Source organism: Synechococcales cyanobacterium CNB (assembly GCA_030263455.1).
GTDB lineage: Bacteria > Planctomycetota > Phycisphaerae > Phycisphaerales > UBA1924 > CAADGN01.
On record SZOZ01000005.1, the window covers coordinates 57,672 to 113,526 of the forward strand.

Consider the following 55,855-nt stretch of genomic DNA (forward strand, 5'->3'; position numbering starts at 1 on the left):
GGTCACGTTCGTAGTCGAGAGCACCGGGGAGGTGTGCGGATTGGTGATCGCCTGCACCTTGATGGAACTGGTGTTGTTGACCGAGACAAAGAAGGGACGGGTGTTGTTCCCGAAGTGCTGCGCGACCTGGACGGAGGCGCCGTTTCCGTCGCGGATGTCGGTGTACTGGGCGGGCTGGCCGTTCAGCAGGGGGGTCTTGTTGAAACTGCGGAAGAGCACGCCTGCGAAGCCACCGCCGCCTCCCGACAGGCGGAAGAGATTGCCGGTAACGTAGTAGCCGGTCTGGTCGTACCCGAAGCCCGGGTAATCGACCCAGTAGAGGGTGCCGCCGACGTTGACGCGCGAGTCGGTGCGGTACTTGTACCAGATGCCGTGCGGGTTCGAATCATCGGAGACGGCGATGTCGATCCATGATTCCGTTGAGCCGTAGACCTCGAGGGCGACGATCACGAATCGCTGCGAGTAGTGGTCGTAGAAGCACTTGGGGTCGAAGGTGAAGTTGCCCGCGCCGACCGACTCGAAGAAGCCGGGGCTTCCTGTCGAGTCCAGGTTCGCGTAGAACTCCAGGTTGCCCTGCTTGTCATAGAACGCGACGGCCATGTTCACCGTCTCGACGATGTGCGTCGGGCCGACCGCGAGCGTCGGGTCCGGGGGCGTCCAGGGCGTCTGCGTGATCGCGGGCCACAACTGGTCCGGCTGCGTTCTCACCTCGTCGAGCACGCCGCCCAGAGGAAGGTCGTTCGGCCCGCCGATGATCGGTGTCTTGTCGCGCGAGTGCGGAGGGAGCAGGTGCGTCACGCGGCGCGGCGGTCCGTCAAACTCCGGGATGCTGATCTGCTGCGGGAACTTCCGCGTATCGATGATCTCGACCGGCGCGGTCCCGACGCCCCACGAACCCGGCTCGGTGAGATCGACCGGGTCTTTCCCGGCGATCAGGTGCGGGAAGCCGAACCCGGGCTGGTTGTAGCCCTCGGGCTGGGCCGCACGCGGCGTGGGCGGGGGCTGCTCGCCGAGGCTCAGCGCGGTGCTCCGAATCGCTGAGGATGAGCAACCGACCATGGCGAGCAAGGCCGCGGCCATGCAGGCGGTTCCGACGAGAGACCAACGGCGGGTATGAATCGACATCACGTTGACTCCTGACACAAGCACGAGACCCACGGGCCGACACCGACCGCGCCCCTCGCGCCGATGCTGCCGAACTTCGCTTCGGCGTCACCAAGGGGATGTTCCATCAATCCCCCATGAGTACGCCGAACGCGGGCAAACCCTCGGGTCGCGATCCGAGGGGCCAACCCGCAGCAGCCACAGTCATACCATGCCGACGGCTTGCACGCACGCCCGATCTCCCAATCTCACGCGGAGAACGCCATGGCCCAGACCCCATCGACGATGCTCACCCTCGGCACTCCGGCCCCGGCCTTCACACTCGCGGACGCCGTATCCGGAAGGACCGTCTCTCTCGCTGACTTCTCGGGCCGACCGCTGCTGGTCATGTTCATCTGCAACCACTGCCCGTTCGTGAAGCACGTCCGGAGCGAACTGGCGAGGATCGGGCGAGAGTACGGCGAGCGGGGCGTCGGCATTGTCGCGGTCTGCTCCAACGACGTCGAGAAGTACCCCGACGACAGCCCGGCGAAGATGCGCGACGAGGCCCGCGCCGCGGGCTACACCTTTCCCTACCTCTTCGATGCAGCGCAGGACGTCGCCAAACGCTACCGTGCCGCCTGCACGCCGGATTTCTTCCTTTTCGACAAGCAGCACCGGCTCGTCTACCGGGGCCAACTGGACGACAGCCGACCGAGCAACGGCATCCCCGTCACCGGGCGCGACCTTCGGGCCGCGCTGGACGCTGTGCTGAAGGGCCAGATGCCGACCGTGGAACAGCGACCGAGTATCGGGTGCAACATCAAGTGGAAGCCGGGGAATGAGCCGGAGTACTACCGGTCGTGACGGAGTGAGTGTAGGCCGGAGCGACGAGGTAGGGGGGGGGACGGTAGAGGGTTGCCGGGGTTTCATCGAGTCGGCGCCGTGTTTGGTGCCCAGTCTTCGATGGTGATGGCCCATCGTTCGTGGTCGGCCCACTGTCCTGCAATCTGGAGGTAGCGGGGTGAGTAGCCCTCGTACCGGAAGCCGACGCGGCGGGCGAGAGCCTTGGAGGCCTCGTTGTGCGGCTGGATGTTGGCCTCGACGCGATGCAGGCCCAGGGCGCCGAAGGCGAAGCGCACGGCGAGTCCGACCGCCTCCGTGCCGTAGCCGTGACGGATGAACGGCTCGCCGATCCAGTAGCCGACGAAGCAGGACTGGAGCGGCCCGCGGAGGATGCCGCCGAGCGAGACCTGGCCGACGATGGTGCCTCCGTCGCGCAGACAGGCGAGCATCCGCTGGCTGAGGTCGGTATCGCAGGTGTCGAGGAGGCGTGTGAACTGATCGTCGCCGAAGGCGTCGCCGCCTGAAGGGGGGAGCGGCTCCCATGGTTCCAGGAACGCCCTGCTGATGCGGCGAAGGGCGACATACGCCTCGCGGTCGCGGCGGTTGGGGTGGCGGAGGATCAGGCGAGGCCCGATGGCGAGCGTGTCGTACGGGCGAGCGTGCAGTGGTTCGTGCATGGCGGTCAGTAGGGGTAGGGGTCGAGGTCCGGCTTGCCGAGGTACGCCCAGAGCGCGGCCGCACCCGCGATGAGCGCGACAGGCCCGAATGCGGCGAGGAACGGCGCGAGTCCCTTGCGGCGTGCAAATGGCGAGAGGAGCGAAACGCCGGACGCGAACGGCGCGAGAGCGAGGACCAGGAGCGGGGGCGTGCGAGGGTTCGTGTTGTAGAACTGCGCGATGAGGCCGAGTGAGAGGAGCCCCGCCAGCAGAAACACCACGCCACCCCGTTCGAGCGAGAAGCGGCGGCAGATCAGCCCAACGACGAGTGCGGCGCCGAGGAGCGCGATGAGGCAGGCGGAGAACTGCGCGCCGGTGGCGTACGGCGCGTAGAGGAAGACGGGGATCGAGGCCGCGGCGATGGGGAGAAGCACGAGCGGCATCCGCCAGCCATGCTGTCGATGCGCCACCGCGTCGAGGGTCGTTGCGGCGAGCGCGAGCCAGGCGGCGCATGCTCCGGCGATCGCGGCGGCCCTTGTCGCGCTCAGCGCATGAGGCGTGAGGGGCGCAAGCAAGGCGAGGGCGGTGAATGCGCCGAGAACGAGCGTCAATGGGTGTCGGGCGAGACGCCCGCCCCACCGAAGACTCGGTGGGAGGAATACTGCAAGCGATGTGAGGAGGCCGATCGCGCCGCCGACTGCTGCCGTCGTGTGGAATCGCATCGCTCCGTTGGTGGGCCAGAGTTGCGGCTTGGGATTGAAACCCTTGTACGCGAGGAGGAAGGCGAGCGTGAAGACAACCGGCGCGACCCAGAGCGGCCCCCTTGGCCGGGTCTCGATCGAAGCGGACGGGCGGAAGAGGAGTTGCCAGAGCAGCCATGCAGCAAGCAGGCCGACGCCTGTGATGAGCCCGGGGTAGACGGTGGTGAAGAGAAGGTCGCGGGTGGACATGGCGAATCGCGGCGGTCGGGGTCAACCGGACGCCGCGGAGTCGGCGGGGGTAGGCACGACCGTGGGTGAGGAGCGGGTAGAGTGTTGCGAGAGAGAGAGAGGACGACGGTCGTGGCAAGGGTTACTTCTGTGGGGCCTCGACGGCGACCTTGATGGTGACGTTGTTGCCAAGTCCGCCGGAGTCGGAGCCGTCCGGCGCCATGAAGTGGGTCATGTCGAAGTCGGATCGCTTGATTTCGAGAACGGCTTCAAAGGCGGCGATGGGGCGGTTGCGGAAGGTGCCGGTGCCGTGCCACTCGAACTTCGCCTCGACGGGCTTTGTCTTGCCGTGCAGCGAGAGATCGCCCTTCAGGACGTAGTGGTTCCCCTCGACGTGCGTGATGGACGTGGACTTGAAGTCGATAGTCGGGAACTGGACGGCGTTGAAGAAGTCGGCGTTGCGGAGGTGGTCATCGCGCTGGCTGTTGCCGGTGTCCACGTTCTGGGTCTTGACCGAGAACGAGAACTGTCCGGCTGAGGGGTTCTCGGGGTCGAAGGTGAACTCGCCGGTCAGGCCGTTGAACCGGCCGTAGAAGTTGGTGATGCCCGCGTGCTTGATGCGGAAGACGACCGACGAGTGGACGGGGTCCACGGTGTAGGCGGCGGCTGGAGCGGTCGCGGACTCTGCGGTGGGCGCGGGCGTGGAACGCCCATGGGCGGCAAGGCCCAGCGCGCCGGCGGCGAGCAGCAGAGCAACAGGAACAGCGGCGAGCGAGCGGATACGCATGATGGTGATCCTCCGGAAGAACGCCCGGCACGCGATCAGCCCGACGGGGCCGGGCGGCGGACTTGCAGAAGCCTACCGCTCAGAGCGGCCCCGGGTTCGTCAGGAATGGCCAAGGACGGACACCACGACGCGCCGCGTGTGCGATGCACTGCGGTGTTCCCAGAGATAGATGCCCTGCCACGTGCCGAGGGCGAGCCGGCCGCGCAGGATCGGGATGCAGAGCGAGGTCTGCGTGAGGACGGCCTTGACGTGGCTGGGCATGTCGTCGGGGCCTTCAGCGGTATGGGTGTAGAGCGGGTCGCCCTCCGGGACAAGGCGGTCGAGCCAGGCTTCGAGATCGCGTCGCGCGGAGGGGTCGGCGTTCTCCTGGATGATGAGCGAGGCGGAGGTGTGGCGGATGAAGACGGTGCAGAGGCCGTCGTCCACGCCGGCGTCGGTCACGACGCGCGCGACGAGGTCGGTAATCTCGTGCAGGCCGCGGGCGGGAGTCGGGATGGAGAGTTCGATGGTGTACACGCAGGGCGCTCTGACCTCTTCAGCCCTGATCATTGCCGACGCTGCGTTCCGCCATGGCTCTGGCCATGGTGCCCTCGACCATGCCGGGCATCCAGAGCTCGGCATGGTCCTGGCCGTCGCAGTGCTGGCGCATGAGGAGGTAGAGGAGCGTGCCTGCTGACCAGAAGTAACTGAGTGCGAAGGCCCAGACGAGCAGGAGGGGCAGGGCGGACCAGGTGGCGACCATGCCGCGTGCCCAGGCGTTGGTGCTGGTGAGGCCATCTTCGGTCGCGCCGCCGGTGACGATGGCCGTGCCGATCGGGCCGCTGAAGGCGGTGGAGGCGGTGGAGGTGAACGAGACGACGCCTTGGGCGAGCACGCCGAGGACGCCGACGAGGACGCCGCCGACGACGCCGAGCAGGGCGAGGTACAGGATCAGCCGCAGCGGTCGCGCGGCGACGTAGGCGAGGGAGCGCTGCACGGCGTCGATGGCGTCGGTGCCCTCGCAGGCGACGGCGGGAACGAGCATCGATGAGCCGAGCAGGTACCCGGCGAAGAGCAGAACCGCGAGCGTGCCGAGGACGAGGAACAGCCCGTAGAGCAGACCGCCGAGGAGGTTCAGCACGGGCACGCCCTGCAGCACGAAGAAGCCGCCGACGGCCATGACGAGCGCGAGCAGGGCCACGCCCATCCAAGGCGCGAGGAGTGAGCCTGCGAGCGACGCCCACCGCTTGACGGCGAAGGCGAGCGCTTCAGGCCACGACATGACGACACCCTGCGAGAACTCGCAGGCAACGGAGCGGCTGATCGCCCCGCCGCCGATGGCCATGATCACAACGTAGGGGATCGTGAGCAGGACGAGCGCGAGGGCGTGCTGGTCCCAGAGCGTGCGGGGGAGATCGTAGAGGAGGACGCTGAATCCACTGAGGACGGCCTCGCCGTTGAGGGCGCTGAGACCGCTGAAGATGAGGCCGAAGCCACGGAGTTTGAGGGCGACGGCCGCCTCGACGAACGATTGCTCACTCGACGACCAGAGGTTCGAGAGACTGCCGACGAACCACGCGGCGACGAGCGTGAAGAAAGCGAGTCCGAGTCGGCTCGGTCGCAGGGCGAGCGCGCCGGCGCGGAGGAGTTTGGGCCAGAGGAGGTCGTCGAGGAGGTCCGACAGCGCGATCCGGCGTTCGAGGGCCTCGCCGCGCGGCGTGGTGTCCGACATCGCAGGCCGTCCTTCCCTCGCGTCAAGGCCCGGCGTGGGCCGCGGGGGCGGGCAAATCCTACCAGAAGGCCGCAATCCGGGGGCGGGGTTCCTAACATCCTTGCGGGCGGGGCGACTGAGACCGCGCCCGACCCTCGACGGGAGGTACGACATGGGGTGGATCGTCCTGCTCGTAGCCGCCGGGCTGTTCGTGGTCGTGCTGCTGTGGTTCGTGGCGATGTACAACACGCTGGTGCGTCAGCGGGTGGACTGCGACAACGGGTGGTCGCAGATCGACGTGCAGCTGAAGCGGCGCTATGACCTGATTCCGAACCTGGTCGAGACGGTGAAGGGGTACGCGGCCCACGAGAAGGGCACGCTGGAGGCCGTCATCCAGGCGCGTCAGCAGGCCGTCTCGATCGCCTCGGACGGCGCGCACGCAGCTGAGAAGGCGATGGCCGAGAACGCCATCACGCAGGCGCTGGGCCGGCTGTTCGCGCTGAGCGAGGCCTACCCGCAGCTCAAGGCGGACGCGAACTTCCGGCAGCTGCAGGAGGAACTGGCGTCCACGGAGAACAAGGTCGGCTTTGCCCGCCAGCACTACAACGACTGCGTGGGCCGCTACGAGACCTCGCGGCAGTCCTTCCCGACGAACATCGTGGCGGGGGCGTTCTCGTTCCAGCCGCGGGAGTACTTCCGCGTCGAGGCGAGCGCGGAGCGCGAGGCGCCGAAGGTCTCGTTCACGAGCTGACCCGCGATGAGCCAGGCCGGCAAGACTCCCGGATCGCCGACGCCGCCTCCGGTGCGGCGTTCGGCCCTCGACCGCGCCGCCGCGGGCGCGACGGCGACGGATCGCGCCGTGCGCGAGGGGATGAAGGCGTACCCCGGCACGATCACCTACATCGACCTGATCCGGAAGAACCGGCGCGACAGCACGATGCTCATCACGCTGATGCTGCTCCTCGGGGCGGCGATCGGGGCGGCGATCGCGGCCGCGATCTCGCTCTACGCGACGGGCGACAGCGCGAGCCTGCTCCCGTCGGTCGCCGCTGGGGCGGTGGCTGCACTGGTGTTTGGAGGACTCGGGGCGATGTGGTCGTGGTTCGGCGGGGCGAAGGCGATCCTGCGGATGTCCGGGGCGTTCCCGGTCGGCCCGCAGGACGACCCGGAACTGTACAACGTCGTCGATGAGATGCGGATCGCGGCCGGCATCCCGATGCCGCGCGTCTACATCATCAACGACTCTGCCCTCAACGCCTTCGCCACCGGGCGCGACCCAGAGCACGGCGTCGTGGCGATCACGCGCGGGCTGCGCGAGAAGCTGCCCCGCGACGAACTCCAGGCCGTCATCGCGCACGAGATCGCGCACATCCGGCACCTCGACATCCGCTTCGCCATGCTGATGGCGACGATGGTGGGGCTGATCGTCTTCGCCTGCGATGCGTTCCTCCGTGTGGCGCTCCGCGGCGGGCTGCACGGGGGGCGGCGTTCGTCGGGCGGCAAGGGGGGAGGGGCGGCCGTGCTCGTGCTCCTCGTCGTCGCGCTCGTGCTCGCGGTGATCGCGCCGCTCTTCGCCCGGATCATCCAGATGGCATACAGCCGGCAGCGTGAGTACCTCGCCGATGCGGGTGCGGTCGAACTGACGCGGAATCCCGAAGCCCTCGCCAACGCCCTGCGGCGGCTGGGAGACGACGAGGAGCCGCTGGTGGACACCGCCAACCGGGGCACTGCCCACATGTACATCGTCAACCCGCTCCGCAAGGTCCGCAAGGCCCACGGCGAAGTTGAAACGCTCTTCTGCTCACACCCGGCGATCAGCAAGCGGATCGCCCGGCTGCTGGCCCTGGTGCGATGACCACCGATTCCCCCATGGCGGTTGCCCCGGGCGTGCGGGCTGGCCATCATCCGGCCATGCTCAAAGCCGCCTCGCGCTACCTGCCCCCCCTCACCGCGCTCTTCGTCCTCGGCCCGGTTGCGGCGTTTCTGGTCAATTTGCTGCGAGCCTCGGACGGCAGCCGCGACGCGACACTCCTGGTCGGTGCCTCGCCCGTGCTCGGCATCGTGGTGATGCTCGGTGTGTTCGCTATCGCCGGCACGGCGGCTCTACTGGCGACGCACTTTCACGGGTGGCGGTCGGGGATGTGGACCGCTGGGTTGACGCTGGCACACGCCGCGTGGGCGTCGGGGCCGGTGGACATGGTCATCCGGCGCGAGGCGTCGCCCGGGGTGCTGACGGCGTTCGCCGTCGAAGGGCTGATGGTCGGCGTGCTGAGCGCGGTACTGGCGGCCGCGGTGTGGCTGGTCGCGGTTCAACGGTACGAGCGGTCCCACGACCCGCACGAGGCGCCGGACTCTGCACCACGACGGCCCCACCCGAAGAACGAACTCCTCCGTGCGGTCATGGCGCCGGGTGCGGTCGCCGGCATGGGAGTGGCTGTGGTGGTCGGCGGGGCGGTCGCATGGCTGGTGGCGCAGGAGCCGCTCAAGGGGCAGGCGGTCTTCGCTGCGATCTTCGCGGGCATCGTCGGGGCAGGGTTCGGTCGGCTGACGTCGTCGTACCTCGACGATGCGGCGAACAGCCTGACGTTCTTCGTCGCGATGGCCTTGCTCGCGCTGGTCGCGCCGATCGCGGCCCGTTTCGTGCACGGGGAGCAGTTGGTGGCGGATTTGTACGCGGGGCGTTACTTCGGCCCGGCCGCGCCCGTCGGACTGGACTGGGCCGCCGGCGGGTTCCTCGGGATTCCGATCGGCGTCTCGTGGTTTGCCTCGCTGTTCGAACGCAGACGCCAAGCCCGTGCATCGGCCTAAACTCCGGTGGAGGGCCGATCCGGGCGCCTCCCCGGAGCACCGATGACCCGCCGCGACACCGCCAACGCGACCCGGCGAACCATGCCGGACGTGCAATCGCTCGCCGACGACCGCCGGGTCGCCATCGATCGCGTCGGCGTGAAGGACGTGACCTACCCGCTTCGATTGCACACGCGGGAGGGCGGGGAGCAGACAACGGTCGCCGCGATCAACATGTACGTGGCCTTGCCGCACCACCAGAAGGGCACGCACATGAGTCGGTTTCTGGAGGTGCTCAACGAGCAGACGTGCGAGCCGGTCTGCCCGGAGCGTATTCCCGTGATCGCACGGGCGATCCGGGAGCGGCTGGAAGCTCACGAGGCCCACTTCGAGGCCGAGTTCACCTACTTCATCGCCAAGCGTGCCCCGGTGACGGGCGCGCCCGGCCTGATGGACTACCGGGTGCGGTTCGCATGCACGGCCAACGGCGAGACGGACTTCGTGATGACCGTCTCGGCCCCGGCTGCGAGCCTGTGCCCCTGCTCGAAGGAGATCAGCGAGTACGGCGCGCACAACCAGCGGTGCCGCATCGAGGCGTCGGTGCGCACGAACGCGATGATGTGGATCGAGGACCTGGCGGAGTTGCTGGAGCAGGCCGCCTCCGCGCCGGTGTTCGCGGTGCTGAAGCGGCCGGACGAGAAGTGGGTGACTGAGCACGCCTACGACAACCCGAAGTTCGTCGAGGACATCGTCCGCGACCTCGCGCTCTTGCTGGAGGCCGACGACCGGGTGGTGTGGTACTCGATCAACTCGGAGAACTTCGAGTCGATCCACTCGCACAACGCCTACGCCCAGGTGACGCGCGACAAGCGACACGACTGACGATCTCGCCTCCCGTGGGCAACGGAGGCCCCGGTAGGTGTGACGACGCGAGCGAATCCCGGACCACGGATGAAGGCGACCCGACCGATCCGCTCCATGTTCCGGCGAAGGCTCACGCTCCTGTTGGGGCTGGTCTTGGTCGCCTGCGCGGCGATGGGCGCGCAGCTGACCCGCCTGACCGTGGTTGAGCACGGCACGCACGTCGCCGACGCCGAGCGGCGGCTGTACGCCGAGCGGTGGTTGCCAACGGTGCGGGGACGCATCCTCGACCGGCATGGGCGGGTGCTGGCGCAGGATCGTCCGAGTTACGAGGCTGCCGTCGATTACCGCGTGCTGTCCGGGGCGTGGGCGGACGAGCGGGCGAGGTCGTTCGCCCGGCGTGCTCACCGGGACGCCTGGCCCGTGCTGGACGCGGACGCACGCGAACGGTTGGTCGAGCGCTATCGGCAGGCGTACGACGCTCACGTGTCGGCCATGTGGACGCGACTGGCGTCGGTCACGGCGGCGGACGCGGCGGAACTCGAGTCGAGGCGTGCCCGCATCCTCGCCCGCGTCGATCGGATGGCGGGCACGGTCGCGGACGCTCGGCGGCGGCAGGCCATCCGAGAACAGGCGGCGCGGGGGAGACAGTTCACGCCGGAACTGCTGGCGCAGATCGACGAGCGGGCCGCGGCCGAGATCGCCGAGCAGCGGAGGCCGCACGTGGTGCTGCCCGACCTCGACGACGCGACGGCGTTTCTGCTGATGCGACTCGCGGAGCAGAGCGTGCCGCTCTTCGCGTGGCTGGACGATCCGTCGATCGACCGTGACGCCGCGTTGGCCGAGCAGGTTCCGCTGCTGCCCGGTCTGGTCGTGCGTCGGAGCGCCGACCGCGAGTACCCATTCGATCGTGTGACGGTGGAGATCGACCGCTCGACGTTTCCGGGTCCGTTGAAGCGCCAGGGGCACGAGAGCGTGTCGGTCGAGGGTGTGGCGGCCCACGTGCTCGGGTGGATGGGCAGGCGGGCGATCGACATCGACGTTGCCGCACGGCGTGAAGCCCTGAGCGCGGACGACGACCTGCACGCGCGCTCGACGGTCCGAACGCTCGACGGCCGGACGCGCGACCGGGGTCAGTACATGCCCGGTGACCCGGCGGGCAGGGCGGGGGTCGAGCGCGCCCATGAGGCCAGGCTGCGCGGGCTGCGCGGGCTTGAACTCACGCGGCTGGACCTTTCGCAGCGCACGGCAGTCGAGCCGGACTTCGGGCGCGACGTGCATCTGACGCTGGACGTGATGCTTCAGGCTCGTGTGCAGGCCGCGATGACGCCCGGTGTCGGACTCGCACAGGTCCACGCCTGGCATGGGGAGGACAACCCGACGATGCCTGTGGGCGCGCCGCTCAACGGGGCGGCGGTGGTGCTCGACGTGGATACCGGGGACGTGCTGGCGCTCGTCTCGACGCCATCGTTCAACCGCGACATGATGCGGGACGACCCCGAGTCCATCGCTGCGGAAGAGCTCGACAAGCCATATCTCAATCGCGCTATCGGTGTCGCGTATCCGCCCGGGTCGGTGGCGAAGGCGCTGATTCTGAGCGAGGCCGTCACGCGCGGGAACTACTCGCTCGACCAGCGGATCGAGTGCACGGGGCACCTCTTCCCGAACCTGCCGAACAACTACCGCTGCTGGGTCTATCGCGAGCGTTTCGGCTTCTCGACGCACCAGGCGCGGATGGGGCACCCGCTCGACGCGGTCGAGGCTCTGATGGTCTCGTGCAACATCTTCTTCTACACGCTCGGACAGAGGCTGGGGCCGCGCGATATCCAGGCGGCGTACCGAGACTTCGGCGTGGGTGAGCGGTTCGGGCTTGGGATCGGGCCGGAGCACCCGGGCACGCTGGGACCGGAGGGGAACGCTGCCGGGCTCTCGGCGTCGGACGCGATCCTGATGGGGATCGGCCAGGGTCCGGTGGACTGGACGCCGCTGCACGCCGCTTCGGCGTACGCGACGCTGGCGCGCATGGGCGTGGTGGTCCGGCCGCGACTGATCGACGACGGTACGCCGCCCGAGGTGCGGGAGCTTCGGTTGAACCGTCCGGCGGTGCAGGCCGCGCTCGAGGGGCTGGACCGCGTCGTGAACGACTCGCGCTACGGGACCGCGCACGCGATGACGATCAACGAGCGGCGCGAACCGATCTTCAACGCACCGGGCGTGCGTGTCCGGGGCAAGACCGGCACGGCGACCGCGCCGGACCTCCGCATCGACCCCGACGGCCCCGGCCCGCTGCCGGCGCAGGTCGCGCGTTCGGGCGACCACTCGTGGTTCGTTGTGCTGGTCGGTCACGAGGGGGAGAGGCCGCGGTACGCGATCGCGGTCGTGATGGAGTATGCCGGGAGCGGCGGGCGCGTCGCCGGCCCGATCGCCAACCAGATCATCCACGCCCTCATCGCCGAGGGATACCTGTGATGAACGTGCAACTGCACACGCTCATCAAGGGTTCGCGCGCGCCGCACCGGACGATCCGCTCGACGCTGACGCTGACGAACGCGGCGTGGCTCTCGGTGATCGCCGCTCTCGGGCTGAGCCTGCTGGGCATCTACTCGATCGATCTCGTCGGGCGTCCGACTGCGGGGGGGGCGTTCGATCTCGCGCCGCTGGCGTGGAAGCAGCTGGTGTTCCTGATCCTCGGGCTGCTCGCGGCGGTCATCGTCGCGCTGCCGCACTATCGGATGCTGTCCCTCGCGGCGTGGCCGGCGACGGTCGTCGTGCTGGGGCTGCTGGTATTCCTGCTCGCCCCGGGCGTGCCCAAGTGGCTCGTGACTCCGACGAACGGCGCACGGGCGTGGATCAACCTCGGCCCTGTGAACTTCCAGCCGGCGGAACTGGCGAAGATCGTCTTCGTGCTGGTGGTGGCGCGGTACATGCGGTTCCGGCGCACGCACCGCGAGTTCCGGGGGCTGATCGTGCCCGGGATCATCGCCTTCGTGCCGATGGCGCTCATCACGCTGCAGCCGGACCTGGGCAGCGCGAGCCTGTTCGTGCCTTCACTGTTCGCGATGCTCGTGGCGGCGGGCGCGAGGCTGCGGCACGTTGGTGTCATCATCCTCGCGGGATTGCTGGCTGCGCCGGCGAGCTGGCCGCTGCTCCGGCCCTACCAGAAGGAGCGGTTCATCGCGCTGGTGCATCAGGTGCAGGGCGACCGATCGCGCGAACAGGACATCAACTTCCAGTCGTTCACGGCCCAGCGGCTGGTCGGGGCGGGAGGGCTGTCGGGCAACTCGGATGCCCGCACGAGGGCGCTGGTGCGTTTCAACCGGCTGCCCGAGGCGCACAACGACATGGTCTTCGCGGTCGTGGTCAACCGCTTCGGCGCGCTGGGGGGGGTCGCGGTGTTCGGGTTGTATCTCGTGTGGCTCGGGGGCGCCCTGCTGACGGCGCTCTTCTGCCGAGAGCCGATCGGGCGGATTCTGTGCGTGGGGCTGGCGGCGTTCGTTGCGGTGCAGATGGTGATCAACGTGGGCATGACGATCGGGCTGCTGCCGATCGTCGGCATCACGCTGCCGTTCCTGTCCTACGGCGGGTCGAGCCTGCTGGCGTGCTGGATCATGACGGGGCTGATTCTGAACGTCGCGCTGCGGCGTCCGATGCCGCCGTTCCGCCCCTCGTTCGAGTACGCTGACGACGATGAGTGAATCCGCCTCTCCCATCGCGCCGACGCCGGAGTTTCTCGCCGCGCTGGACGAGTTGGGGGTGGAGTTGGAGCCGGGCGACGGCGAGCGGCTGGGGAGGTATCTCGGGCTGCTGCTGGAGACGAACCGGGCGTTCAACCTGACCGCGATCACCGACCCCGGGCAGGCGTGGATGCGACTGATCTTCGACGCGCTGACACTCGTGCCGCTGCTCGCGGAACTGCCGGCGCGGGCGTGCGTCCTGGATGTCGGATCCGGAGGCGGCCTGCCCGGCGTGCCGCTGGCGATCGTGATGCCGCAGTTGGACTTCACGCTGCTTGAGGCGACAGGAAAGAAGGCGGAGTTCCTTCGCACGGTTGCCGAGCGGCTGCACTTGACCAATCTCACGGTCGTCAACGATCGCGCGGAGCGGGCGGCGCACGACCGCGGTCCCAAGGACGAGTGGGCGGGGCGGGGCCTTGCAGGCCCGGTCGGACTGCGCGGTTCGTTCGACGCAGTGACAGCCCGTGCCCTTGGTCCCCTTGCGACGGCCGTCGAACTCACGGTGCCCTTCGCAAAGGTGGGAGGGTTGGTCTTGCTCGTCAAGGGTCAGCGGGCGGAGGAGGAACTGGCGGCGGCCCAGGAAGCGCTGCACCTGCTGCATGCAGCGCACGCAGCTACCGTCGAGACACCGACCGGCCGCATCGTCGTGCTGGAGAAGTTCCACCACACGCCGAAGGTGTACCCGCGTCGGGACGGCGAGCCGAAGCGTGCGCCGCTGGGCCTGCGACGCCCGTAAACTCCCTGCGTGCCCGACGCCGTCGATTCAATCCTCGGTCCCGACGGCCCGATCGCGGGCGCGCTCGGTGCGGACTTCGAAGCCCGCGACGAGCAACAGCGGATGGCGCGGGCGGTGGCCCGCGCGATGGCGCAGCGCGGGAGGCTGCTCGTCGAGGCGGGCACGGGCGTCGGCAAGAGTTTCGCGTACCTCGTGCCGGCGATCCTGCGGTGCCTGGCGCACGGCGAGACGGTGGTCGTCGCGACGAACACGATCTCGCTGCAGGAGCAGTTGATCGAGCGCGACGTGCCGCTGCTGGTGCGCACACTGGGTCTGCAGGGCGCGCCGGAGGCGTGGGCGGGAGAACTGCGCCCCGTGCTCGTCAAGGGTCGCGGCAACTACCTGAGCATCCGCCGGCTGGCGCTTGCGTCGGAGCGGGCGGTGCGGCAGCTGCCCGACGCGGCGAGCCGACGATCGCTGCAGGTGATCCAGGAGTGGGCGTACGCAACGCGCGACGGCACACTGAGCACGCTGCCCCCGCTGGAGCGACCCGGCGTGTGGAACCTGGTGCAGTCCGATTCTGGCAACTGCATGGGACGCAAGTGCCCGAACTACAAGCAGTGCTTCTACCAGGCCGCGCGTCGGCAGATGGAGGAGGCGAATCTGCTCATCTGCAACCACGCGCTCTTCTTTGCAGATCTTGCGCTGCGTGCGCGGAATGTCGGGTTCCTGCCGAAGTACGACCACGTCGTGCTGGACGAAGCGCACAACGTCGAGGACGTTGCCGCCGAGCATTTCGGGCTGTCGCTCTCGGAGGGGCGGGTGTTCCACCTGCTGGGGATGCTTCATCATCCGCGGGCGGCGCGGGGGTACCTCGCCCAACTGGACCTGTCGGTGGGGGACACGGAGGCGGTGTCGCGGACGGTGTCGCTGGTGATGCGGGCGGACACGGCCGCGCGCGAGTTCTTCGGCTCGCTGGCGGGGGCGCACCAGCGGTCGGACTCGCGGAACGGTCGTGTGCGAAGGCCGGGGGTCGTCGAGAACGTGCTGACGCCGGCGATGAATGAACTGGCGGTGAGGCTGCGGAGCCTGCGCGACGACGTGAAGTCGGAGGCGGATCGGTTCGAACTGACTGCCTACGCCGAACGAGCGGGCGAGATCGCCGACACGGCGGAGGCGCTGATCGAGCAGACGGCCGCAGGGTGTGTGTACTGGATCGAGTCGCGCCGGCCGAACGAGCCGGGAAGGCACGGCGCGACGAGGGTGACGCTGGCTTGTTCGCCGGTGGACGTCGCCCCGCTCCTGCGCGAGCGGTTGTTCGAGGGGCAGCACTCGGTGGTGCTGACGAGCGCGACGCTGGCGACGCGCACCGTGCGCGACGACGAGCCTGCGGAGCGCGCGGAGACGGCCTTTGCTCACGCCATCTCGCGGCTCGGGTGCGAAGGCGCGCCGACGCTGCAACTCGGCTCTCCCTTCGACTACGCGCGGCAGATCGAGGTCTTCGTCGACAGGTCCATGCCCAGCCCCAGGGCCGGCGACGAGGCGGCGGCACACGGCGACGACGTGTACACGCGGGAACTGGTGTCGCGCATCCTTGATCACGTGTCCGCGACGGAGGGTGGGGCGTTCGTGCTGTTCACGTCGTTCGGTTCGCTCTACCGGGCGGCGGACGCGCTGCGATCGTCCCTGCGGGAACTGGGGCTGCCACTGCTCGTGCAGGGCAGGGACGGCTCGCGGCGGGACATCCTCCTGCGTTTCCGCGAGGACGGGCGGTCGGTGCTGCTCGGTGCGGCAAGTTTCTGGCAGGGGGTAGACGTTCGGGGGCACGCGCTGCGGAACGTCATCATCACGCGGCTGCCGTTCGAGCCGCCGGATCGACCGCTGACGGAGGCCCGCCTGGACCTGATCCGGGAACGGGGGGGAGACCCATTCCGCGACGACTCGCTCCCGCGGGCGGTGCTGCGGTTCAAGCAGGGGTTCGGCAGGCTGGTGCGGTCGGCGACTGACCGTGGGCGGGTCGTGGTGTTGGACCCTCGTATCCTGACGACCGGCTACGGGCGACACTTCTTGGCGGCATTGCCCGAGGGGGTGCCGCTCCGGGTGCTGCCAGTCCAAGCGGACGACCCCGCGATCGCGGACTGAGCACCCGGCTCTGGACGATTCGCAGGGGCGTGCTAGGCTTTCCCCTTCGTCAAGCCCATACCTGCCCCCCCCGGAGAACCCCGGTCATGCTGGGACGCGTTTTCAAGGCCTACGACGTCCGCGGCACTTATCCCGATCTCCTGAACGACCAGATGGCCTGGCAGATCGGCTTCGGCGTCTCGCGGTTCCTGCGCGGGGAGGCGGAGGCCGCTGGGCAGACGAACCCGATGATGCGCAACATTGTGGTGGGCAGAGACATGCGCGCGTCAAGCCCGTCGCTGGCACGAAGCCTGATCTCGGGGATCAATGCCCAGGGCGGCGACGTGATCGATGTCGGGCTGGTCGATACCCCCTTTGTTACCTTTGCGATCAACCATTTGGGCTGCGCGGGCGGGGTAATGGTGACGGCGAGCCACAACCCGCCGCAGTACAACGGGTTCAAGGTGTCCCGCCGACAGGGCAAGCCTGTCGGCGAGATGAACGGGCTGGCGGAAGTCCGCAAGTACGCCGCGATGGTGGACACGACCATCGGCAGGGGAGCGGGCGGGCGTTCGGAGACGCGGGACTTGTGGGAGGCCTACGCCCGCCATGTCCTGCGGACATTGGACCTGAAGCGGCCGTTGAAGATCGTCATCGACGCATCGAACGGCATGGCCGGGGCGATGGTGCCGAGAGTATTCGGCAAAGGCGGCTCGAACGTCAAAGGTCTCACGATCGTCGAGGTGAACTTCGAGCACACGAAGGGGAACTTCGCGCACGAGCCGAACCCGCTGGTGTCGGCGAACCTGGCGCAGACGCAGGAGGCGGTGAAGGCGAACAAGGCCGACCTCGGCGTGTGCTTCGACGGCGACGCGGACCGGCTGGTGGTGGTGGACGAGAAAGGGGCGATCATCGGGTGCGATCACCTGACCGCGCTGCTCGCGAAGTGGTTCCTCGCCCGCGCCCCCGGGGGGGGGATCGTGTACGATCTGCGCTCGACGAAGGCGGTGGAGGAGGACGTGCGTGCGGCCGGCGGGAGGCCGTACCGGTGCCGGGTCGGGCACGTTTTCATGAAGCAGGTGATGGCGGAGCACGACTGCGTGTTCGGGGGGGAACTCTCCGGGCACTTCTACTTCCGCGACAACTTCTATGCGGATTCGGGCGCGATCGCGCTGACGACGCTGCTGACTGTGATCTCGTCCCAATCGAAACCCCTGAGTGCACTGATCGCGCCGGTGCGGCGGTACGTGCAGTCGGGCGAGATCAACTTCGTGAACGAGGAGGCGGACGCCGCGCTGGATGCGCTGCGGGAGCAGTTCGTTGACGAGGCGGACGTGGACGAACTCGACGGCGTGACCATCGACCTGTTCAAGGCCCGGGGATGGTGGTGCAACGTGCGCAAGAGCAACACCGAGCCGCTGCTGAGGTTGAACGTCGAGGCGAAGGATAAGAAGGTGCTGGACAAGGTTCTCGCGGAACTCCGCCCCCGCCTCGGACGCAGGGTCGATCACTGACCGCTCGACGTCGGGCGGGCGGCCCGGCGGCGTGCGGCGAGCGAACCACGCATGAACCTCGCGCAGTTCTTCGACCATTGGCGGATCGCCGAGAACCCCTTTCAGGGCGAGGAGGCCCGGCACGACGCGGTGTTCGCTCGTATGGCGTTGCGCCTCGAGTCGGCGCACGCGCCCGTGGCGACGCACTCGGACTTCGAGAAGATCCTCGGCGGTATGAGCAGGCCCGCCACCGCGGTGGTGTTCGGCGAGAAGGGGAGCGGCAAGACCGCGATCCGGATGCAGATCGCCGACCACGTCGCGCGGCATAACGCAGCGAACCGGTCGGGGCGCGTGTTCCTCATCGCGTACGACGACCTGAACGCCTTCCTTGATCGGCTGCACGAGGCCAACGGTGGAAAGACACCCCTCGACTCGTTCCAGCGGATGCGGCTGGTGGATCACATCGACGCGGTGCTGTCGATCGGGGCGACGGAGGTTGCCGACGCGCTGCTCGACGGGCGCACGAGCACCGCGAACCCACTGAGTCCGGACGATCGGCGAACATTCCGGCGTGCGCCGGTCGACGTTCGACGCGACCTCCTGATTCTCCAGGCGGTGTACGACCGATCCGACGACGCCGACACACGGACCGAGAGGCTGGCGCGGTGGCTGCGTCTCGGTCGGCTCGGCTCGGACGCGGTGTGGCGAGCGGCGGCCGCACTGGGCTGGCTTCCGGCGGCTGCGTTCCTCGCATGGCTCGTCGTGGACAAAGCCGCGCCCGGGGGGAGGACCGCACTGTACCTGTTTGCCGCGCTGCTCGCGCTGTGGGGCGTCCTCCTGCTCAAGACGTTCGTGCTCGACAGGTTCGCGCTACGTCGGTTGGCGCATCGCCTGCGCCGACAGTTGCGGGTGCTGCGGCGCACGGACGACTCGTTCGCGAGGTCGCTGGGCAGGCTGGGCCGCGCGGACCGGACGCATTCGGTGCTCCCGATGACCTCGTCGGACGAGCAGCGCTACGCGATGCTGGACAGGCTGCGTCGGGCGCTGCGGTCGCTCGGCTACGACGGCGTGATGGTCGTCATCGACCGTGTGGACGAGCCGACGCTCGTGAGCGGCGACGCCGAGCGGATGCGGGCGATCGTGTGGCCGATGTTCAACAACAAGTTCCTGCAGCAGGAAGGCTTCGGCGTCAAGATGCTGCTGCCGATCGAGCTGCGCTACGCGTTGTTCAAGGAGTCCAGCGCGTTCTTCCAGGAGGCGCGGCTGGACAAGCAGAACCTCGTCGAGCGCCTGACCTGGACCGGGGCGATGCTCTACGACCTGTGCGACGCGAGGCTGCGGGCGTGCCGTGCGCCTGATGCGGAGGGTTCGATCACGCTCCTCGACCTCTTCGCGGACGACGTGACGCGGCAGGACCTGGTCGACGCCCTCGACCAGATGCACCAGCCGCGGGATGCGTTCAAGTTGCTCTATCGGTGCCTGACGGAGCACTGCTCGAACGTGACCGCGGAACAGGCGCAATGGCGTGTGCCTCGGCTCGTGCTGGAACACGTCCGCAAGCAGGAAGCGGATCGTGTGCAGCAGTTGTACCGGGGGATCAGGCCGGCATGAGGCGCCGGAAGCCGCGACTTGCAAGGCCCCGGCCCATGTGGGCGTCTCTTTCCGCGGATCGGTTCAGTGCACGACGCTGGTCGAGCGTTCGATGGATTCGACGACCTGGCGGACTTGGAAAGGCTTGCGGAGGAAGTCGTCGAAGCCCTGGGAACGGAGGGCGTGGGCCTGGCCGTCGGTCATCTTTGCGCTCATGGCGACGATCTTGGTCATCTGGAGAGCGTCGCTCCGGCGGACAAGATCGGCGACGTGGCGCGAGTCACCATCGGAGAGGTGCATGTCGAGGAGGATGACATGGGGGCGGAAGCGTTCGCACTCCATGCCTGCCTGGAAGCCGGTGGTGGCGGTATGGACCTCGTAGGTGGTCTGCTCGGTCAGGACGCGGTGAAGGGTGTCCACGACGTCGCTGTCGTCGTCCACGATGAGGACGCGGGTGCGGCCGGAGGATATCCCGTCCATGGGGATGCCGTGGGCGCGCATGAAGCGGAGAAGTTCAGCGACGGGGATTCTCCGGTCCTTGGAGCCGGGGATGCGGTACCCCTTGAGGGTGCCGGTGTCGAACCACTTGGAGACGGTGCGGGGGGCAACGTTGCAGATCTTCGCCACCTCGCCGGTCGTCAGCACGTCCTTATCGATGGTCATCGTCTCACCTCGCGCACGAAGCGGGCAGCAGCCCGGAGGGCTTCACCGGGCTTGCATCGGCGAGGAGGGGGTCTTGCTTGACGGGCCGGCCTCGGGGAGGCCCAACTTCTGGTTCTGGGACGCCGAACGGGCGGTCGAGCCTGGGGTTGGGGTTTGAGCGTGGCGATTGACACGGGTTGTTGGGGACCGCTAGATTGCGGGGCCTCGGGACAGGGGGGGTAGGCTTGGAGTCCGTCCGGGCGGCCGCGGGCTGTGGCTGTCTTGGCTCGGAGCAAGTCCCGAGGATCAGGTTCGTCCCGCCCGAGTGGCGATAGGAGAGGTTCCCGTGCGAATCGTTGCCCCCGGTCGTTTGGTCGTGGTTCTGTGCATGCTCGCGGTGGCCGTTCTCTCTGTTCCGGTTCGCGGGCAGGCGGTGCCTGCCACGGATGCTGACCGGCTGCGGGACTTCATCCACTACACGAAGATCGCGCGCTACGACGCGGCGGAACTGATGGGTCAGCAGTTGCTGGCGTCGGGGATGTCGCCGGAGGCGTTCGCCGACCTGGTCGAGGTGTCGGGCGAGTCGCTGCGGTTCGCCGAGGCGGTGGGCCTGGCGATGCGGGCCGAGGGTGGCGAGACGGAACTCGAGGCGACGGCGGGTGCACTGCAGCGGCTCTTCGAGCGGGGTCGCCTGAACAAGGCGCGCGCGCCCGCGGAGGTCGAGCGGAACATCGCGCTGCTGACGGGCGGGCTTCAGGGCCGGTTCCTGGCGCAGCAGCGGCTGGTGACGGCGGGCGAGTACGCCATGCCGCAGCTGCTCGAAGCGCTGCTGGACGGCAACAACCCGCAGTTGCAGGCGGCGGTGCAGAGGTTGATGATCGACATGGGCCGGCAGGCGGTGATACCGCTGTGCGCTGCGCTGCCGCACCTGCAACCCTCGGAGCAGGAACTGGTGGTGCAAGTGCTTGGGCAGTTGAAGTACGGCACGTCCGCGCCGTTCGTGATGGAACTGATGACGGGGACGAAGTCGCCCGCGGTGGCGGCGGCGTGCAGGCGTGCGCTGGACGCGGTGGGGGGGTCGCTCGGCGCGCTCGACGCTGCGTCGCTCTACGAGTGGTTGGGCGAGGTGTACTACGGCGAGCGGGCGGAGGTCACGTCCTTCCCCGGCGAGGAGCACCAGTTGCTCTGGTCGTATCTTCCGGGCGCGCCGAAGACGCCGCTCATCGCAACGGCGATCCGCACCGAGGTGTATCACGAGGCGATGGCGATGCGGATGGCGGAGAAATCGCTCGCGTTGCGCGGCGACAACGCGGACGCGCTGGCGCTCTGGGTGGCCTCGAACTTCAAGCGGCAGAACGAGACGCCGGACGGATACGAGAACCCCGCGTATGCCTCGACGCGGCGCGGCGCGGAGTATTTCGCGGCGGCGGCGGGCGTGCCCGTGAATCAGCGCGTGCTGGCCCGTGCGATCGACACGCGGAACACGCGGCTCGCCCGGCAGGCGATCGCGGCGATCGAGCGGACGGCGGGAGGCTCGCAGTTGTGGTCGGGGCTTGCCGCCCGGAGACCGTTGCTGGAGAGCCTCGCGTACCCGAACCGTCGCGTGCAGTATGACGCCGCGCTGGCGCTGGGCAGGGCGCAGCCGACGGAGACGTTCACGGGGTCGGAGCGTGTGGTTCCGCTGCTGGCGAGCGCGATCCGGGATGCGTCGAAGCAGTACGCCGTTGTGATCACGCCCGAGGCGGAACAGTACCAGGCGGTTCGGCGTGTGCTGGAGCGCGAGGGGTACGTGGTGCTGCCGCGTGCGGGCACGCTCGCCGAGGCCGCGGAGCCGATCGCGGAGACGCCCGGGATCGACCTGATCGTGACGGCGCAGGTGGCGGACGCGACGCTGCGGACAATCGACGAAGCGAGGGCCTCGACGAAGCTGGCCGCGACACCTGTGCTTGGTCTGGTGAGTTCGGTCTCGTACGCCGAACTCGGGCCGCAGTTCGAGCGCGACACGACGGTGTCGATCCGACAGCTCGGGCTGACGGAGGCGATGCTGGCGACGGCGGCCAGGGAACTGGTGGATGCGGCGTCCGGCGGCGTCGTCGGCGCGGAGGAAGCCGCGGAGTACGCCTCGCGGTCGCTCGCGGTGCTGCGAGATCTCGCTGTGGCGGGCAACCCGGTGTTCGACGTGAGCGACGCGGCTGCGCCGCTCATCGCCTCGCTCGGCGCGTCGAGCGGCGCGACGAAGATGCGCGTTGCGGAGGTGCTGTCCCGCATCGGGCAGGAGCGAGCGCAGGTTGCAATCATGGACGCCGCGCTCGCGGCCTCGGGACAGGAACGGGTCGCCCTGCTCGAGATGGTGGGCGAGTCAGCCAAGCGGTTCGGCAACATGCTCTCCGATCGCCACGTCACGCGGCTGGTCGGGCTGGCAAGGGACGGCCAGAGTGAAGAGGCGGTGACCGCCGCGGCCCTGATGGGTGCGCTGAACCTGCCCAACACCGAACTGCTCGGCCTGATCGGGTCCGGGTCGTCCAACTGAGCAAAGCACGAAGCGCACGCGATCGCCGCGCTCCATCGCCGCGTGGCGTCGTAGGGGCTGTTCGTGCGTGCCCGATAAGCCGCCTCTGAGTGTTCGCGGTGATCCCCTCGTCGGGGGGAGAGTGCCCGCGCAAGCGTCAATGTGACCGCAGCCGTCACGATCCCGCACGGCATGGCTGCATTCACACCAGCAAGGTCAATCGGGGGTGTTCCGCGGCCGATGGCCTGTTGCGGCGCGGTTGCGCCCGGGCGGCGGAGGAGCCGTCCGGGGGCCGCTCGCCGGATTCAGGAACCCCCCGCCGCGTTGGCGGAACGCAGGAGCTCGCGAGTGACTCGAGTGAGTGAAGGAGGCCTCAACATGAAGGCGAATCGTGCCCGGGCGCGGGCGTTCACGCTGGTTGAAATTCTGATCGTCGTGGTGATCCTCGGCATCCTCGCGGCGATCGTCGTGCCGCAGTTCACGAACGCGGCGAACGACGCCCGCGGCGGCAACATCCAGACGCAGCTCCAGACGCTGCAGAACCAGATCGAGCTGTACGCCGCCCGCAACAACGGGAACTACCCGGACCTCTCGGCCGACTGGGACGATCTCCTGGACGGCAACTACCTCAAGTCGGCTCCGGCGAACCCCGCGTGGCCGACCGCGGGGACGCGCACCAGCGTCGCCTCGGGCGACGAGGGCACCGGCTCGGCGGTCGCCGCCTGGTTCTTCAATACCACCAACGGGACGATCTACGCCTCGTACTTCGACGAGGAGAACGGTGAGATCACCGGCAACGCGACGGACTGATCCTCGCGTGCCTGCATGACACACTGGCCCCGCTCCCGGGAGGGAGCGCGGGCCGATTCAACGCAAGATTCGCTCCACGGCTGACGGGACACGGAGAGTCGAGATGGACAAGGCCATGCGCGGATTCACGCTCGTTGAGATTCTCGTCGTGGTGGTCATCCTCGGCATCCTGGCCGCGGTGGTCGTGCCGCGATTCGCCAACGCGACGAGCGAGGCGAGCGAGAAGGCCACGTTCCACGAGCTTCAGAAGGTGCGGCGCGTGATCGACGTGTACCGCGTTCGGAACTCGGATGTGCTCCCGACGATCGAGGAAGGAAACGGGACGTGGGGTTCGCTGCTGAACAATCAGTACCTCAAGACCGCGCCGGTCAACGCCTGGGTCGGCCAGCCGAACGGCAGCGTGATCGTCTTCGGCGACGGTCCCGACGTGGCGTATCAGACCGAGCACGGGTGGATCTACGACCCCGCGACGGGTCGCGTGTGGGCGGGCGGGTTCGACGGCAACGACGAGCCTCATCCGAAGAACTGAGTGAGTGAGGAACAGACCATGGACGCCATCAACAGCGGGCACGACCGACCGAGGTTCCGATTCGCTGGCCGCGCGTGGACCAACGGGTTGCTCGCGCTCATCGCGGTCCTTGTCGGCGCGACGATCCTGAAGCAGCCGCCGGCGGTCGCGTCGGCGTCGCAGGACGACGAGCCTCGCGCCAGGGGCGTGGTCAACCCGGCGGACCAGCGCAACGAGATCATCCGGCAGCTGCGGTCGCTCAATGACCGGCTCGGCCGGGTCGAGAAGCAACTGACTGACGGCGTGCGAGTCCGCGAGACGAAGTGAGGGAGGCGACCGTGATCGCGCGTTGCTGCACCGGGCGGGGTGGGCGGCCTGGCCGGGCGGCGTTGCCTCGCGCCTACACCCTGATCGAGGTGCTGGTGGTGGTCGTGGTGCTGGGGATCGCGGCCGCGCTGGTCGTGCCTTCGATCGGCAGCGCGGGCGTGCTCCGCGTCCAGGCGGCGGTGCGGACCGTGGTCTCCGACATCGCGTTCGCGCAGGCGGATGCGCTGGCCTACCAGCAGAGGCGGGCGATCATCTTCTACCCCGAGAGCAACGCCTACATGCTGGCCGAGGTGCAGGTCACGATGATCGGCGAAGGGCAGACGGAAGTGACCTACGAGCCGCTGCTCCTGCGGGGCGGACCGGACGACCGCTACATCATCAACTTCAACGACGCGAGATTCAGCGGCGCGGAAATCCTGTCGGCGTCGTTCGACGGCGATTCCGTGCTGATCTTCGACGAGCTCGGCGGGCCGGTCGTCGATCCGGCGGCCGATGAGGCGGGTTCGGGCGGGAGCGTCGTCATCCGAGGGAGCGGGTCAGTGTTCCGGGTGAACGTCTCGCCGTTCACGGGGCAGGTTTCCGTCGAGAAGATCGCCGATGATTGAGCGGGGCAAGAGCAGGGGCGCATCGCGCGGACGCAGGCCGAGCGGGTTTCGACTCGCGGTCGTGGCGTTGACGGGCGCACTGAGCCTGCTCATCTGGCAGCGGCTCCGCCTGGTGACGGATACGCCGAGGTCAGTCTACGCCGAGCCGCGCGAGGATGAGGATGCTCGCTCGGCAGGACGTGCGACGGAGCGGCCTGAACGCGCGCCGCTGGATGACGCGGCGGACTGAAGCCCGGGGTGGCGCCGGTCGGTTATTGCGCGTTCCGTTTGTGCGGGCTTGGGTTGGCCGCGCTGGTCAAACGGCAGACTCGCCCCAAAGTCCTCATCCGGTCTGGACGACATACCGAGAACAACCGGCCGAGCCGACGGTGAGTGGCCCGGGATGCGTCCGGGACGACGGCAGGCCCGAGAAACAGGCAGGGTTGAGACATGAGCCACCGTCACAACGAGTCGAGCGGGTCCGAATCTCAGCGGAAGAACCGTCGCGTGGGCCGGGTCGCTACCTCGGCGGCCGCGCTCGCCCTGATCGCGGGCACGCCCGCCGCGTTCGCGCAGGACGAGGACGGCGACCTGGGCCTGGGCCTGGGCGCGATCATGGAGGCGGCTCGGAACGCCGCCGCGTCCGCGAACAGCCGGGCGGCGGAGGTCAACGCGACCGCCGGGGACATGCCCGCTCCCGCGCAGCAGTCCAACCAGCCGGACGAGCAGCGCGTGCAGGAACTGATGGACCGTGTGCGAGTGGACGAGAACATGATCGTCGAGCTGCACGTGCAGAACGAGGCCCTGGCGAACGTGCTGCAGCTGCTCTCGATCCAGAGCCAGCGGAACATTGTCGCGAGCCAGGCAGTCTCCGCAACGGTCTCGGCGAACCTGTACGGCGTGACGTTCTACGAGGCGCTTGACGCCATCCTGCACGTCAACGGGTTCGGGTACGTGGAGAAGGGCAACTTCATCCACGTCTACACGCTGGCGGAACTGGAGCAGATCGAGCAGGCGTCGCGGCGGCGGGTCCACAAGCGGGTGACGCTGAACTACCTGAACGCCGTCGACGCGGCGGAGTTCGTCACGCCCCTGCTGAGCGAAGGCTCCTTCATCAAGACCAACAACCGCACGGAACGGTTCAGCCTGCCGGGCGACGCCCCTGCGGGCGCGGACGACTTCGTGCACGGCGCGACGCTCATCATCTTCGACTACCCCGACCGCGTCGAGGAGATCGAGGGCCTGCTGCGCGAACTCGACACCCGGCCGGCCCAGGTGCTCGTCGAGGCGACCATCGTGCAGACGCAGTTGAACGAGGCCAACGCGTTCGGCGTGGACTTCTCGATCATCGCGGACCTGAGCATGGGCGATTTCGTCAACCTCGGCGGCCCGCTCGGCTCCGTGGACGGTCTGATCGGTGGCACCGGATCGCGCATCTCCGGCGGGTCTTCGCAGACCGTGGGCATTCCCGGCGACGACGGGCGCGGCGGCGCGCTGGTCTCCACCGCGGGCAACGCCTCCGGCCCCGCGACCTTCAAGGCCGGCATCGTCTACAACGACGTCGCCGTCTTCCTGCGGATGCTCGACGAGGTGGGCGACACGACCATCATCTCGAACCCCAAGATTCTCACGCTCAACCGGATGCCGGCCCGTGTGCTCGTCGGTCGCAAGGTCGGCTACCTGAGCACAACGTCGAATGAGACCAGCACGACGCAGACCGTGCAGTTCCTCGACACTGGTACGCAGCTGTACTTCCGTCCCTTCGTGACGAACGAGGGCATGATCCGCATGGAGCTCAAGCCGCAGGTGTCGGAGGCGGTCATCCGCAACGCGACCGACGCGACCGGCGCGGCCGTCACGATCCCGGACGAGATCACGAACGAGCTGGTGACGAACGTGATCGTGCCGGACGGGCACACGATCGTGCTGGGCGGCCTGTTCCGCGAGTCGACCACGACCTCGCGGCGTCAGGTGCCGTTCCTGGGCGACATCCCGATCATCGGGGCGGCGTTCCGCGGGCATGAGGACGAGACGCAGCGCAACGAGATCATCTTCATGATCACGCCGTCGATCGTGAGCGACGACGTGCTGATCAAGGCCGGGACCGAGGGGCTGGAGGTCGCGCGTCGGGCGCGGGCCGGCGCCCGTGAGGGTCTGCTGCCGTGGTCGCGTGAGAAGCAGGCGAGCAAGCTGCTCGTGGACGCGGACCGCCTGGCGTCGGAGGGCAAGACCGAGGAGGCGCTGCACCGGGTGCGTCGCTCGCTCGAGCTGTTCCCGAACCAGCCGGACGCGATCGAGATGCGTGAGAAGCTGATGAACGAGCGCACGGTCTGGCCGAACCGCGACCTGCTGCACTCGATCATCCACGGCGAAGTGGAGGAACTGCTGCACACGGACGCGGACCGGCGCTCGGCGATCACGCCCGCACCGGACTCGATGAGCGTCACGGGCACGGCGGGTGGTCCGGACGCCGCGAACGGCACCATGGCTGTTGCGGCTGCCGAGCCGGAGCGGTCCGGCGGCAATGCGGCTTCCTTCGCCGAGACAACGGATGATCCGCAGATGGAACAGGTCAACGTTGTTGCCGACACGGGCGAGGCGTGGGACTCCGGCAACGTCTGGGGTCTGGAAGAGAGCGGCGATCCGTTCGCTTCGGGCGTGCAGGCCGATTCACCGAACACCGACGCCGACAGCGCGGCATTCGAGGTTGCCTCGGAGCCGTGGTCCAACGCTGCCGGCAACGACCTCGCGATCGAGAGAAACGACGCCCCGCTGGAGGAGTGGGACAACGGTGCGCAGGTCGCCGAGTCCGACTCGACCTCGTGGATCGACGAGTTGAACGAGGAGGAGCGCCGCATTCTCGGCTGGGCGACGATGATGCACGGGTTCCGCGGGCTGGCCCGCATCTTCGGTGCGGCGGCGGAGAGCGTGCCGAGCTTCTCGACCGTGCCCACGGAGCCGACGCCGGCTGAGAACAAGTGACCCACCAACCCCGGGGGACGGCCCGCCGCGCGCGGGCCGCCTCTCGGGCGTCCGCGACGACACGACGACCGTTCGGAGGAGAGGGAAGAAAGGGAGAACCGCGATGAACGCACGGACCACGCTGCGCTTCGGATTGACAGCCTGTCTCTGCCTCGTCGGCCTCGCGGCCGGGTGCGGGGGCGGTGGGCACGGCAAGTACACCCGCGAGCACCTCTCGGCGGCGCGAGAGAAGCTCAGCATCATGAAGAGCGCAACAGAGCACGACATGGCGCGGCAGGCGTTCCTTGCCGGCGACCTTGACAAGGCCCTGAAGCGCATCGATACCTCGATCGCCATCAACGACCAGGTGGCGCGGAGCCACGTGCTTCGCGGCCGCATCCTCAACGAGATGGGGGCGCTCGACCAGGCCGTGCACTCGCTCAAGGCCGCAGAGTCGCTCGACCCGGAGAACGTCGAGGCGCAGTTCTACCTCGGCGTGCTCTTCGAGCGGCTGCAGGAGCAGGAGACCGCGCTGGGCCACTATCGGCGTGCAATGGAGATCGACCCGACCGCGCCGCAGTACGCGGTGGCGGCCGCAGAGACGCTGATCGACATGGGCCGGCCGGCGGAAGCCGAGACGCTCCTGCGCGATGGTGGCGGGCGGTACGAGCACGCGGCGGGCGTGAAGCAGACACTGGGGCACATCGCGCTGATGGCGGGCCGGAACGCGGAGGCCGTGGACCTGTTCAACCAGGCGCGGCTGCTTGCGCCGGACGACCTCGCCATCCTCGAAGATCTTGTGCGTGCGCAGGTGGCCGTGCGGGACTACCGCGCCGCGGAGGGGAATCTTGCACGCCTGCTGAAGAACGCGGACCGTGCTGGACGGCGCGACCTGCTGCACTCCCGTGCACGGTGCCTGACGGAACTGGCTCGACCGGTGGAAGCACGCACAATCTACGTGACGCTGACCGAAGGTGACGAGGGGGCGGGCGACGTCGAGGCGTGGATCGGCCTGGGCGAGCTTTCCTACGTGCTCAAGGATCAGCATCGGCTTCGTGCCGCGGCGATGCGCGTGATCGCGCTCGCGCCGGAGCGGCCGGACGGCTACCTGCTGCGAGCGCTGTGGCACCGACGGCAGAACGAGAACGCGGCCGCGCTGGAGTGGCTCGGGCGAGCGGCGGCGCGCGATCCCGCCTCGGCGAAGATCAACACGCTTCGCGGGCTGGTGCTCCGCGACATGGGCCGACACGAGGCGGCGAGGGAATCGTTCACGCTGGCGCTGAACGCCGATCCGACGAACGCCGGCCTGCGGGCGTTGCTGGACTCGGTCGGCGGCACGACAGTGGCGGGCGTGCAGAACGAGCCGTGACCGGCACAATCGCACGATGATGTGGATTTGTATCCGTGGCGGGGCGTATCAGGCCCCGCTTTCTTTCGTGCACACGTCGAGCAGCTCCGCCTCGACGTTGGTCGTGCCGTTCCAGGTGTTGAGTTTCGGGCGCACGACGGCGTCGATGGTCATGCCGGGGCGGAGGCGGTCGGCCCTGTCGCCCCAGTTCCACGCGACGAGCCGCAGGGCCTTCGCTCCGGTTCCGCTTACCATCACTGACAGGTGCTTGCCGCGCTCGCCCATGCGGCGCGGCTCCTCGCGCACGCGGACGCCTGACAAGCGGAGGGCGACGTGCGGGTTCTCCGGCCCGAACGGGGCCAGGCGTTCGAGTTCACGCACCGCGCCTGTCTGCAACTCCTCGACGGCCGCGTCGCAGTCGTAGTCGAGGTCGAGCACGAGGTCGTCCTGGCCGATGCGCTGGTTGGCGTGCACAATGAAAGCCGCAGTGAAAGCATCGAGAGCGGATTCGCGCAGGTGCAGGCCAGCGGCCATGTCGTGCCCCCCGAACCGATCGAGGTGCGATTCGCACGCCCGCAGCGCGCCGTGCAGGCTGAAGCCGCGCACGGACCTGCCCGACCCGTGGCACTCACCCCCCTCGGATCGCAGCAGGATGGTGGGTCGAGCGAAGCGTTCGACGAGACGGGAGCAGGCGATGCCAACGACGCCGGTGTGCCAGTCCCGATGCGCGAGGACGATGGCCCGAGTGTCGGTGCGAGTCATGCCCCGGGAATGGGCGAGTTCCTCCGCCTGAGCGGTGATGCGGCGCTCGACCTCCTGCCGGTCCTTGTTCTGCTGCGTCAGCTGGTCGGCGATCCGTTCGGCAACGGCCGGGTTGTCGGTGGTGAGCAGTTCGACGGCCTCGCGGGCGTGGCCCATGCGGCCGCAGGCGTTGAGGCGCGGCGCCAGGAAGAACGCGACGCGCTCGGAGTCAACCTTGTCGTCCGCGAACCCCGAGGCCTGGATCAGCGCCCGCAGGCCGACGAACGGAGTCGATCGGATACGGCGCAGGCCCGCGTGCGTGATGACGCGGTTCTCACCTACCAGCGGGACGACATCGGCGATGGCAGCGAGCGCACCGACCGGCAGCAGGTCGAGGAGCAGGTCGCGCAGAGGCTGCGGCAGGCGATCGCCGCCGGCGTGCATGGTCATCAGTCGCCAGGCGAGTTTGTACGCCACGCCCGCGCCGCAGAGGTCGCCGAACGGGTACTCGCTGCCCGGCAGGCGCGGATGAACGAGCGCGCACGCCTCGGGGAGTTCATCGCTCAGGTTGTGATGGTCGGTGATGATGAGGTCGATGCCGAGCGACCGGGCGGTGCTGGCGGGGCCGACAGCCGTGATGCCGCAGTCCACGGTGATGATGACACGGACGCCTTCGGAGGCGAGCTGACGGATGGCGTCCTCGTTGAGGCCGTAGCCCTCGTCGATGCGGTGGGGGACGTAGGTACGAACGGGGGCGTCGGGTTCAAGAGCGCGGATGGTGCGGTAGAGGATGGTGGTGGCGGCGACACCGTCCACGTCGTAGTCGCCGTAGATGATTGTCGGCTCGCGCATCTTGATCGCGGAGAGCACCCTTTCCGCTGCCCGATCGAGGCCCGGTATCGCGGAAGGAGGGTGCAAGTGCGTGAGGGAAGGGTGGAGAAACCGCTCGGCGTCGCCGGTGAGGCCGCGGGCGGCGAGGACACGCTGTACGAGCGGCATCGCGGCAGCGGCATCGGTCCGCGACGGGGACCGAAGCGACCACCGCCTGAGCAGTCCTCGCTGCAAGGCGGCGGCGTCCATGCCGGATAGACTGGCCGGGGGCATTGCTTCGGCGTTCTCCGTCTGCGTGCGAGGGTCGATGGTCAGGATCAGTAAGGTATACACGAAGACGGGCGACGACGGGACGACGGGCCTGATCGGGGGCATGCGCGTCTCGAAAGCGGACCCGAGGGTCGAGGCCTACGGCACGGTGGACGAGGCGAACGCCTGCGTCGGTCTGGCGGTGGTCGCAGCGGAGGGTGCAGGAGCGGGCGACATCGTTGACCTGCTGCGCTCGGTGCAGCATGACCTCTTTGATGCCGGAGCGGACCTCGCGACACCTGTTGTGACTGGCGAGGGGCGGTCGCTGCGCATCACGCCCGCGCAAACCGAGCGGCTCGAACGGGCGATCGACGCCCACAATGCGGGGCTGCCAGCGCTGACGAGTTTCGTGCTGCCGGGCGGCTCCGCGCTGGGGGCCGCGCTGCACCTGGCCCGCACGGTTGTGCGTCGGGCGGAACGGTGCGCGGTGGCGCTGCGATCGCACGATCCGGCGGCGACGAGCGAAGAGATGGTGCGGTATCTCAACCGTCTGAGCGATCTGCTCTTCGTGCTTGGTCGCGTCGCCAACGCCCGCGCGGCCGGCGACGTGCTGTGGAAGCCTGGCGCGAACCGTGGCGAGTGTGGGGGGGCGGGCTGATGGCTCTCTCGTCCAGCGCGGCGTACACGACCGATTTCCACCACGAGTTTCGCGTGGAGACCGAGCGGCTTCTGCTGCGGCGGTTCCTGTGGTTCACGGGCGTGATCGGGGGGCTGCTGTTGCTGGGGCTGCTGGTGCGGACCGGCGCGCTGATCTGGGCGCGCTCCTCGCAGGTGCCGCTGCCTCGGGGCTGGCCGTGGTGGTTCCTGGCGTTGATCTGGGTTGCCATGTACGTGGCGGCGTTCTGGTACGCAAGGAATCGCAGGCCGGTGGGCGACGTGCTTGTCCGGCTGAGCATCGGGATCGTGGCCATCGACGGGTTGATGAACGTGCTGATGCGCGCCCTGGACCTGCCGGCCGCGGGGGGCCTGCTGGCGTTCACGCTGACGCACTTTCTGGCGTGCGCCCTGCTGCCGTGGACCCCGAAGCAGGCGATCCGCCCCGCCGTGCTGGTGTTGCTCGTCAGTGCGGCGGTTCAACTGCTCTGGGAGACGCCCCTCTGGTCATCCAACGTGGAGACCATCGTCGGCGTGAGCATCGGCATCGTGCTCTCGCCGCTGCTGGTCGCGCCGGGCTTCGCCATCTGCTGGCTGCGTCACTCTCGTCGGATGGAGACGTTCAAGCTCCGGTTTCTGCAGAACAAGTACGGGGAGATGAGGCGGGAACTCGTGGATGCACGGCGGATTCACGAGTCGCTCTTTCCGACATCGATCGCCGAGGGACCGGTGCGGCTGAGCTACGAGTACGAGCCGATGCGTGCAATCGGCGGGGACTTCCTGTTCGCCCACCGTCGCTCGGACGGCCCGCTGAGCATCGTGCTGCTCGACGTGACGGGGCACGGGATCCCGGCAGCGCTGACGGTGAACCGTCTGCACGGCGAACTCGAGCGGGTCTTTGCCGAGAACCCGGACATCGGACCGGGCGAGGTGCTGCGGCTGCTGAATCGCTACGTCCACCTCACGCTGGCGACGCACTCGATCTACGCGACAGCACTCTGCTTCCGCATCGACCCACGCACCGACAGGCTCGAGTACGCCTCGGGCGGGCACCCGCCGGCGTTTGTGCGCGGCGTGGACGGCACGCTCGAAGAACTGGAGAGCACCTCGTTCGTGCTGGGAGCGTGCGCCGGCCAAGACTTCGACCCGGCGCCTCGGTCGGTCCCCTTCGGCGCGGGCGACTGTGTCGTCGCCTACACAGACGGCGCGATCGAGGCACGCGACTCGAAGGGGGCAATGCTGCGGATCGAGGGCCTGCGGCGGCTGTTGGCATCGGCTTCAGACGTGAGCAACGGTTCGTGGCCGGGTGTGATCCGGTCGAGGGTGATGCACCACCGCTCGGGGCCGGCCGCGGACGACACGCTCATCATCGAGGTCTATCGCCCGATCGGTCAGCGTGATCCGGCTTCGGGCGTCACGACTGCCGGGCATCGGGCGTCGGTCACCCCTTGACGCCCCCAACCCGTCCCGGATCGGTGTATTTCGACAGGGCCTTGGCCATGTCCACGCCGTTGACATTGGCGAGCGTCATCAGCCACGCCAGCACGTCGGCGAACTCCTCGTCGAGGTTGGCCCGCTGCTCGGGCGTGGGGCTGCGTCCCGGGGCGTTCTGCTGGAGGGCGGTCGCCAGTTCGCCGACCTCTTCGATGAACCACATGAAGGTCGCGGGCGTGCCGCGTGCGGAGTCGGTGGCGAGGTAGCGGTCGCGGATCAGGGCCTGAAAGCCGGCGACGGTGAGGGTGGCAGGGTCGGCGGGGTCGGCGGGGTCGGGCATATGGGGAGGCTATGGCGGGTCTGGCCGGGGGTGGTCATGGGCGTGGGCTTGCCGGGGCGGGGGTGGGGGCTAGACTTCCCGCCCACGAGGGAGCCGCCAGGGAGTTTCCATGCCGACGATCAACCAGTTGATCCGCAAGCCCCGCCGCACGCCGAAGGCCAAGTCCAAGGTCCGCGACTTGGACGAGTGCCCGCAGCGTCGCGGCGTGTGCCTGACGGTCAAGACCACCACGCCCAAGAAGCCGAACTCCGCGCTGCGGAAGATCGCCCGCGTGAAACTGAGCAACGGCAAGGAAGTCACGGCGTACATCGGCGGCGAGGGGCACAACCTCCAGGAGCACTCGATCGTGCTGGTCCGCGGCGGGCGCGTGCGCGATCTCCCCGGCGTGCGCTACCACATCGTCCGCGGCGCGCTGGACTGCCTGGGCGTGTCGGACCGCAAGAAGGGCCGCTCGAAGTACGGAGCCAAGCGCGGCAAGAAGTAGCCGCGACATGGGGCGCCCGCGCGGGCGTCCCGGCAAGTAATCGGCACGCCCCGGGCCGGGGCGTGCCGGTGAACACACGGCCGCCCTGCGGCGGCGGATGAGCCGAAAGGAACCACGATGGCCGGTCGAATCACGAAGTCCGACGATCAGTTGCGTCCCGACCCCCGCCACGGGGACGTGGTGCTGTCCAAGTTCATCAACTGCGTCATGGAGGACGGCAAGAAGAGCGTGGCGCAGCGCGTGGTCTACGACGCGCTGGACATGATCCAGGGAAGGCTCGACAAGGAAGCAAACCCGGATGCGCCGAAGACGTCGATCGAGGTCTTCCGTCGCGCGATCGACAACGTGAAGCCCTACGTCGAGGTCCGCTCGAAGCGGATCGGCGGCGCGAACTACCAGGTGCCGATGCAGGTGAACCGGCGTCGCCAGCAGTCGCTGGCGTTCCGGTGGATCATCCAGGCTGCCCGGGGCGAGAAGGGCAGGCCGATGGGGCGGAAACTGGCGGAAGAGCTGTACATGGCGGCCCGGGGCGAGGGCAAGGCGATGACCACCCGCGACCAGACGCACCGCATGGCCGAGGCCAACAAAGCGTTCGCGCACTACGCGTGAGGCACGACTCTGCCTGATTCTCCATGCGTTCGGCCGTCGGATTCAGCGGCCGATTGCCTCGACGTGCGATGTCAGGCGAGCGATGAATCGAGTGAAGGTAAGTTCGGGATGCGGCTCCGAGTAGTCGCCTGTCCCGGCTTTGGCTGCGTCCGAGAGCAGGAAGCACGCCTGGTCGTACAGCCGCTCTCGCACCATCTTCTCGAGAAGGATCGAGTATCGGTCTCGGTATGAGGCGATCTTGAACTCCGGGAATACCGGGAAGTGCGTCGAGGCGACACGGACCGGCGTTCGCGAACGCTCACAGTCCTCGAGCAGCATGACGTATCCGAGGAACGGCCGGGCGGAACGCGCCTTCACGGAATGCAGCCCAGATGTCCGTCGCGCTGCCGAGCGCTTCCTCCGTCCGGTTGTTGAAGTTGTTGCCGAACGATGGTCCGACCTGCGATTTGAACTCGACCGCGGCGTGCAACTCTCCGGCGTGCACGACGACGAGATCCCATTACTTCTCGGCGCGGAACCAGCCTGGAAGTTCGATGCGCCGGTGGGTTGCGATGCTGTCCGGTGGCACGCCGGCATCGACGAGCAGGCTTCGGACGAGACGGACGAACCCGTCCATCTGCTTCCCGCCGGTGACCGCGCTCCTCGCACCTCTGTCGCGGTCGTCGTCCCGCCCCTGATTGGCGGACTGCCGGAATCTGGTCTCCCAGAACTCACGCACCGCGTCGCGGAGGTCTCGGTCAAGGTCGCGCATTGTCATGCACTCTTGTTGATACCGTGGACGCGAGGTACAAGTCCGCGTCGTGCGAAGCGACGCGCTTGCGGGCCAGTTCGAAGTATGCGGCGTCGAGTTCGACGCCGATGCTGTTCCTGCCCCAGCGGGCGCAGGCGATGTTCGTGGTCCCGGTGCCCATGAACGGGTCGAGCACGGTATCGCCGACGAACGAGAACATCCGCACCAGGCGCTCGGCGAACTCGACGGGGTACGGCGCGGGATGCCGAGGGTGGGAGGTGCCCCGGAGGTCCGACCAGATCTGCCGGAACCATGCCCGATGGTTCTCCTCGCCGATGACGCTCAGCAGGCGGTTTCGGACGCTCGGGCTGCGGTAGCCGCCGGGCTTGCGTTGCATCAGCACGAACTCGATGTCGTTCTTGATGACCGCGTTCGGTTCGTAGGGCTTGCCGAGAAAACCACCGCCGCCCTGCACCTCGTAGTTGGCGTTGGCGATCTTGTGCCAGATGATCGGGGCGAGGTTGTCGAATCCGATCGCCTTGCACCGCTCCTGGATCGTCGCGTGAAGCGGCACAACGGTGTGCCGTCCGTTGTTCTTTCGCCTGGAGAGGCAGACGTCGCCGACGTTGACGACGAGGCGCCCCCCTGGAACGAGCGCACGGTAGCAGTTCCGCCACACTTCGTCGAGAGCGGCCATGAACTCGTCGTAGTCCGTCACATGCCCCATCTGGCTGGGATGGTCGTTGTACCGCTTGAGTGTCCAGTAGGGCGGAGACGTCACCACAAGATGGACGGAGTTATCCGCCAGCAGCGACGAGGAGCGCGCGTCACCAAGAATCAGTTCATGGTTCGTCGGGAGAGCGCGGACGACCGACTCGATTTCACGGATAGCCTTGGGATCACGCGCAAGCTTCGGGATGACGTCGTCTGGGTTGCCGCCGCCGAGGAGCCTGTCGAGCAAAGCGCTCTCGCTGGTCGTTCGTGCGGCGGTTTCGTCGAGCAGAGTCATGGATCCTTCCGGAGCGACCGTGGCCGGGAGTGTTGAGGCTACCGATGTGCCGTGCTGAACCCGGCGGTCAACTCCCGGCCATGCTAACAGATCCCTTCGGAGCCGACAAGTCGGGTTGGCTCGCTTGGTACCGTTGGCGCTGGATGCCGGCGTGCACGATCTAGACCCTCGACCTGTGCTCGTGGCAGTCCCACTCCTCCGCCATCACGCCCCAGCCGAGGCGGTCGGTGACGCCGACGCCGGGGACGAAGAAGTCATCGCGCTGGTGGACTTCCTGCCGCACGCCGAGTTTCTCGACGACACGGCGCGAAGGAGCGTTGGCGGCCGAGCAGTAGATGCGGATGCGGCGGAAACCCATGCCGTTCTCGGCCCGCGGGCGCAAGGCCCAGGAGATGACGTGGCGTGCCGCCTCGGTGGCGTAGCCCTGGCCGCGTGCGTCGCCGCGGATCCAGTACCCGGCCTCAGCCGCGCAGGTATCGCGGGTGACGCCATGGATGCCTGTGCCGCCGACGAGCCGACCGGACTCGCGTTCGAAGACGCCGAGCACGACGTTGTCCAGTTTGTCCGGTTCGCGCAGATGCATCATCTTCGAAGTGATGAAGTGCGTCGTCTCGGCCAGGTCGCGGTGGGTGTCGCGTGCCCAGACCATCCACGGCAGGAGCGAATCGCGGCCGGTTGACACGGCCTCAAAGAGCGCGGGAGCATCGTCAATCCCGTAGACCCGCAGGATCAGCCGCGGTGTCTCGACCCGCACCGGCAGCGGGTCCGGCGGAGTCCAGCCCAACCCAAGTCCTGTTTCACGCTCGCTCGCGCACCTCGTCATGGCGGGAGCATATGGGGCGTGCCGCGGGTTGATCGGTCCGCGCGTTCCTACAGTTTCGAGTGGACGACCTCGCGCGGTATCACCGGCAGATGCTCCTTCCCCGCATCGGTGAGGCCGGGCAACGTCGGCTCACGGCATCGAGCGTACTGCTGGTGGGGTGCGGTGCGCTGGGGTCGGTGTCTGCGGACCTGCTTGTGCGGGCCGGCGTCGGCCGGCTCGTGCTGATCGACCGCGACCTCGTCGAGCCGACAAATCTCCAGCGGCAGACCCTCTACACCGAGACCGATCTGGGGATGCCGAAGGCTGAGGCAGCGCGGCGGCGGCTCGCGGCGGTGAACTCGGGCGTGGCCATCGAAGCGCACGTCGCGGACTTCACTGGCGATGCCGCGGAAGACCTCGCGGAGGGGACGATCGACGTCGTGGTGGACGGTACCGACAACTTCGAGACTCGGCTGGCGCTCAACGACCTCGCGGTCGAACGCGGCGTGCCTTTCGTGTACGCGGGCGTCGTCGGCACGTGCGGCACGACAATGACCGTGATTCCCGGGCGCACCCCGTGCCTGCGGTGCCTCGTCGATGCTCCGCCGCCGCCCGGCGTGCTGCCGACCTGCGATACGGCCGGGGTGTTCGGGCCGACGGTCGTCATGGCGGCTGCGTGGCAGGCGTCGGAGGCGCTGCGGCTGCTCATCGGCGTCGATGCTCTGGGGGGCGAACTCATCGAGTTTGATCTCTGGCCGTCGCGGGTGCGCCGCTTCGACCTGCGATCGTCGCGCCGGGCGGACTGTCCATGCTGCGTGGGGCGCCGTTTCGACTACCTCCGCGGCGTCGCGGGGACACGCACCACCACGCTCTGCGGGCGCAACTCGGTGCAGGTGCTGCCGCAGCGCAACGGCGGTGTGGATCTGCCCGCGCTCGCGGGGCGGCTCGTGACGCACGGCGCGGTCGCGGCCAACGAGTTCCTCGTGCGTTGCGAACTCGGCGCGGAACCGGGCGACGGCGGCGGGGCGTGCACGCTCACCGTGTTCAGCGACGGTCGGGCGATCGTCTCGGGCACGCTGCGGGCTGAGCGGGCGCGGGCGATCTATGCGAAGTACGTGGGGTCGTGAGGTTGCACTGACAGCGTGAAGAAGCGACGGAGTGGCAGGCGGAAGACAAGCCAGAGTACCCGTCCGTGCAATAGCAGCACCGGCCTACACTCGCGGCACGCACACCGTAACGGCAAGGAGAGTACACATGGGCACGCTCGGGCAGGCCATCGCGGACAACGGTGGACTGAGCGTCGGATTCGCGGACATGCTGATGAAGGACATCCCCGCGGAGAAGACGGCTTCGCTCCCTCGCGTTTCCGGGCTGGTCATCCAGACGAACCATCCTGCCTTCATTCTCGGGCACCTGTCGATCTATCCGAAGCGAATCGCTGCGTTGGCGGGGCTGGGCGAGGACTTCGTTCCCAACCCCGCGGGCTTCGAGGACCTCTTCGCTGCCGGGAAGGAGTGCGTGGACGATCCGGACTGGAAGGTCTATCCGCGATTGGACCGCATTACGGAGCACTACTTCGCCGGTCATCGCAAACTGCTGGCTGCGCTGCCGGAAGTAGGCGATGACATGCTTGCCCAGCCGCACGGGGTGCCGAGCGATTTCGCGAAGCGGTTCCACACCAGGGCCGGCTTGCTCGGGTTCTACCTCGGCGGGCACCAGATGATGCACATGGGCCAGATCAGCGCGTGGCGTCGCTGCATGGGCATGGGGCGTGTGTTCTGACGGGCAGGCGTCAGGGCGCGTGCTCCGTGATCGCGGGCTTCTGCCTTGGCTCTCCCCTGCGCCAGACGTGCACGACCAGCACCCCGATGCCGATGAGAAGGAGCAGGTCGGCGACGTTGGATACCCAGGGCCAGAGTTCGTTGGTGCCGCTGCCCGGCCAGCGCAGACGGAAAGGGAGGTTGACGCCCGGCAGGGGATGGATGAAGTCGCGGACGCAGGCGAAAACGAGGCGGTCGTAGAGGTTGCCCAGCCCACCGCCGAGCACGAGGCCGACAGCGGCGTGGGCGAGTCGGTTGCGCGGCCCGCTCCAGGCGCCGAAGACCCAGACGCCAAAGCCGACAGCGATGAGCGTGAGGGCGATGAACGCCGCGCGCCACCCCGCGCCGATGCCGAAGACTGCGCCCTCGTTGAGCACGAGCGTGAACTCGAGCAGGCCTGGCACGACGACCACTGGTTCGTGGGCGGGGATGAGGACGCCGAGTCCCACGCCGGACTCAGAGGCTTGCAGAACGATCGAGCGTTCGACGGTCACCGGTCGTTCGGCGACGTGGCGGAAGGCGAGGTGCTTCGTCGCCAGGTCGGCGGTGAGTGAGGCAACGACAGCGAGGGCGAGCGTGATCCACGCGGCCCGCGACCGCCACGCCGTGCCGTGTTCGTCCGGTGGTGGGGGAGCGGGTGGGTCGCTTGGCGTCGTCTGGTCGTTCACAGTCGGCCGGCCCGGCGTTCGATCTCGCGTGCGGCCTCGATCGAGTACCGCGCCCAGGGCAGCTCTTCGAGCCGCTCCGGGTTGATCGGCTTGCCCGTCATCTCGCACACGCCATAGGTCCCGTCGTTGATCCGGTGGAGTGCGGCCTCGATCTCACGCAGCAACTGGCGGTCGGCAGCGGCGAGGTCCAGCGCAAGCGACTGCTCGTAGGTCTCGGAGCCTTGCTCGGCGATGTGCTGCGGCGTGTGCGAGAGCGAGCCGCTCTGGCCACGCAGGGCCTGTGTCTCCATGTTGCCGATGTCGCCGACGAGTTCCGCACGTTTGGCCAGCAGGATCGAGCGGTACTTTTCGAGTTGCCGCTTGGTGAACGGCGACTTGCGCTTCCTGCTCGCTGCGGCGTCCTCGTCGAGGGCAAGGCCGACGGCCGGAGCGCCAGGTCCGGACGGGATCAGCGGCTTGCGCTTCGGTGTTCCGGGGCCGAGCAGGGTGCCAGCCGCGGGCATCGGTGCGAGGGGAGGGGCGGCCTTCGCCTTCTTCGGTGCGGGCTTGGGCGCCACGATGGTGATGCCCTTGCGGTTCGGCTTCGCCGGCTCGGGGGGGGGAGTCGTGGCGGGCTTTGACGTGGTCTTGGACTCGGGCTTCTTCGCGCCCTTCGGAGCGGCGGCCGCCTTGCTCGGGGCGGGCTTGCCGGCCGACTTCGCGGGTGCGGCAGGCTTCGACTTGCTTGCTGCGGGCTTCGGGGGAGCCTTCTTCACGGACGGCTTGGCGGCCGTTTTTGGCTTTCCCGCAGCGACGGCTGGCTTTCGGCCCGTGCCACTGCCCCTCAATGGCGCCTTCTTGCTCGGTGCCTTACCCGTGGACTTGGATGTGGGCTTCGCTTTGGCCAAGCGGGGCGTTCCTTGCGCCGTAAAGCCGGCGTTTCCCCTTGATTTCCGATCCTGGCCAGCGTCGTGCGGCCGGTGGGCCGGTCGCGGGGTGGGCGGAAGGGTACAGAGGCCCACCCAGCTTGTCAAAGGGGGGGCAGGGCGGCGGCATGGGGGGTCAGGAACGGTTAGGCACGGATTCGTGCTTGCCCATGCGACGAAACCTTGCGTACCGCTGCTCGACGAGCACATCCGGGTTCAGTTCGCGCAGTTCCATGACTTGAGCGACGATCCAGCGTTCGAGATTCGCCGCAGCAAGCGCCGGGTCGCGGTGCGCGCCGCCCGGCGGCTCGGGAATGACGGCGTCGATGATGCCGAGTTCGAGGTTGTCCGCGGCCGTGAGTTTCAGGGCCGAGGCGGCCGCCTTGTTCGTCTGCTCGTTGGCCTGCTTCCAAAGGATGGCGGCGCAGCCCTCGGGGCTGATGACGGAGTACCAGGCGTGCTGGAGCATCGCTATACGATCGGCAACGGCAATGCCGAGCGCGCCGCCCGAGCCGCCTTCCCCGATGATGACGGAGACGATCGGCGTGCGGAGCACACTCATCTCGCGCAGGTTGACGGCGATGGCTTCTGCCTGACCGCGCTGTTCCGCGCCCAGACCCGGGTAGGCGCCCGGCGTGTCCACGAGCGTGACGATGGGCAGCCCGAACTTCTCCGCGAGTTTCATCTTCGCGAGGGCCTTGCGGTAGCCCTCCGGGTGGGCGCAACCGAAGTGGCAGGCGAGTTTCTCGCCGGTGTTGCGGCCCTTCTGGTGCCCGACGATGAGGCACTTGATCGAGCCGATGCGCCCGAAGCCGGTCACGATCGCGGGATCGTCGCCGAAGCGCCGGTCGCCGTGCAGCTCGCAGAAGTCGCGGCAGAACCCGGCCACGTAGTCGCGGGTCTGCGGGCGGTTCGGGTGCCGCGCAACGCGGACCGTGTCCCACGGCGAGAGTCGCGAGTAGAGTTGCACGATCAGTTCTTCGCGGCGTGCTCGCAGTTCGTTCAGGTCGGGGGGCGGTTCGACGACGGCCGTCTCGCTCACTCCGCCGAACGCGGGGATCGGCTGCGGCGTCAGGCCCTCGCGCTGGGCCGCCTCGGCAGCCGCGATCTGCTGCTCCAGCTCCGTCAGCGGACGCTCGAACTCGAGTTGATAGAACGTGCTCATGCCGTTCCTCCCGTGCGGGGGAAGTCTATCGCACGTGCCTCCGCTCGCGTAGGCTGGGGCATGGACCACGTGCCGAACCCGGTGGCCTTCGTGGGCGGCGGCAACATGGCCAGAGCCATCGTCGCCGGCTCGCTGGAGGCCGGCTTGCTCCATCCGGGCGGCGTGTGCGCTGCCGATCCGGACGCGGGCGCACGGGCGTGGTTCGAGTCGGTCGGGTGCGAGACCTTCGTTGAAGGGTCGGGCGCGCTGCGGTGGCTCGAACGGACTGAATCGACGCCTGGCAGCGGCGTGCTCGTGCTGGCCGTCAAGCCTCAGGTGTTCGACCAGGCGGCCGCGCCGCTCGCGCTCGCGCTCAAGGGCGGCTCGCGACTCGTCGTCTCGATTCTCGCGGGCACAACGACGGAGCGGGTCCGCGCCACGCTCGGCGGGGGGGTGCACGTCGTCAGGGCGATGCCGAACACGCCTGCAAGGGTGCGCAAGGGGATTACCGCGATCGCGACGGGTGTGAGCGCGACCGATGATGACGCCGCTCAGGCAGCCGGATTGTTCAGAGCGGTTGGTCGCGTGGTGCGCATCGACGAGTCGCTCATGGACGCTTTCACTGCCGTGGCGGGGAGTGGGCCGGCGTACGTCTTCCTGCTCGCCGAGGCGATGGTCGAGGGGGCGGTCGAGGCGGGGTTCGATCGTGAGACAGCGCTGCTGGCCGTGCGGGCGACCGTGGCGGGAGCGGGCGCGCTGCTCGAATCCGGCGATGAGGAGCCTGCCGCGTTGCGAGCCGCGGTGACGAGCAGGGGGGGGACGACGGCAGCGGCAGTCGCCGTGCTCGAATCGGCGCGGGTGCGCGAAGCGGTGGTTCGCGCCGTGGTCGCGGCGCGGGATCGGGGTCGCGCCCTGTCGGGTGGAGCGTAACGATCAGGCCAGCCGTCGCAGGGCGGCGATGCGCTGCTCGGTGGGTGGATGCGTGGCGAACAGCCGCAGAACCGAGTTGCCGCAGAGCGGCTCGACGATGAACAGGTTGTTCTGAGCGGGGTTCGGGTTGTCCATCGGGATTCGTTTCGCGTAGAGGTCGAGTTTTTCGAGCGCGCTGACAAGCCCCCACGGCGAACCGGCGATACGGGCGCCGTCAGCATCGGCGACGAACTCACGCGAGCGGCTGATCATTGCCTTGATAATGGCCGCGCCGACCGCGGCGAGGATGATCGTGAACAGGGCGACGATCGGGTTGCCGCCGTGGTTGCGGCCCATGCCGAGGATGAACCCCCACTGGGCGACGGCGGCGAGCACGCCCGCCACCGTGGCCGCGACGGTGGAAGTGAGTGTGTCGCGGTTCTTGATATGGGCGAGCTCGTGTGCTATCACGCCCTCGAGTTCGTCCGGGTCGAGCACGCGCAGCGCGCCCTGCGTCACGGCGACCGCGGCATGGCGCGGGCTGCGACCCGTTGCGAACGCGTTCGGCGCATCCTGTGGGCAGACGTAGACCCTCGGCATGGGTAGCCCGGCCCGGTCCGCAAGCCGGTGCACGATCGCGTACAACTCGCCGCCCGTCCGCGCGTCGACCTCGCGCCCGCGCATCGCGGCGATGGCGACCTTGTCCGAGAAGAACCAGGCAAGAAAGTTCATCACCCCCGCCATCACGAGGAACGGCAGGATGAGACGCTCGCCGAAGGTTGCACCCACGGCGACAAACATGCCCGTCAGCGTGCCCAGCAGCAGCACGGTCTTGGCGTTGTTGACGAAGGCGGTAGCGGTCATGCGGTCCTCCTGTGCCACGATCCCGACGAGCCAGGCGATCGTTCGCGCGTATGCATACGCCGGGCCGCGGCGCGTGTTCGCATGAACGCGATTGAGGTTCACTCGGGGCGGACTGGCGTGCCGAGAGGGCGTAGGGCTCAGAGAAGGCCTGCCAATCTGGCACCCGCAGCGGCGAGCGCGAGTGCGACGGCGAGGCGCAGGTGGGGCAGGCGCAGTCGGTGCGTCAGGCGTGCGCCGAGGGTCGAGCCGACGACAGCGCCGATCGCCATCGCGCCGGCGAGGGCGAGGGCGGGCGAGGTCGGCAGGCCGAGCCGGGGCAGCGTGGCGAGTTTGAGCGTCGCGCCGACGAGCGCGGTCAGCCACATGACGGCCGCGCTGGTGGCGATGGCGTTGCGCAAGGGCACGCGGGCAGCGATCTGCAGGAGCGGCACGAGCACGATCCCGCCGCCAATGGCGAGGAATCCCGCCAGGAAGCCGGTCACAAGACCGATCGCCGCGAAGAGCGCGGGGGAACACCGCTGCGCCTCAGGGGGGGGGTCTGGGATCGACCGCACGGTGGTGAAGAGCGTGTAGAGAGTGAACGCGAAGATGAACGCGACGAGCGCGAGCTTGGGCACCGTGCCCGGAAAGGCGTTGGACGACAGCACGCCCGCTACGACCGCGACGGCCATGGCGGGGAGGATGAGTCGCACGAGTTCGCCTCGCACAGCGCCAGCCCGCGTGTGCTGGCGGAGAGCGACGAAGGCGACGACGACGTTCACGAGCATCGCCGAAGCCATGTAGAGGTGGTGTCGCGTGCGTTGTTCGTCGTCGTACCCGAAGAGCAGCCCCAATGCGGGCAGCATGACGATGGAACCGCCGATCCCGCACAAACCCCCGAGGAGGCCCGCGACCAGCCCGATTGCGGCGGCGATGGCTATTTCGGCAGGGGACACGGCGCGATTGCTCCGGGCGTGGTCGGGCGATGGTAGTGGCGGGCCTGCGGTCTGTGCGGGCTGGGATGGGCATGGTCCGCATAACCGAACAACATCCGTGCGCGGTTGCTCAAGTCGGGCTTGCACCGCGTGCGCGCCGAGGTAGACTTCCCGCTCTGCCGCAGTCCCGTCGGTGGTGGTGATCGGCGGGCCTCGGGCGACGGCCGTTGGTGGCGGCCAAACCCGGCGTTGTGTGCGGCATCGTCGGAGGCGAAAAGCGATGGGCTGCATCCACGCCGGGAGTGCGCACGCCGCGCGCCGACGCAGGATCGCGCTGGAAGCGAGCGCGTTCGTCGCATTGGCGGTGATGGTCGGTTCGACAGCCGCGCTTGCGAAGCGCACGACGGGCGTGACCCCGCTGGCCGCGGTCGAGCGGCCGTCCCGGCTTGTCGAGTCCGCGTTCGCTCCGGTGCCTGCAACGAGCGCTGCCTTGATCGACATGAGCGAGGTCGTCGAGAAGAACACCGCACCGTCCGCTGAATCGAGCGATCAGCCCGAGTACGGGCCGGAGGTGCGCTGGTTCAACGGCCGGCCCGTGCGCCCGGCCCGCGTGATGTGGATGACGGTCACCGCCTATTCACCTGATGCTCGCTCGTGCGCGCCGTTCGATGACGGCCTGACCGCGACGCTCCACTCCGTCGAGACGAACGCGATGCGCCTTGTCGCCGCGGACACCTCGGTCCTTCCCTTCGGCTCGTTGCTCTCGATCCCCGGATACGACGAGGATCGGATCGTTCCTGTGCTGGATCGCGGCTCGGCCATCAAGGGCCGGCGGCTCGACGTGATGATGCCGACGCACAAGGAGGCCCGCGCATGGGGCGTGCAGCGGCTGCGGGTCGTGGTGTGGGAGTACGCGGACGGGCTGCCGCCGGACAATCCGCGCCGATTCCGCTGAAAGTTGAAAGTCGCTAACGGGGCTGCCCCGGCGCGGGCGGAGGCGTTGCGCTCGGCGCGGCGTCGGGCGGTGCGGGCAGCACACGCGGGCTGGCGGTCAGCGACACCCACTCCAACTCGAACGCGAACTCCGCATACGGCCCGATGAACGGCGGATGGTTGAAGACGCCCTCGGTCTCACGCCGCTCTTCGAAGCGCGGAGCCGCGGCGACGTTGGCGGTCAGCGTCCAGAGGCGCTGGTCCGGTCGGCCGCGAACCTGTGCGGCGTGGCGGGCAGGGATGCGGACACGCACGGCCTCGCCGATCGGGCGAAGCAGGGCTTCGTCGTAGATGCGCACCATCGCCTCCGGACGCGAGGGTGAGACACCAGGCTCCTCGACAGGCGCGATCGTAACCAGCCACTCGCGGCGGCCCTTCAGCTCCGCGCGGATGGACCTGCACCACGCCGCGACCGCCGCTCGTCGCGCCGCGGCGTCGGACGGTGCTCCTGCGAGGTCGCGTTCGTACCGGCGACGCAACTCGACCAGCATCGAAACGGGCGAAGCGAGCGGATCGGCTGGCGCATCGACTGCTGCGGGCTCGGTGTCTTCCGTCGTTGTACCGAGGGGCGCACCGAGTCGGGCCAGCGCAGCCTCGGCCGCTGCCAAGCGACGCAGGGCCTCGTCCAGAGCGGCACGCAGCCGTTGCACCTCGGCGCGGAGCGAGTCGTTCTCGGCGCGGAGCGCATCGGGCGCGGCAGGTTGGGGCGCGGCGTCCTGCGCGAGCACGCCGCACGGCTCCAGCGTTCCGATCACACACGCCAGCACGCACCATCGCAGGAAGGTCGCGGCCATGGTCGCCTCCGTTCGTTCCCGCGTACTCTACCACGCGCACCCGATGGAGGGCCTGAGTGCTCATTACCCCGCACGCCGAGCGAGTCCGCACGGTCGAGGACCTGATCGGCCCGGAGCTTGCCGCGCGCTTGGACCGGCTCGACCTGCTGAGCAGGCGCGTCTTCGCAGGCCGCCTGCCGGGTGAGCGCAGGAGCAAACGCCGCGGCAGGAGCGTCGAGTTCGACGACTACCGCGACTACACGCCGGGCGACGACCTGCGGCACCTGGACTGGAACGTCTACGCGAGGCTCGACAAGTTCCTGATCAAGCTCTTCCGCGAGGAGGAGGATCTCGGGCTGCACGTCGTCATCGACGGCTCGGCGTCGATGGAAGCCGGTGCAACCGAGGCTTCGCCCAGCAAACTGCTGTTCGCGCACAGGCTGGCGATGGGGCTGGGCTACCTCGGCCTGGTGAACCAGAACCGCGTGAGCGTGGCAGTCTTTGGCGCGGCGGGCGGGGCGCGCCTGCGGAGGCTGGCGCCGATGCGCGGACGCCGGAACGTCCAGCGGCTGGCGGCGTTTCTCGTCGAGAGCATGAGCGAGCGGCCGGCGGGCGCCGCGGCCGAGCCGGATTTCGCCGGGGCGATGCGGGAGTTCGCGCTGTCACGCAGGGGCAAGGGCGTCGTCGTGCTCGTGAGCGACTTCCTGTTCCGCGCCGGTCTGGCCGAAGGGCTGAACTACCTCGTGGGCGGGCACGATGTGGACGCCTACGCGATCCACGTTCTCTCGCCGGGCGAGTTGGAGCCTGAGCGTGACGCCGAGCGAGGCCTCGTCGGCGACCTGCGGCTCACGGACTCCGAGAGCGGCTCGACGGCGGAGGTCACGCTCTCTGGCGCGCTCATCCGCGCGTACAAGCGGCGGTTGGAGGACCACGTCGCGGCTGTCCGAGCGGCCTGCCGCGCTCGCAGCGCGGCGCATGAGATCGTTCGCAGCGATACGGACCCCGGCGACCTGCTGCTCGGCTCGCTCCGCCGGCGCGGGCTGCTCGGGTAGCGGATCGCCGCGTTCGGGAGCTGAATGCGGGATATCGCGACACAGGCGCGACCGGGTAGGATTGGCTTGTGCCCGCCCCGGGCACCATGGAGGTTGACCATGCCGCGCCGTATCCGGTTCGCCCTTGTTCAGGCCGCGTGTGTCGTCGTGTTCTGTGCGGTGGTGCACGTCTGCCCGACCGCCGCGCTCGGGCAGGGGATGGACTACCCGCAGACCCGTCGCGGCGACGTGGTCGAGGAGATGCACGGCGTCCGCGTCGCGGACCCGTACCGCTGGCTGGAGGACGAGTCGTCTGCCGAGACGCAGGCATGGATCGCGGCACAGAACGAGCTGACGTTCACGTGGCTCGCGGACGTACCGGAACGCGACCGCATCGCGGCCCGCATCCGCGAGCTGTGGGACTACGAGCGGTACACCACGCCATTCAAGGAAGGCGGGCGCTACTTCTGGGAGCGGAACGACGGCTTGCAGAACCAGAACGTGCTCTACTGGGCGCCCTCGCTGGACGCCGAGCCTCGCGTGCTGATCGACCCCAACACGTTCTCGGGTGACGGCACCGTCGCGCTCGCGTCGTACTCGGTCTCGCCGGACGGGAAACGGATCGCGTACGCGGTCTCGGACGGTGGATCGGACTGGAAGGTCTGGCGAGTGATGGAGATCGACACCGGCATTCATCTGCCGGACGAGATCCGGCACGTGAAGTTCACGGGCGTCTCGTGGGAGCGAGACAGCACGGCGTTCTACTACAGCCGGTACCCGATCGGGGCTAACGGCAAGGCGGACGACCAGCAGGCGGTGAAGGTCTATCGGCACCGGCTCGGCACGGCCCAGGACGCCGACGTGCAGGTCTACGAGGCGCCGGACCATCCGACCTGGAACCCGTACGCGGGCGTGACCGAGGATGGCCGGCACCTGATCGTGTCCATCTTTGACGGATATCTGACGAACGCGGTGTTCATCGCCGCGCCGGGCGAGGGGCGGGCTGAGGTGCGGCCGCTGTTCGACAAGTGGGACGCGCGGTACAACTTCGTCGGCAACGAGGGGGATGAACTGATTTTCGCGACGACGAAGGACGCCCCGCTGCGCCGGGTGATCGCCATTGACGCCGACACGCCCGAAGCGGTGCGCGAGGTCGTGCCCCAGGCGGCGGAGACGCTCGGGAGCGTGTCGTACGTGGGCGGGCGGATCGTCGCGTCGTACCTGCGCGACGCGCACTCGATGGTGCGGGTGTTCGAACGTGACGGCACGCACGCCTACGACGTGGACATGCCGGGGCTTGGCTCCGCGGGCGGTTTCGGCGGGCGGGGCGACGACCCCGAGACCTTCTTCTCGTTCACGGGCTTCACATCGCCCTCGACGATCTACCGGCTCGACGTGCGCACCGGCGCGGCACGCGAGTTCAAGCGGTCCGACGTGCGGTTCAACCCGGATGACTACGAAACGAAGCAGGTCTTCTACGCGAGCAAGGACGGCACGCGGATCCCGATGTTCATCGTCCACCGCAGGGGCGTGAGCCTCGACGGGAGCGCGCCGCTGCTGCTCTACGGGTACGGCGGGTTCAACGTGTCCATGACACCCTCGTTCAGCGTGACGCGGATCGTGTGGCTCGAGATGGGCGGCATCTGGGCGATGCCGAACCTCCGCGGCGGGGGTGAGTACGGCAAGGACTGGCATGTCGCCGGGACGAAGGCCAACAAGCAGAACGTCTTCGACGACTTCATCGCGGCGGCGGAGTGGCTGATCGAGAACGGGTACACCTCGACTCCGCGGCTGGCGATCCAGGGGGGCAGCAACGGTGGGCTGCTGGTCGGGGCGTGCATGACGCAGCGGCCGGACCTGTTCGGAGCGTGCTTGCCCGCGGTCGGCGTGATGGACATGCTGCGCTACCACTTGCAGAGCGCGAACGCGCGCAACTGGCAGACCGACTTCGGCATCGCGGAGAACGAGGATGAGTTCCGCACGCTCCTTGCGTACTCGCCCTACCACAACCTGCGCGAGGGGACGTGCTATCCGCCGACGCTCGTTACAACGGCGGAGGGCGACGACCGCGTCGCGCCGTGGCACAGCTACAAGTTCGCGGCGGAGTTGCAGCGGGTGCAGTCGTGCGCCAACCCGACGCTGATCCGCATCGAGCCGCGGGCGGGGCACGGGGCGGGCAAGCCGACGAGCAAGCGCATCGAGGAAGCGGCGGACATCTACGGCTTCCTGGTGCGCGCTCTGCAGATGGACGTTGAGTGAGCGACTTGACAAAAGGACCGGCCGCCGGGCGCGAAACGGAGCGCTTCCTCCGGGCGCTCTCGTCTCACATCCCGGCGGCCGGGGGGTGGGGCGAGGTTGAACCGGCGGACCGCGCCGCCGGCGTTCGGACAAATCGGGCTTCCTGCCTGGGGTTGCCCACGAGGCGGTGCGGTGAACGCACGCGCCGCGGTGCGCCGTCGTGAGCGCACGACACGAAGATACAGAGTGTCGTTGGGCCGTGCAACCCGACATTCACCGGTGATTTGCAGAGATTGCGCGAGTGTGAATCTGGGTAAACTGGCCCACGAAACGGGTCTCTATCCCAAGATATCGCGGGGCGGTTTCGGGACGCTCGAACGCGACAACCACGCCCTTCGTACCCGACAGCGACGGCACGCACGGCAAAGGACGCGGCTTTGACCGAATCTGAACGCCTCCCCGACGGGATGACCTGCCGCGAGTGCGGTTACTGCGTCGGCAGCCTGCCGATGGGGCGGTGTCCCGAGTGCGGCGCCGACGTCGGGGCGAGCGAGATCGCGTTGAGCGAGCGAGTCCGCGGCGTCGAACATGCATGGCCTGCACTCCGGGCGTCGAGGCTGAGGCTGTACGGGGCGGTGATTCCGGTGTACGCGTTGGGGGCGGGTGTGCTCGGCTGGCACTGGGGCGCCATGGTGGCGGCGTTCGGGCTGATGAGCCTCATGGTCGCCGGGAGTTGGTTCGTGGGCTGGCTGGTGACGAGGCTGGCTCTCCCGGCTGCACGACATGCGCTGTACGCCAACTGGGTTCGTTGTCTTCCGATCCTTCACGGTCCATGGCTGGTCGCACCGTTGTGTGCGGCGATCGCGTTGGTCGCCGCACTTGTCGATCGAAGCGCCGGGACGGATGCGAAGGTGCTGATGGGAGTGTCTCTCCTCGGGCTCTTTCTCTGGGGGCTTGGTTGTTTCGGGTGCCTGGTCGCCTGGGCGGATCGGTGGGGGCGGTGTACCGGCCCGCTTGGCATTCGGATCGGGGGGCCTTGCGGGACGGCGCTCGTGGCGGGCATGTTGGCGACGCTCGGATTCTCCGTGCTCCTCGGCTTCGGGGGCGGCGTGATGGCCGCGGGCGGGGTCGCCTCCCATCTCTTCGAGTGACGGCGCGGAGCCTGCGCGTCTCCGGGGCTATGGTTCGGCCCACACGAGACAGGAGACAATCCGAGCATGGAGACGACGCTGATCATTCTGAAGCCTGACGCGGTGCAGCGGGGGCTGATGGGGCGGATTCTGGGGCGGTTCGAGGACAAGGGCCTGCAGATCGTCGGGTGTAAACTGATGCGGATCTCCCAGGAACTTGCCGCGCGGCACTACGAGGCCCACCGGGAGAAGCCGTTCTATCCGGGCCTGGTGAAGTTCATGACGAGCCAGCCCGTGCTGGTGCTCGCGGTGCGTGGGAACGGGGCGATCGGCGTCTGCCGCAAGATGATGGGGGCGACCTTCGGGTCGAAGGCCGAGCCGGGGACGATCCGCGGCGATTTCGGCGTATCAAACAGTTTCAACCTGATCCACGGCTCGGACAGCCCCGAGGCGGCCGAGCGGGAACTGGGCCTGTTCTTCGCTCCTGGCGAGGTGTTGAGCTACGAGCGGGCTGTCGAGGGGTGGGTCTACGACCTCTCGGGCGGCAAGCCGGAGTGACGGGCGGACGGGCGGACACCGCCCGTTGACCGGTCGATGGCAGATCGTGGTTCAGCGGGCGGCAACAGCGGCGTCAGCGACGGCGGGTTCCTCACTGACGATCTGGTCAGCGATCTCGCGCCGGTGAATGTCCACGTCACGCGGGAAGTCAAAGGCGACGCGCACGCGCTCGCCCTTGATCGACGCGATGCGAACGACTCCGAGAGGGTGCCGCGGGTCGCCGATGACGACCTCTTCGCCCTCGCGCCGGGTGATGACAAGCATGTTGACCGCCTCCGATTACCCGCAGCGTCCAGCCACGGTCCACCGCCCGGAGCATACCGGATCGGGGGGCTGACACAAACACTTTGTGCCCAGATGCTTGGAACAGTTCCTTTGATTGGCCCGCCGGCTGAACGGATTTTGTAAGGGAGTGGGCGGGCCGGGAGTCACTCGACCGATTCGACGGCCGACACCTCGGGGATATGGGCCTTGAGATTGCGCTCGATGCCCATCTGGAGGGTCATGCTGGCGGATGGGCATCCGACACAGGCCCCGTGGAACCGGATGCGGACGAGGCCGCCTTGGGTGACGCCGACGAGTTCGAGGTCGCCCCCGTCCGCCTGGACAGCCGGGCGCATGAGTTCAATGACGCGCGCAACGCGGTCGCGGAGGGTGGGCGTGTCGGAGTGTGCAGCGGTCTTGGCCATGATCTCGCGTCGCGTCGTGCGACGGGGAATGGTAGTCGCCGGTTGGGTTGTCGGGCGGGTGTAGACTCGGGCAGGATGAACACGACGCGACAGGGCGGATGGTGTGCTGCGGTTGCGCTGGCGGTGCTCGTGGCAGGCGGGTGCGGCAGCGCGGGGGGTCAGACGCGGACGGCGGACCCGCTGAGCGACGTCCGCAACACGAAACTCTCGACCAAGGCCAGGGTCGATGCGGTCGGGCCGGCGTGGGAGGTTTCTGCGGGAAACGCGACGGACCGGAACGTAACGCGCGAGGCGTACAAGGCGATCGCGTGGAGCCGGGCGGAGCCGAGAGAGTTGCGTCTGGCCGCGCTGCGGGCGGTGCTCTCGGACGGGGAGAACGAAGCGGACTCACGGCAGCTGGTGTCGCTCATGCTGCCGCACGAGCAGGACCGGGAGGTGGTCGCGTTGCTGGGGACAGCGGCTGCGCGGAATGGGTGGACGGATGCCACGAGCGCGCTGGTGCGAAGCCTGTCGAGGCCGATGCTCTCGGTGAAGGACAACGAGCGGGCGGAATGGCGAGCGATCGAGGCGTTGCACCCCGGTCGGCCCGTCGAGGAGGTGGTGCTGGGCACGTTCCTCGACCCGCAAACCGACCCGGGGCCGGGAGACGCGCGGTACGACGAGCGAGTGCGGGCGAGCGCGTGGGACTTGCTCGGCCGGCTCGACCCGACGGGCGTGCGCCGGGCGGAGATGCTCTCGACGATGGACACGTCCGGCGCGTCGGGGGAGTCGCGGGCGGCGGTGGAGGACGTCCGCGCGGCGTTCCGTGATCTGGCGGCCGCGCCGGTGACAGGGGAGGAACTGAAGTGGCTGCGCTCGCTGCGCGACGGGTCAAAGCGTGAAAATGCGGCATGGTGGGGCGAGGCGACGCGGGCGATCGCGTCGCTGGACTCGGAGCGCCGGCGTGGGATGGGGCTGCGTCACGCGGAGCCGATCCGTTGGGCGACGGCGAACCGGCCCGAGTGGGTCGCGGCGGGGCGGGGAGAACTGCTCTCGGAAGTACGGTCGCGGCTGGCGGATCGGCGGCATTATCGGCGCGTGAAGGACGACACGGACTTCACGAAGCCGCATCCGGATCGGCTCTCGGACTGGGAAGAACGGCTGACATGGGCGGACCTGCTGACGATCCTCGCGATCGACGATGCGCTGGCGGAAGATCGAGTCCGCCGGGAGTTGTTCCGGCAGGCGGACCTCGACCGCGACGACGGCACCACGGAGTACGGCGGGATCATCGAGGCGGAGGGGGGGCGCATGCGGGCGGTGCTGTTCGTGCCGCGGGCGAGCCAGCGGCGGCACGACCGTGAGTTCGTCGCATCGCAGGACATGATCGATGCGAGCGATCGCGCGCTGGCGCACTACCACTTCCATGCTCAGAAGGCTCGGAACCGTGAGTTCGCGGGGCCGAGCATGCCGGACCTGGTGACGGCGGCGCGGCTGGGGCGAACGAGCCTGGTCTTCACGAGCATCGACCGCGACGTGCTGAACGCGGACTTGTACCAGCCGGACGGCGTGCTGATCGACCTCGGTGAGGTGCGGCGGCCGCGGGGGGAGTGAGGCGCGGCGCGGGGCATGATGCACCTGCTCGTCATCGCGGTCTTCGTCGTGTGCAATCTCCGCGATGCGCTGGAGGTGGAGGCTCCGGGGGGGTTAAGCGCGCCGGTTGCGGCCGCGGTGTCGCTCGCGCCGATGGTGGCGTTGGTTGGATTCGTGGCCGTGTGGGTGTGGGGGTGCCGGCGGCGGCTGGACGCGGCACGGCACGTGCGTGAGGCGCGTCGGGCTGAGCGAGTGGTCGCGTGGTCAAGGCCGGCGGCGGTGGCCTTGCACGCGTGGAACGTGCTGGCGGTGGGGTGGCTGGACGCGGTGCGTGCGGGCGTGGGCGACCTGCTGCTGGTGGATGAGTTGCTCGCTGCACTGCCCCCGCTGGCGGTGTTCGTCGCGGGATGGTGGGCGATCTACCCGGTCGAGCGTCGGCTGCGCGAGGCGATGCTGATGCGCCGCTTCGACGAGGGTCTGCACGTGCCCACACTGCCGACGCGCCGGGCGTTCGTGCTGCAGGCAACGCGGCATCACGTGCTGTTTGCTGCCGTGCCGGTCGCACTGATCCTGGGGTGGGCGGAGGCGGTGTTGTGGCTCGCTGAGTCGGCCGTGCTGGCGGATGCGGGTGTGCGAGCGGCAACGCCGGGGTTGCCCACCGCGCCGGGATGGGCGATCGCGTTGCCGGCTTGGGCGGTGCGGCCGGAGCTCGTTGCGCCGGTGCAGGGCGTGCTGCAACTGGCGGGCGTTGTTGTGGTGATCGCGTTGCTTCCGCTCGCGCTGCGCTGGTTGTGGGACACCGTGCCGCTCGGGGCAGGGGAGCTGCGGGATCGACTGGAGCGTGTGCTGCGATCGAACGGCGTGCGCGTGCGCGGACTGCTGGTGTGGCGGACGGACGGGACGCTGCTCAACGGCGCGGTTGTGGGGTTTCTCGGGCCGGCGCGGTACGTGCTGCTGACCGATGCCCTGCTCGAGAGTCTGCCGACGGACGAGGTCGAGGCGGTGATGGCGCACGAGGTGGGGCACGTGTGGCATCGGCACGCGCCGTGGCTGGCGGTGGCGTTTCTGGGGTGTGCGACCGTGGCCGGTGCAGGCGCGAGCGCGATGGGCAGGGTTCTTGGGATGGATCCGGTGAACGGGTGGCCCGCGATCGGCGTCGTCATGGTCTCGCTCGCCTTCGGGCTTGCGGTGTTCGGGTACGTCAGCCGTCGGTTCGAATGGCAGGCTGACGCCTTCGCGGCCCGGTATCTGAGCGAGAGCGTGCATCCACCGCCGCCCGAGGCCGCGGGGACCGTCTCGCACGAGGCGGCGTGTGCGATGGCGAGCGCGCTGGGGCGGGTTGCGATGCTCAACGGGTCGGAACCTGAGCGGTTCTCGTGGCGACACGGGTCGATCGGGCTGCGGCGGAGGCGGCTGCGCGCTCTGGTTGGGGCGCCGTTGGACCGGATGCGGATCGATGCGGTCGCGCGTCGCGTGAAACTGTCGAGCGCGATCGTCGGCGCTGCAGCGTTGGGACTGGTGATGGTGGAGGTCTGGCTCGCGTCCTGACGCGCCGCGGGCACGCTCACTCGGCGAGCGCTTCACGCAGGGGCGCAAGGTGTGGCTCGTAGTGCGTGTAGCGAGCGACGGCGGTCTTGTAGATCGGTCGGCGAACCTGGTCCACGCTCGGTGTGAGCACGGGGCGATCGACCGCGTGATGCTCGATCACGGCGTCGTGCCATTCGAGGCCGACGAACTCGATCAGGCGGCGTTTGGTCTCGTCGGGCCGCTCGACCATGGTCTCGTAGCGAAGTTCAAGGATCGGTACGTCAAGGACCGTGGTCCAGTGGCGCATGACCGTACGATACTCGGCGTACCAACGCCCGATTGCACGGAGGGAGCCGATGGAGACGTGCGGGCCGCCGAGGTCGTGGAAGTAGCACGAGAGGCAGGTGTCGAGCGGATCGCGGACGCAGTGAACGATCCTTGCGCTCGGGAACGCGGCCCAGATGAGGCCGAGGTGGAGGTAGTTCTGCGGATTCTTGTCGCTGGCGCGCAAAGCCCCCGGGGCGGCACGGCGCATGCGTTCGATCCACCGGCGTGCGAAGCGGGTGAGGGGTCGCTCGGCGAGCCGTTCGAGCGAAAAGAAGTGCCACTGTCCGCCCTCGACGCCGTGCTGAAGTTCGCCGACGAGGGTATGGATGTCGCGCAACTCGCCCGCGCCGTGGAATCGTGGGTGCGCCGAGAGCACCTGTTCGGTCAGCGTGGTGCCGGAGCGGGGCATGCCGACGATGAAGACGGGCATGTCGCTGGTTTCGAGGCTCCGCGGAAGCGTGCGGATGCGCTCCGGCGTCCAGGCGTCGAGCATGCGGCGGATGGAAGCGGAATATTCGTCGATGTCGGGACGTTCGCCCTTGATGCGGTTGGCCTCGTCGAAGGCGGCGAAAGCCTCGTCGTAGCGTCTGAGATGGTCGAGCAGATTGCCGAGGATGAAGAGCGAGGAGATGCGCTGGGGCAGGGGGACGTCCGGTGCGGCGTTCGCGCGGCGGAGCAGATCAACCGCCTGCTCCTCGCGGCCGACGCGACGGGCGGATTGCCCGAAGGCGATGGCGACGGCGACGTGCGGCGGGTCATCGGCGAGGAACGGCTCGACGGCTGCGGCGGCCTCGTCGTAGCGGCGCGCCTGGAACAAAACTTCGGATCGGGCTGCGGCCAGGCCCAGGTGGTCGGGCCGACGCGCGAAGGCGGTGTCGAGAACGCCGAGCGCCTCGTCGTATCGACCCTCGCGGTTGTAGGTCATGGCG

52 protein-coding genes and 1 pseudogene (2 of these 53 only partly in view) are annotated in these 55,855 nt (G+C 68.6%); 33 read left to right on the forward strand and 20 right to left on the reverse strand.

Features of this window, described 5'->3' with window-relative positions:
* A protein-coding gene (locus FBT69_06380; GenBank protein MDL1904427.1) for a hypothetical protein crosses the window boundary here: on the reverse strand, positions 1-1,125 show its 5' portion. Its footprint begins 708 nt before the window's first position; the window shows 1,125 of its 1,833 coding nt (coding positions 1-1,125); it begins with the start codon at positions 1,123-1,125; the stop codon falls past the left edge of the window.
* A gap of 243 nt (positions 1,126-1,368) precedes the next feature.
* Here FBT69_06380 and FBT69_06385 point away from each other — a divergent pair, with 243 nt between their 5' ends.
* Complete coding sequence (locus FBT69_06385; GenBank protein ID MDL1904428.1) at positions 1,369-1,950, forward strand: thioredoxin family protein; 582 nt, start codon at positions 1,369-1,371, stop codon at positions 1,948-1,950.
* 62 nt (positions 1,951-2,012) lie between these two features.
* Here the strand turns inward: FBT69_06385 and FBT69_06390 are convergent, their stop codons facing one another.
* The 4 genes from FBT69_06390 to FBT69_06405 all read right to left on the reverse strand — a co-directional run bounded on the left by FBT69_06390 (position 2,013) and on the right by FBT69_06405 (position 6,012).
* Positions 2,013-3,464 carry a GNAT family N-acetyltransferase gene (locus FBT69_06390; protein ID MDL1904429.1) on the reverse strand — a complete coding sequence of 484 codons (1,452 nt, stop codon included), beginning with the start codon at positions 3,462-3,464 and terminating at the stop codon, positions 2,013-2,015.
* Positions 3,465-3,656: 192 nt separating this feature from the next.
* The gene (locus FBT69_06395) at positions 3,657-4,301 is read right to left on the reverse strand and encodes a YceI family protein (GenBank protein MDL1904430.1); all 645 of its coding nucleotides are present in this window, start codon (positions 4,299-4,301) and stop codon (positions 3,657-3,659) included.
* Between the two features lie 99 nt (positions 4,302-4,400).
* Complete coding sequence (locus tag FBT69_06400) at positions 4,401-4,850, reverse strand: YjbQ family protein (protein MDL1904431.1); 450 nt, start codon at positions 4,848-4,850, stop codon at positions 4,401-4,403.
* On the reverse strand, positions 4,837-6,012 hold the full coding sequence (locus FBT69_06405) for a hypothetical protein (protein ID MDL1904432.1): 1,176 nt from the start codon (positions 6,010-6,012) through the stop codon (positions 4,837-4,839). Before FBT69_06405 ends, FBT69_06400 begins: the two co-directional genes overlap by 14 nt.
* 151 nt (positions 6,013-6,163) lie before the next feature.
* Here FBT69_06405 and FBT69_06410 point away from each other — a divergent pair, with 151 nt between their 5' ends.
* The 10 genes from FBT69_06410 to FBT69_06455 all read left to right on the forward strand — a co-directional run bounded on the left by FBT69_06410 (position 6,164) and on the right by FBT69_06455 (position 19,313).
* On the forward strand, positions 6,164-6,742 hold the full coding sequence (locus FBT69_06410) for a LemA family protein (protein ID MDL1904433.1): 579 nt from the start codon (positions 6,164-6,166) through the stop codon (positions 6,740-6,742).
* 120 nt (positions 6,743-6,862) lie between these two features.
* On the forward strand, positions 6,863-7,846 hold the full coding sequence (locus FBT69_06415) for a zinc metalloprotease HtpX (GenBank protein MDL1904434.1): 984 nt from the start codon (positions 6,863-6,865) through the stop codon (positions 7,844-7,846).
* A 56-nt stretch (positions 7,847-7,902) separates the two neighbouring features.
* Positions 7,903-8,799: a hypothetical protein gene (locus tag FBT69_06420; GenBank protein MDL1904435.1), complete on the forward strand. Its 897-nt coding sequence runs from the start codon at positions 7,903-7,905 to the stop codon at positions 8,797-8,799.
* Positions 8,800-8,841: 42 nt separating this feature from the next.
* Positions 8,842-9,660 (forward strand): GTP cyclohydrolase I FolE2, encoded by an 819-nt coding sequence (locus FBT69_06425; GenBank protein ID MDL1904436.1) that lies wholly within the window; start codon positions 8,842-8,844, stop codon positions 9,658-9,660.
* Between the two features lie 69 nt (positions 9,661-9,729).
* On the forward strand, positions 9,730-12,108 hold the full coding sequence (locus FBT69_06430) for a hypothetical protein (protein MDL1904437.1): 2,379 nt from the start codon (positions 9,730-9,732) through the stop codon (positions 12,106-12,108).
* Positions 12,108-13,334, forward strand: coding sequence for a hypothetical protein (locus tag FBT69_06435; GenBank protein MDL1904438.1), 1,227 nt, complete (start codon positions 12,108-12,110; stop codon positions 13,332-13,334). Before FBT69_06430 ends, FBT69_06435 begins: the two co-directional genes overlap by 1 nt.
* On the forward strand, positions 13,327-14,109 hold the full coding sequence (gene rsmG / locus FBT69_06440) for a 16S rRNA (guanine(527)-N(7))-methyltransferase RsmG (protein ID MDL1904439.1): 783 nt from the start codon (positions 13,327-13,329) through the stop codon (positions 14,107-14,109). Before FBT69_06435 ends, rsmG begins: the two co-directional genes overlap by 8 nt.
* Before the next feature lie 9 nt (positions 14,110-14,118).
* Positions 14,119-16,230, forward strand: a complete 2,112-nt coding sequence (locus FBT69_06445; GenBank protein ID MDL1904440.1) for a helicase — start codon at positions 14,119-14,121, stop codon at positions 16,228-16,230.
* An 86-nt stretch (positions 16,231-16,316) separates the two neighbouring features.
* On the forward strand, positions 16,317-17,723 hold the full coding sequence (locus FBT69_06450; protein ID MDL1904441.1) for a phosphomannomutase/phosphoglucomutase: 1,407 nt from the start codon (positions 16,317-16,319) through the stop codon (positions 17,721-17,723).
* A 51-nt stretch (positions 17,724-17,774) separates the two neighbouring features.
* Entirely contained in the window at positions 17,775-19,313 is a 1,539-nt protein-coding gene (locus FBT69_06455; GenBank protein ID MDL1904442.1) for a hypothetical protein, read from the forward strand.
* Positions 19,314-19,376: 63 nt separating this feature from the next.
* Here the strand turns inward: FBT69_06455 and FBT69_06460 are convergent, their stop codons facing one another.
* Complete coding sequence (locus FBT69_06460; GenBank protein MDL1904443.1) at positions 19,377-19,955, reverse strand: response regulator; 579 nt, start codon at positions 19,953-19,955, stop codon at positions 19,377-19,379.
* 325 nt (positions 19,956-20,280) lie between these two features.
* Here FBT69_06460 and FBT69_06465 point away from each other — a divergent pair, with 325 nt between their 5' ends.
* From FBT69_06465 to FBT69_06500, 8 genes are all read left to right on the forward strand, one after another.
* Entirely contained in the window at positions 20,281-22,464 is a 2,184-nt protein-coding gene (locus FBT69_06465; GenBank protein MDL1904444.1) for a hypothetical protein, read from the forward strand.
* Between the two features lie 171 nt (positions 22,465-22,635).
* Positions 22,636-23,253, forward strand: coding sequence for a prepilin-type N-terminal cleavage/methylation domain-containing protein (locus FBT69_06470; protein ID MDL1904445.1), 618 nt, complete (start codon positions 22,636-22,638; stop codon positions 23,251-23,253).
* A gap of 103 nt (positions 23,254-23,356) precedes the next feature.
* The gene (locus FBT69_06475; protein MDL1904446.1) at positions 23,357-23,782 is read left to right on the forward strand and encodes a prepilin-type N-terminal cleavage/methylation domain-containing protein; all 426 of its coding nucleotides are present in this window, start codon (positions 23,357-23,359) and stop codon (positions 23,780-23,782) included.
* Between the two features lie 18 nt (positions 23,783-23,800).
* Positions 23,801-24,088 (forward strand): hypothetical protein, encoded by a 288-nt coding sequence (locus FBT69_06480; protein ID MDL1904447.1) that lies wholly within the window; start codon positions 23,801-23,803, stop codon positions 24,086-24,088.
* Between the two features lie 14 nt (positions 24,089-24,102).
* Entirely contained in the window at positions 24,103-24,693 is a 591-nt protein-coding gene (locus tag FBT69_06485) for a prepilin-type N-terminal cleavage/methylation domain-containing protein (GenBank protein ID MDL1904448.1), read from the forward strand.
* Entirely contained in the window at positions 24,686-24,922 is a 237-nt protein-coding gene (locus FBT69_06490; GenBank protein MDL1904449.1) for a hypothetical protein, read from the forward strand. Before FBT69_06485 ends, FBT69_06490 begins: the two co-directional genes overlap by 8 nt.
* A gap of 200 nt (positions 24,923-25,122) precedes the next feature.
* On the forward strand, positions 25,123-27,654 hold the full coding sequence (locus tag FBT69_06495; GenBank protein MDL1904450.1) for a hypothetical protein: 2,532 nt from the start codon (positions 25,123-25,125) through the stop codon (positions 27,652-27,654).
* 103 nt (positions 27,655-27,757) lie between these two features.
* On the forward strand, positions 27,758-29,002 hold the full coding sequence (locus FBT69_06500) for a tetratricopeptide repeat protein (protein ID MDL1904451.1): 1,245 nt from the start codon (positions 27,758-27,760) through the stop codon (positions 29,000-29,002).
* A 48-nt stretch (positions 29,003-29,050) separates the two neighbouring features.
* Here the strand turns inward: FBT69_06500 and recJ are convergent, their stop codons facing one another.
* Positions 29,051-30,928, reverse strand: a complete 1,878-nt coding sequence (gene recJ / locus FBT69_06505) for a single-stranded-DNA-specific exonuclease RecJ (protein MDL1904452.1) — start codon at positions 30,926-30,928, stop codon at positions 29,051-29,053.
* On the opposite strand from recJ, the gene FBT69_06510 reads away from it, so the two are divergent.
* A complete protein-coding gene (locus FBT69_06510; protein ID MDL1904453.1) occupies positions 30,861-31,460 on the forward strand; it encodes a cob(I)yrinic acid a,c-diamide adenosyltransferase in 600 nt (199 codons plus the stop codon). The genes recJ and FBT69_06510 overlap by 68 nt on opposite strands.
* Positions 31,460-32,908, forward strand: coding sequence for a serine/threonine-protein phosphatase (locus FBT69_06515; GenBank protein MDL1904454.1), 1,449 nt, complete (start codon positions 31,460-31,462; stop codon positions 32,906-32,908). Before FBT69_06510 ends, FBT69_06515 begins: the two co-directional genes overlap by 1 nt.
* On the opposite strand, the gene FBT69_06520 is transcribed toward FBT69_06515, so the two are convergent.
* Positions 32,898-33,230 (reverse strand): nucleotide pyrophosphohydrolase, encoded by a 333-nt coding sequence (locus tag FBT69_06520; protein MDL1904455.1) that lies wholly within the window; start codon positions 33,228-33,230, stop codon positions 32,898-32,900. The two genes, FBT69_06515 and FBT69_06520, sit on opposite strands and share 11 nt — an antisense overlap.
* A gap of 109 nt (positions 33,231-33,339) precedes the next feature.
* On the opposite strand from FBT69_06520, the gene FBT69_06525 reads away from it, so the two are divergent.
* Entirely contained in the window at positions 33,340-33,714 is a 375-nt protein-coding gene (locus FBT69_06525; protein MDL1904456.1) for a 30S ribosomal protein S12, read from the forward strand.
* Between the two features lie 117 nt (positions 33,715-33,831).
* Positions 33,832-34,323 (forward strand): 30S ribosomal protein S7, encoded by a 492-nt coding sequence (gene rpsG / locus FBT69_06530; protein MDL1904457.1) that lies wholly within the window; start codon positions 33,832-33,834, stop codon positions 34,321-34,323.
* 42 nt (positions 34,324-34,365) lie between these two features.
* Here rpsG and FBT69_06535 read toward each other — a convergent pair.
* The 3 genes and pseudogenes from FBT69_06535 to FBT69_06545 form a co-directional block, all read right to left on the reverse strand.
* Positions 34,366-35,074: pseudogene (locus FBT69_06535) on the reverse strand (restriction endonuclease).
* Complete coding sequence (locus tag FBT69_06540; GenBank protein MDL1904458.1) at positions 35,061-36,062, reverse strand: site-specific DNA-methyltransferase; 1,002 nt, start codon at positions 36,060-36,062, stop codon at positions 35,061-35,063. The pseudogene FBT69_06535 and the gene FBT69_06540 overlap by 14 nt, the downstream one beginning before the upstream one ends.
* A gap of 160 nt (positions 36,063-36,222) precedes the next feature.
* On the reverse strand, positions 36,223-36,885 hold the full coding sequence (locus tag FBT69_06545) for a GNAT family N-acetyltransferase (GenBank protein MDL1904459.1): 663 nt from the start codon (positions 36,883-36,885) through the stop codon (positions 36,223-36,225).
* An 89-nt stretch (positions 36,886-36,974) separates the two neighbouring features.
* Here FBT69_06545 and FBT69_06550 point away from each other — a divergent pair, with 89 nt between their 5' ends.
* Together FBT69_06550 and FBT69_06555 are read left to right on the forward strand one after the other, a co-directional pair.
* Positions 36,975-37,991, forward strand: coding sequence for a thiazole biosynthesis adenylyltransferase ThiF (locus FBT69_06550; protein MDL1904460.1), 1,017 nt, complete (start codon positions 36,975-36,977; stop codon positions 37,989-37,991).
* Positions 37,992-38,118: 127 nt separating this feature from the next.
* Positions 38,119-38,646, forward strand: coding sequence for a DinB family protein (locus FBT69_06555; GenBank protein ID MDL1904461.1), 528 nt, complete (start codon positions 38,119-38,121; stop codon positions 38,644-38,646).
* A gap of 10 nt (positions 38,647-38,656) precedes the next feature.
* Here FBT69_06555 and FBT69_06560 read toward each other — a convergent pair whose 3' ends face one another.
* The 3 genes from FBT69_06560 to FBT69_06570 all read right to left on the reverse strand — a co-directional run bounded on the left by FBT69_06560 (position 38,657) and on the right by FBT69_06570 (position 41,422).
* Positions 38,657-39,460 carry a hypothetical protein gene (locus FBT69_06560; GenBank protein MDL1904462.1) on the reverse strand — a complete coding sequence of 268 codons (804 nt, stop codon included), beginning with the start codon at positions 39,458-39,460 and terminating at the stop codon, positions 38,657-38,659.
* A complete protein-coding gene (locus FBT69_06565) occupies positions 39,349-40,179 on the reverse strand; it encodes a hypothetical protein (protein ID MDL1904463.1) in 831 nt (276 codons plus the stop codon). Before FBT69_06565 ends, FBT69_06560 begins: the two co-directional genes overlap by 112 nt.
* 214 nt (positions 40,180-40,393) lie before the next feature.
* Entirely contained in the window at positions 40,394-41,422 is a 1,029-nt protein-coding gene (locus FBT69_06570; protein ID MDL1904464.1) for an acetyl-CoA carboxylase carboxyltransferase subunit alpha, read from the reverse strand.
* 60 nt (positions 41,423-41,482) lie between these two features.
* Here FBT69_06570 and FBT69_06575 point away from each other — a divergent pair, with 60 nt between their 5' ends.
* Complete coding sequence (locus FBT69_06575) at positions 41,483-42,331, forward strand: pyrroline-5-carboxylate reductase (protein ID MDL1904465.1); 849 nt, start codon at positions 41,483-41,485, stop codon at positions 42,329-42,331.
* A 3-nt stretch (positions 42,332-42,334) separates the two neighbouring features.
* Here the strand turns inward: FBT69_06575 and FBT69_06580 are convergent, their stop codons facing one another.
* Together FBT69_06580 and FBT69_06585 are read right to left on the reverse strand one after the other, a co-directional pair.
* Positions 42,335-43,174 (reverse strand): protease HtpX, encoded by an 840-nt coding sequence (locus FBT69_06580; GenBank protein ID MDL1904466.1) that lies wholly within the window; start codon positions 43,172-43,174, stop codon positions 42,335-42,337.
* A 137-nt stretch (positions 43,175-43,311) separates the two neighbouring features.
* Complete coding sequence (locus FBT69_06585; GenBank protein MDL1904467.1) at positions 43,312-44,589, reverse strand: sulfite exporter TauE/SafE family protein; 1,278 nt, start codon at positions 44,587-44,589, stop codon at positions 43,312-43,314.
* Here FBT69_06585 and FBT69_06590 point away from each other — a divergent pair.
* Positions 44,369-45,043, forward strand: a complete 675-nt coding sequence (locus FBT69_06590; protein ID MDL1904468.1) for a hypothetical protein — start codon at positions 44,369-44,371, stop codon at positions 45,041-45,043. The genes FBT69_06585 and FBT69_06590 overlap by 221 nt on opposite strands.
* 13 nt (positions 45,044-45,056) lie before the next feature.
* Here FBT69_06590 and FBT69_06595 read toward each other — a convergent pair whose 3' ends face one another.
* Positions 45,057-45,875, reverse strand: coding sequence for a hypothetical protein (locus FBT69_06595; GenBank protein MDL1904469.1), 819 nt, complete (start codon positions 45,873-45,875; stop codon positions 45,057-45,059).
* A 56-nt stretch (positions 45,876-45,931) separates the two neighbouring features.
* Between FBT69_06595 and FBT69_06600 the strand changes: the two genes are divergently transcribed.
* From FBT69_06600 to FBT69_06615, 4 genes are all read left to right on the forward strand, one after another.
* The gene (locus FBT69_06600; GenBank protein MDL1904470.1) at positions 45,932-46,906 is read left to right on the forward strand and encodes a DUF58 domain-containing protein; all 975 of its coding nucleotides are present in this window, start codon (positions 45,932-45,934) and stop codon (positions 46,904-46,906) included.
* Between the two features lie 198 nt (positions 46,907-47,104).
* Positions 47,105-49,144: a S9 family peptidase gene (locus tag FBT69_06605; GenBank protein ID MDL1904471.1), complete on the forward strand. Its 2,040-nt coding sequence runs from the start codon at positions 47,105-47,107 to the stop codon at positions 49,142-49,144.
* A 416-nt stretch (positions 49,145-49,560) separates the two neighbouring features.
* Entirely contained in the window at positions 49,561-50,274 is a 714-nt protein-coding gene (locus FBT69_06610; protein ID MDL1904472.1) for a hypothetical protein, read from the forward strand.
* 66 nt (positions 50,275-50,340) lie between these two features.
* Positions 50,341-50,811, forward strand: coding sequence for a nucleoside-diphosphate kinase (locus tag FBT69_06615; protein ID MDL1904473.1), 471 nt, complete (start codon positions 50,341-50,343; stop codon positions 50,809-50,811).
* Between the two features lie 51 nt (positions 50,812-50,862).
* Here FBT69_06615 and FBT69_06620 read toward each other — a convergent pair whose 3' ends face one another.
* Together FBT69_06620 and FBT69_06625 are read right to left on the reverse strand one after the other, a co-directional pair.
* Positions 50,863-51,075 (reverse strand): carbon storage regulator, encoded by a 213-nt coding sequence (locus FBT69_06620; GenBank protein ID MDL1904474.1) that lies wholly within the window; start codon positions 51,073-51,075, stop codon positions 50,863-50,865.
* A 164-nt stretch (positions 51,076-51,239) separates the two neighbouring features.
* Entirely contained in the window at positions 51,240-51,500 is a 261-nt protein-coding gene (locus FBT69_06625) for a NifU family protein (protein MDL1904475.1), read from the reverse strand.
* 75 nt (positions 51,501-51,575) lie between these two features.
* Here FBT69_06625 and FBT69_06630 point away from each other — a divergent pair, with 75 nt between their 5' ends.
* The gene (locus FBT69_06630; GenBank protein MDL1904476.1) at positions 51,576-53,093 is read left to right on the forward strand and encodes a hypothetical protein; all 1,518 of its coding nucleotides are present in this window, start codon (positions 51,576-51,578) and stop codon (positions 53,091-53,093) included.
* Positions 53,094-53,108: 15 nt separating this feature from the next.
* Complete coding sequence (locus FBT69_06635; protein MDL1904477.1) at positions 53,109-54,620, forward strand: hypothetical protein; 1,512 nt, start codon at positions 53,109-53,111, stop codon at positions 54,618-54,620.
* 16 nt (positions 54,621-54,636) lie between these two features.
* On the opposite strand, the gene FBT69_06640 is transcribed toward FBT69_06635, so the two are convergent.
* On the reverse strand, positions 54,637-55,855 hold the 3' portion of the coding sequence (locus tag FBT69_06640) for a tetratricopeptide repeat protein (GenBank protein MDL1904478.1). 251 nt of this gene lie beyond the right edge of the window; only the last 1,219 of its 1,470 coding nucleotides appear in the window; its start codon lies beyond the right edge, outside the window; the stop codon is at positions 54,637-54,639.

What these genes read in the sequence shown, in the direction of transcription:
- FBT69_06385 (MDL1904428.1), top strand. Translation starts at nt 1,369, where the DNA reads ATGGCCCAGACCCCATCGACGATGCTCACCCTCGGCACTCCGGCCCCG.
- FBT69_06390 (MDL1904429.1), bottom strand. Translation starts at nt 3,464, where the DNA reads ATGGCTGCTCTGGCAACTCCTCTTCCGCCCGTCCGCTTCGATCGAGAC.
- FBT69_06395 (MDL1904430.1), bottom strand. Translation starts at nt 4,301, where the DNA reads ATGCGTATCCGCTCGCTCGCCGCTGTTCCTGTTGCTCTGCTGCTCGCC.
- FBT69_06400 (MDL1904431.1), bottom strand. Translation starts at nt 4,850, where the DNA reads ATGATCAGGGCTGAAGAGGTCAGAGCGCCCTGCGTGTACACCATCGAA.
- FBT69_06405 (MDL1904432.1), bottom strand. Translation starts at nt 6,012, where the DNA reads ATGTCGGACACCACGCCGCGCGGCGAGGCCCTCGAACGCCGGATCGCG.
- FBT69_06410 (MDL1904433.1), top strand. Translation starts at nt 6,164, where the DNA reads ATGGGGTGGATCGTCCTGCTCGTAGCCGCCGGGCTGTTCGTGGTCGTG.
- FBT69_06415 (MDL1904434.1), top strand. Translation starts at nt 6,863, where the DNA reads ATGAAGGCGTACCCCGGCACGATCACCTACATCGACCTGATCCGGAAG.
- FBT69_06420 (MDL1904435.1), top strand. Translation starts at nt 7,903, where the DNA reads ATGCTCAAAGCCGCCTCGCGCTACCTGCCCCCCCTCACCGCGCTCTTC.
- FBT69_06425 (MDL1904436.1), top strand. Translation starts at nt 8,842, where the DNA reads ATGACCCGCCGCGACACCGCCAACGCGACCCGGCGAACCATGCCGGAC.
- FBT69_06430 (MDL1904437.1), top strand. Translation starts at nt 9,730, where the DNA reads ATGAAGGCGACCCGACCGATCCGCTCCATGTTCCGGCGAAGGCTCACG.
- FBT69_06435 (MDL1904438.1), top strand. Translation starts at nt 12,108, where the DNA reads ATGAACGTGCAACTGCACACGCTCATCAAGGGTTCGCGCGCGCCGCAC.
- rsmG (MDL1904439.1), top strand. Translation starts at nt 13,327, where the DNA reads ATGAGTGAATCCGCCTCTCCCATCGCGCCGACGCCGGAGTTTCTCGCC.
- FBT69_06450 (MDL1904441.1), top strand. Translation starts at nt 16,317, where the DNA reads ATGCTGGGACGCGTTTTCAAGGCCTACGACGTCCGCGGCACTTATCCC.
- FBT69_06455 (MDL1904442.1), top strand. Translation starts at nt 17,775, where the DNA reads ATGAACCTCGCGCAGTTCTTCGACCATTGGCGGATCGCCGAGAACCCC.
- FBT69_06460 (MDL1904443.1), bottom strand. Translation starts at nt 19,955, where the DNA reads ATGACCATCGATAAGGACGTGCTGACGACCGGCGAGGTGGCGAAGATC.
- FBT69_06470 (MDL1904445.1), top strand. Translation starts at nt 22,636, where the DNA reads ATGGCTGCATTCACACCAGCAAGGTCAATCGGGGGTGTTCCGCGGCCG.
- FBT69_06475 (MDL1904446.1), top strand. Translation starts at nt 23,357, where the DNA reads ATGGACAAGGCCATGCGCGGATTCACGCTCGTTGAGATTCTCGTCGTG.
- FBT69_06480 (MDL1904447.1), top strand. Translation starts at nt 23,801, where the DNA reads ATGGACGCCATCAACAGCGGGCACGACCGACCGAGGTTCCGATTCGCT.
- FBT69_06490 (MDL1904449.1), top strand. Translation starts at nt 24,686, where the DNA reads ATGATTGAGCGGGGCAAGAGCAGGGGCGCATCGCGCGGACGCAGGCCG.
- FBT69_06495 (MDL1904450.1), top strand. Translation starts at nt 25,123, where the DNA reads ATGAGCCACCGTCACAACGAGTCGAGCGGGTCCGAATCTCAGCGGAAG.
- FBT69_06500 (MDL1904451.1), top strand. Translation starts at nt 27,758, where the DNA reads ATGAACGCACGGACCACGCTGCGCTTCGGATTGACAGCCTGTCTCTGC.
- FBT69_06510 (MDL1904453.1), top strand. Translation starts at nt 30,861, where the DNA reads ATGGTCAGGATCAGTAAGGTATACACGAAGACGGGCGACGACGGGACG.
- recJ (MDL1904452.1), bottom strand. Translation starts at nt 30,928, where the DNA reads ATGCCCCCGATCAGGCCCGTCGTCCCGTCGTCGCCCGTCTTCGTGTAT.
- FBT69_06515 (MDL1904454.1), top strand. Translation starts at nt 31,460, where the DNA reads ATGGCTCTCTCGTCCAGCGCGGCGTACACGACCGATTTCCACCACGAG.
- FBT69_06520 (MDL1904455.1), bottom strand. Translation starts at nt 33,230, where the DNA reads ATGCCCGACCCCGCCGACCCCGCCGACCCTGCCACCCTCACCGTCGCC.
- FBT69_06525 (MDL1904456.1), top strand. Translation starts at nt 33,340, where the DNA reads ATGCCGACGATCAACCAGTTGATCCGCAAGCCCCGCCGCACGCCGAAG.
- rpsG (MDL1904457.1), top strand. Translation starts at nt 33,832, where the DNA reads ATGGCCGGTCGAATCACGAAGTCCGACGATCAGTTGCGTCCCGACCCC.
- FBT69_06540 (MDL1904458.1), bottom strand. Translation starts at nt 36,062, where the DNA reads ATGACTCTGCTCGACGAAACCGCCGCACGAACGACCAGCGAGAGCGCT.
- FBT69_06545 (MDL1904459.1), bottom strand. Translation starts at nt 36,885, where the DNA reads ATGACGAGGTGCGCGAGCGAGCGTGAAACAGGACTTGGGTTGGGCTGG.
- FBT69_06550 (MDL1904460.1), top strand. Translation starts at nt 36,975, where the DNA reads ATGCTCCTTCCCCGCATCGGTGAGGCCGGGCAACGTCGGCTCACGGCA.
- FBT69_06555 (MDL1904461.1), top strand. Translation starts at nt 38,119, where the DNA reads ATGGGCACGCTCGGGCAGGCCATCGCGGACAACGGTGGACTGAGCGTC.
- FBT69_06570 (MDL1904464.1), bottom strand. Translation starts at nt 41,422, where the DNA reads ATGAGCACGTTCTATCAACTCGAGTTCGAGCGTCCGCTGACGGAGCTG.
- FBT69_06575 (MDL1904465.1), top strand. Translation starts at nt 41,483, where the DNA reads ATGGACCACGTGCCGAACCCGGTGGCCTTCGTGGGCGGCGGCAACATG.
- FBT69_06580 (MDL1904466.1), bottom strand. Translation starts at nt 43,174, where the DNA reads ATGACCGCTACCGCCTTCGTCAACAACGCCAAGACCGTGCTGCTGCTG.
- FBT69_06590 (MDL1904468.1), top strand. Translation starts at nt 44,369, where the DNA reads ATGGGCTGCATCCACGCCGGGAGTGCGCACGCCGCGCGCCGACGCAGG.
- FBT69_06585 (MDL1904467.1), bottom strand. Translation starts at nt 44,589, where the DNA reads ATGTCGATCAAGGCAGCGCTCGTTGCAGGCACCGGAGCGAACGCGGAC.
- FBT69_06595 (MDL1904469.1), bottom strand. Translation starts at nt 45,875, where the DNA reads ATGGCCGCGACCTTCCTGCGATGGTGCGTGCTGGCGTGTGTGATCGGA.
- FBT69_06605 (MDL1904471.1), top strand. Translation starts at nt 47,105, where the DNA reads ATGGACTACCCGCAGACCCGTCGCGGCGACGTGGTCGAGGAGATGCAC.
- FBT69_06615 (MDL1904473.1), top strand. Translation starts at nt 50,341, where the DNA reads ATGGAGACGACGCTGATCATTCTGAAGCCTGACGCGGTGCAGCGGGGG.
- FBT69_06620 (MDL1904474.1), bottom strand. Translation starts at nt 51,075, where the DNA reads ATGCTTGTCATCACCCGGCGCGAGGGCGAAGAGGTCGTCATCGGCGAC.
- FBT69_06625 (MDL1904475.1), bottom strand. Translation starts at nt 51,500, where the DNA reads ATGGCCAAGACCGCTGCACACTCCGACACGCCCACCCTCCGCGACCGC.
- FBT69_06630 (MDL1904476.1), top strand. Translation starts at nt 51,576, where the DNA reads ATGAACACGACGCGACAGGGCGGATGGTGTGCTGCGGTTGCGCTGGCG.
- FBT69_06635 (MDL1904477.1), top strand. Translation starts at nt 53,109, where the DNA reads ATGATGCACCTGCTCGTCATCGCGGTCTTCGTCGTGTGCAATCTCCGC.